The sequence below is a fragment of the Aliiglaciecola sp. 2_MG-2023 genome (genome assembly GCF_030548145.1).
In the GTDB taxonomy this organism is placed as follows: Bacteria; Pseudomonadota; Gammaproteobacteria; order Enterobacterales; family Alteromonadaceae; genus Aliiglaciecola; species Aliiglaciecola lipolytica_A.
This window is the reverse complement of record NZ_JAUORY010000001.1, coordinates 403,698-447,757: the sequence shown is the minus strand read 5'-3', so window position 1 is coordinate 447,757 and position 44,060 is coordinate 403,698. Positions and strand designations below refer to the sequence as shown.

At 40.5% G+C, this 44,060-nt stretch carries 48 protein-coding genes and 2 tRNA genes (1 of these 50 only partly in view); 10 read left to right on the top strand and 40 right to left on the bottom strand.

Annotated elements, in window-relative coordinates:
* Window positions 1-503 precede the first annotated feature (503 nt).
* The 3 genes from Q4567_RS01905 to Q4567_RS01895 all read right to left on the bottom strand — a co-directional run bounded on the left by Q4567_RS01905 (window position 504) and on the right by Q4567_RS01895 (window position 3,522).
* Complete coding sequence (locus Q4567_RS01905) at window positions 504-1,091, bottom strand: HAD family phosphatase (RefSeq protein WP_303499134.1); 588 nt, start codon at window positions 1,089-1,091, stop codon at window positions 504-506.
* A 114-nt stretch (window positions 1,092-1,205) separates the two neighbouring features.
* Entirely contained in the window at window positions 1,206-2,264 is a 1,059-nt protein-coding gene (gene nadA, locus Q4567_RS01900; protein WP_216048360.1) for a quinolinate synthase NadA, read from the bottom strand.
* Window positions 2,265-2,361: 97 nt separating this feature from the next.
* Window positions 2,362-3,522 carry an acyltransferase family protein gene (locus tag Q4567_RS01895; RefSeq protein WP_303499133.1) on the bottom strand — a complete coding sequence of 387 codons (1,161 nt, stop codon included), beginning with the start codon at window positions 3,520-3,522 and terminating at the stop codon, window positions 2,362-2,364.
* Window positions 3,523-3,634: 112 nt separating this feature from the next.
* On the opposite strand from Q4567_RS01895, the gene Q4567_RS01890 reads away from it, so the two are divergent.
* Together Q4567_RS01890 and Q4567_RS01885 are read left to right on the top strand one after the other, a co-directional pair.
* On the top strand, window positions 3,635-4,534 hold the full coding sequence (locus Q4567_RS01890; protein ID WP_303499132.1) for a LytTR family DNA-binding domain-containing protein: 900 nt from the start codon (window positions 3,635-3,637) through the stop codon (window positions 4,532-4,534).
* A 127-nt stretch (window positions 4,535-4,661) separates the two neighbouring features.
* Complete coding sequence (locus tag Q4567_RS01885; protein WP_216048357.1) at window positions 4,662-5,156, top strand: hypothetical protein; 495 nt, start codon at window positions 4,662-4,664, stop codon at window positions 5,154-5,156.
* A 529-nt stretch (window positions 5,157-5,685) separates the two neighbouring features.
* Here the strand turns inward: Q4567_RS01885 and Q4567_RS01880 are convergent.
* From Q4567_RS01880 to Q4567_RS01775, 22 genes are all read right to left on the bottom strand, one after another.
* Window positions 5,686-5,761, bottom strand: a tRNA-Lys gene (locus tag Q4567_RS01880).
* Between the two features lie 95 nt (window positions 5,762-5,856).
* Window positions 5,857-5,932: transfer RNA gene (locus Q4567_RS01875), tRNA-Lys, on the bottom strand.
* Between the two features lie 224 nt (window positions 5,933-6,156).
* Window positions 6,157-6,927 (bottom strand): tol-pal system protein YbgF, encoded by a 771-nt coding sequence (gene ybgF / locus Q4567_RS01870; protein WP_216048356.1) that lies wholly within the window; start codon window positions 6,925-6,927, stop codon window positions 6,157-6,159.
* A gap of 12 nt (window positions 6,928-6,939) precedes the next feature.
* Window positions 6,940-7,506: a peptidoglycan-associated lipoprotein Pal gene (pal, locus tag Q4567_RS01865; RefSeq protein WP_216048355.1), complete on the bottom strand. Its 567-nt coding sequence runs from the start codon at window positions 7,504-7,506 to the stop codon at window positions 6,940-6,942.
* Window positions 7,507-7,555: 49 nt separating this feature from the next.
* Window positions 7,556-8,911, bottom strand: a complete 1,356-nt coding sequence (tolB, locus tag Q4567_RS01860; protein ID WP_216048354.1) for a Tol-Pal system beta propeller repeat protein TolB — start codon at window positions 8,909-8,911, stop codon at window positions 7,556-7,558.
* Between the two features lie 3 nt (window positions 8,912-8,914).
* Window positions 8,915-9,781: a cell envelope integrity protein TolA gene (gene tolA / locus Q4567_RS01855; protein WP_303499130.1), complete on the bottom strand. Its 867-nt coding sequence runs from the start codon at window positions 9,779-9,781 to the stop codon at window positions 8,915-8,917.
* Window positions 9,782-9,788: 7 nt separating this feature from the next.
* Window positions 9,789-10,211 carry a protein TolR gene (tolR, locus tag Q4567_RS01850; protein ID WP_216048586.1) on the bottom strand — a complete coding sequence of 141 codons (423 nt, stop codon included), beginning with the start codon at window positions 10,209-10,211 and terminating at the stop codon, window positions 9,789-9,791.
* Between the two features lie 8 nt (window positions 10,212-10,219).
* Entirely contained in the window at window positions 10,220-10,909 is a 690-nt protein-coding gene (gene tolQ / locus Q4567_RS01845) for a protein TolQ (RefSeq protein WP_216048352.1), read from the bottom strand.
* Complete coding sequence (gene ybgC, locus Q4567_RS01840; RefSeq protein ID WP_216048351.1) at window positions 10,899-11,309, bottom strand: tol-pal system-associated acyl-CoA thioesterase; 411 nt, start codon at window positions 11,307-11,309, stop codon at window positions 10,899-10,901. Before ybgC ends, tolQ begins: the two co-directional genes overlap by 11 nt.
* Window positions 11,310-11,852: 543 nt before the next feature.
* A complete protein-coding gene (gene ruvB / locus Q4567_RS01835) occupies window positions 11,853-12,863 on the bottom strand; it encodes a Holliday junction branch migration DNA helicase RuvB (protein ID WP_303499129.1) in 1,011 nt (336 codons plus the stop codon).
* Between the two features lie 154 nt (window positions 12,864-13,017).
* On the bottom strand, window positions 13,018-13,641 hold the full coding sequence (gene ruvA / locus Q4567_RS01830) for a Holliday junction branch migration protein RuvA (protein WP_216048349.1): 624 nt from the start codon (window positions 13,639-13,641) through the stop codon (window positions 13,018-13,020).
* Between the two features lie 48 nt (window positions 13,642-13,689).
* On the bottom strand, window positions 13,690-14,214 hold the full coding sequence (ruvC, locus tag Q4567_RS01825) for a crossover junction endodeoxyribonuclease RuvC (RefSeq protein WP_216048348.1): 525 nt from the start codon (window positions 14,212-14,214) through the stop codon (window positions 13,690-13,692).
* The gene (gene nudB, locus Q4567_RS01820; protein WP_303499127.1) at window positions 14,205-14,675 is read right to left on the bottom strand and encodes a dihydroneopterin triphosphate diphosphatase; all 471 of its coding nucleotides are present in this window, start codon (window positions 14,673-14,675) and stop codon (window positions 14,205-14,207) included. The genes ruvC and nudB overlap by 10 nt, the downstream gene beginning before the upstream one ends.
* A 1-nt stretch (window position 14,676) precedes the next feature.
* Complete coding sequence (gene aspS, locus Q4567_RS01815) at window positions 14,677-16,443, bottom strand: aspartate--tRNA ligase (RefSeq protein WP_303499126.1); 1,767 nt, start codon at window positions 16,441-16,443, stop codon at window positions 14,677-14,679.
* 298 nt (window positions 16,444-16,741) lie between these two features.
* Complete coding sequence (locus tag Q4567_RS01810; RefSeq protein WP_216048345.1) at window positions 16,742-18,097, bottom strand: sigma 54-interacting transcriptional regulator; 1,356 nt, start codon at window positions 18,095-18,097, stop codon at window positions 16,742-16,744.
* Window positions 18,094-18,666: a hypothetical protein gene (locus Q4567_RS01805; protein ID WP_303499125.1), complete on the bottom strand. Its 573-nt coding sequence runs from the start codon at window positions 18,664-18,666 to the stop codon at window positions 18,094-18,096. Before Q4567_RS01805 ends, Q4567_RS01810 begins: the two co-directional genes overlap by 4 nt.
* On the bottom strand, window positions 18,663-20,069 hold the full coding sequence (locus tag Q4567_RS01800) for a HAMP domain-containing sensor histidine kinase (protein WP_216048343.1): 1,407 nt from the start codon (window positions 20,067-20,069) through the stop codon (window positions 18,663-18,665). Before Q4567_RS01800 ends, Q4567_RS01805 begins: the two co-directional genes overlap by 4 nt.
* Window positions 20,070-20,267: 198 nt before the next feature.
* The gene (locus tag Q4567_RS01795; RefSeq protein ID WP_252729088.1) at window positions 20,268-20,531 is read right to left on the bottom strand and encodes a hypothetical protein; all 264 of its coding nucleotides are present in this window, start codon (window positions 20,529-20,531) and stop codon (window positions 20,268-20,270) included.
* Window positions 20,532-20,932: 401 nt separating this feature from the next.
* Window positions 20,933-21,385, bottom strand: a complete 453-nt coding sequence (locus Q4567_RS01790; protein WP_303499124.1) for a TerB family tellurite resistance protein — start codon at window positions 21,383-21,385, stop codon at window positions 20,933-20,935.
* Between the two features lie 148 nt (window positions 21,386-21,533).
* Window positions 21,534-21,986 carry a GNAT family N-acetyltransferase gene (locus Q4567_RS01785; RefSeq protein WP_303499123.1) on the bottom strand — a complete coding sequence of 151 codons (453 nt, stop codon included), beginning with the start codon at window positions 21,984-21,986 and terminating at the stop codon, window positions 21,534-21,536.
* A gap of 3 nt (window positions 21,987-21,989) precedes the next feature.
* The gene (locus tag Q4567_RS01780) at window positions 21,990-23,633 is read right to left on the bottom strand and encodes a fused response regulator/phosphatase (RefSeq protein WP_303499121.1); all 1,644 of its coding nucleotides are present in this window, start codon (window positions 23,631-23,633) and stop codon (window positions 21,990-21,992) included.
* A gap of 14 nt (window positions 23,634-23,647) precedes the next feature.
* Window positions 23,648-23,953 (bottom strand): STAS domain-containing protein, encoded by a 306-nt coding sequence (locus tag Q4567_RS01775; RefSeq protein ID WP_303499120.1) that lies wholly within the window; start codon window positions 23,951-23,953, stop codon window positions 23,648-23,650.
* Between the two features lie 206 nt (window positions 23,954-24,159).
* Between Q4567_RS01775 and yciH the strand changes: the two genes are divergently transcribed.
* The 3 genes from yciH to pheA all read left to right on the top strand — a co-directional run bounded on the left by yciH (window position 24,160) and on the right by pheA (window position 26,801).
* The gene (gene yciH / locus Q4567_RS01770) at window positions 24,160-24,483 is read left to right on the top strand and encodes a stress response translation initiation inhibitor YciH (RefSeq protein WP_216048583.1); all 324 of its coding nucleotides are present in this window, start codon (window positions 24,160-24,162) and stop codon (window positions 24,481-24,483) included.
* A 27-nt stretch (window positions 24,484-24,510) separates the two neighbouring features.
* Complete coding sequence (locus Q4567_RS01765) at window positions 24,511-25,311, top strand: response regulator (RefSeq protein WP_216048339.1); 801 nt, start codon at window positions 24,511-24,513, stop codon at window positions 25,309-25,311.
* Window positions 25,312-25,619: 308 nt separating this feature from the next.
* Window positions 25,620-26,801, top strand: coding sequence for a prephenate dehydratase (gene pheA, locus Q4567_RS01760; RefSeq protein ID WP_216048338.1), 1,182 nt, complete (start codon window positions 25,620-25,622; stop codon window positions 26,799-26,801).
* Between the two features lie 75 nt (window positions 26,802-26,876).
* Here the strand turns inward: pheA and tyrA are convergent, their stop codons facing one another.
* Window positions 26,877-28,022 carry a bifunctional chorismate mutase/prephenate dehydrogenase gene (gene tyrA / locus Q4567_RS01755; RefSeq protein ID WP_303499118.1) on the bottom strand — a complete coding sequence of 382 codons (1,146 nt, stop codon included), beginning with the start codon at window positions 28,020-28,022 and terminating at the stop codon, window positions 26,877-26,879.
* Between the two features lie 12 nt (window positions 28,023-28,034).
* Window positions 28,035-29,126 (bottom strand): 3-deoxy-7-phosphoheptulonate synthase, encoded by a 1,092-nt coding sequence (locus Q4567_RS01750; protein WP_216048336.1) that lies wholly within the window; start codon window positions 29,124-29,126, stop codon window positions 28,035-28,037.
* A 497-nt stretch (window positions 29,127-29,623) separates the two neighbouring features.
* On the opposite strand from Q4567_RS01750, the gene Q4567_RS01745 reads away from it, so the two are divergent.
* From Q4567_RS01745 to Q4567_RS01735, 3 genes are all read left to right on the top strand, one after another.
* Window positions 29,624-31,333: a bifunctional diguanylate cyclase/phosphodiesterase gene (locus Q4567_RS01745; RefSeq protein WP_303499117.1), complete on the top strand. Its 1,710-nt coding sequence runs from the start codon at window positions 29,624-29,626 to the stop codon at window positions 31,331-31,333.
* A gap of 214 nt (window positions 31,334-31,547) precedes the next feature.
* Complete coding sequence (locus tag Q4567_RS01740; RefSeq protein ID WP_303499143.1) at window positions 31,548-32,708, top strand: porin; 1,161 nt, start codon at window positions 31,548-31,550, stop codon at window positions 32,706-32,708.
* Window positions 32,708-33,124, top strand: coding sequence for a hypothetical protein (locus tag Q4567_RS01735; protein ID WP_216048334.1), 417 nt, complete (start codon window positions 32,708-32,710; stop codon window positions 33,122-33,124). The genes Q4567_RS01740 and Q4567_RS01735 overlap by 1 nt, the downstream gene beginning before the upstream one ends.
* A 35-nt stretch (window positions 33,125-33,159) precedes the next feature.
* Here Q4567_RS01735 and Q4567_RS01730 read toward each other — a convergent pair whose 3' ends face one another.
* The 13 genes from Q4567_RS01730 to ffh form a co-directional block, all read right to left on the bottom strand.
* Complete coding sequence (locus tag Q4567_RS01730) at window positions 33,160-33,741, bottom strand: DNA-J related domain-containing protein (RefSeq protein ID WP_303499115.1); 582 nt, start codon at window positions 33,739-33,741, stop codon at window positions 33,160-33,162.
* Between the two features lie 123 nt (window positions 33,742-33,864).
* Window positions 33,865-34,605 carry an enoyl-CoA hydratase-related protein gene (locus Q4567_RS01725; protein WP_303499114.1) on the bottom strand — a complete coding sequence of 247 codons (741 nt, stop codon included), beginning with the start codon at window positions 34,603-34,605 and terminating at the stop codon, window positions 33,865-33,867.
* A 40-nt stretch (window positions 34,606-34,645) separates the two neighbouring features.
* Window positions 34,646-35,218 carry a sugar O-acetyltransferase gene (locus tag Q4567_RS01720; protein WP_303499112.1) on the bottom strand — a complete coding sequence of 191 codons (573 nt, stop codon included), beginning with the start codon at window positions 35,216-35,218 and terminating at the stop codon, window positions 34,646-34,648.
* Window positions 35,219-35,339: 121 nt separating this feature from the next.
* Window positions 35,340-36,146, bottom strand: a complete 807-nt coding sequence (locus Q4567_RS01715) for a Rossmann-like fold-containing protein (RefSeq protein WP_303499110.1) — start codon at window positions 36,144-36,146, stop codon at window positions 35,340-35,342.
* Window positions 36,147-36,283: 137 nt separating this feature from the next.
* Window positions 36,284-36,910: an OmpA family protein gene (locus Q4567_RS01710; protein WP_303499108.1), complete on the bottom strand. Its 627-nt coding sequence runs from the start codon at window positions 36,908-36,910 to the stop codon at window positions 36,284-36,286.
* Window positions 36,911-37,260: 350 nt separating this feature from the next.
* Window positions 37,261-37,620: a 50S ribosomal protein L19 gene (gene rplS / locus Q4567_RS01705; protein ID WP_216048581.1), complete on the bottom strand. Its 360-nt coding sequence runs from the start codon at window positions 37,618-37,620 to the stop codon at window positions 37,261-37,263.
* A gap of 19 nt (window positions 37,621-37,639) precedes the next feature.
* Entirely contained in the window at window positions 37,640-38,437 is a 798-nt protein-coding gene (gene trmD / locus Q4567_RS01700) for a tRNA (guanosine(37)-N1)-methyltransferase TrmD (protein ID WP_303499107.1), read from the bottom strand.
* On the bottom strand, window positions 38,438-38,962 hold the full coding sequence (gene rimM / locus Q4567_RS01695; RefSeq protein ID WP_216048328.1) for a ribosome maturation factor RimM: 525 nt from the start codon (window positions 38,960-38,962) through the stop codon (window positions 38,438-38,440).
* 23 nt (window positions 38,963-38,985) lie between these two features.
* Window positions 38,986-39,237: a 30S ribosomal protein S16 gene (gene rpsP, locus Q4567_RS01690; RefSeq protein ID WP_216048327.1), complete on the bottom strand. Its 252-nt coding sequence runs from the start codon at window positions 39,235-39,237 to the stop codon at window positions 38,986-38,988.
* A gap of 212 nt (window positions 39,238-39,449) precedes the next feature.
* On the bottom strand, window positions 39,450-39,611 hold the full coding sequence (locus Q4567_RS01685) for a hypothetical protein (protein ID WP_216048326.1): 162 nt from the start codon (window positions 39,609-39,611) through the stop codon (window positions 39,450-39,452).
* 29 nt (window positions 39,612-39,640) lie between these two features.
* The gene (locus Q4567_RS01680) at window positions 39,641-39,835 is read right to left on the bottom strand and encodes a hypothetical protein (protein ID WP_216048325.1); all 195 of its coding nucleotides are present in this window, start codon (window positions 39,833-39,835) and stop codon (window positions 39,641-39,643) included.
* A 388-nt stretch (window positions 39,836-40,223) separates the two neighbouring features.
* Entirely contained in the window at window positions 40,224-40,781 is a 558-nt protein-coding gene (locus Q4567_RS01675) for a CHRD domain-containing protein (protein ID WP_303499106.1), read from the bottom strand.
* Between the two features lie 321 nt (window positions 40,782-41,102).
* Window positions 41,103-42,509 (bottom strand): signal recognition particle protein, encoded by a 1,407-nt coding sequence (ffh, locus tag Q4567_RS01670; protein WP_303499105.1) that lies wholly within the window; start codon window positions 42,507-42,509, stop codon window positions 41,103-41,105.
* Window positions 42,510-42,681: 172 nt separating this feature from the next.
* Between ffh and Q4567_RS01665 the strand changes: the two genes are divergently transcribed.
* Together Q4567_RS01665 and Q4567_RS01660 are read left to right on the top strand one after the other, a co-directional pair.
* Window positions 42,682-43,473: an inner membrane protein YpjD gene (locus Q4567_RS01665; protein WP_216048322.1), complete on the top strand. Its 792-nt coding sequence runs from the start codon at window positions 42,682-42,684 to the stop codon at window positions 43,471-43,473.
* A gap of 79 nt (window positions 43,474-43,552) precedes the next feature.
* On the top strand, window positions 43,553-44,060 hold the 5' portion of the coding sequence (locus Q4567_RS01660) for an HlyC/CorC family transporter (protein ID WP_216048321.1). Its footprint extends 785 nt past the window's final position; only the first 508 of its 1,293 coding nucleotides appear in the window; it begins with the start codon at window positions 43,553-43,555; its stop codon lies beyond the right edge, outside the window.

Below are 44,060 nucleotides of genomic sequence, written 5' to 3'. Positions count from 1 at the left end.
TCCAAATTGTTTCACTTGCTCTTCGAAATTATCTCAGAGCTAACACATCCATGATGATCGGCACCCAGTCCGTACATCCATGTCCGGCCGTTCAGCCGGGCGGTGCTGCGCACCTAAAGAGGCCGGCTTCACCCACCTCTCCAAATTGTTTCACTTGCTCTTCGAAATTATCTCAGAGCTAACACATCCATGATGATCGGCACCCAGTCCGTACATTCATGTCCGGTCGTTCAGCCGGGCGGTGTTGTGCACCTAAAGAGGCCGGCTTCACCCACCTCTCCAAATTCTTCCCCGTTTCGATATAAAATGTAAACATTAAAATCGGCGCTCGGCGTGCGCGTTACTCAAGTACGTTACTTGCCGTCACTTTCAGACGGGTGCGTATGTTAGGGAAATACGCGCCCGTAAGCAAGTAGAAAAACCAATAAACTGGCGTTTGTAGGATTATTATTTAGCATTATTTGCTAAGGTTTAATAATAGTGATTAATACTTGTTCAAAAAGTTAAGGAAGTTGGATTTTTCCATTTATTACCATAATGCAGTCCATCCCTGCATTTTCGGCTGCTTGTTTACCTATTTTGGTGTCTTCAAACACGACACATTCATTAGCGGTTAATCCCATATTTTTAGCCACCGTTAAAAATGTTTCGCCATGGGGCTTACCCTGCGTAACATCGGATGAAGTAACAACCGTCTGTAATCTGTCTAACAATCCGGTTTCAGTTAACATGCGAATCGCGTTAGTCCGCTCTGAACCTGTACCAACGCCCATTTTTAACTTGCCTTGATACCTCTGCATAACTTCAAAAGTGTCCGGAATGATTGTCAGGTTATCATCAAGAGCAAGCCATGCATCGCGCTTTTTCTTAGCGACACCATCTAAATCGCAGTTTAGACCATACTTTTCATTCAGTAGTTTGGCAATTTCTCTGGTAGGTACGCCGCCAAGAGAGTGAATATATTCTCTATCGTAAGGAATTCCGAAACTGTCACAGGTTTGTTGCCAAGCGGTTGCATGTGACCCCATTGAATCTATCAAGGTGCCATCCATGTCAAAAACAATCCCTTTGTATTTACTCAAATCTAACATGGCATAATCCTATGTGGTTTGTTGGGTGGTGTAACTTTATAGGGTTTAGGTGAAGCAAAAATGAAATGCCAGCATGGCTGGCATTTCAAATTAACCACTGATGAAATTGATAAACTAGGCGTTGCCGACTACTTTCATTTTTAGTTCAGCGGCAAAATCGAGCATACGATTTAGCGGAACTAAGGCTTTTTGTCTAAGTGCCTCGTCTACAAAAATTTCATGTCCGCTATTATCCATCAATGAATCGTAAATCGCTTTTAAGCCATTCATCGCCATCCATGGACAGTGAGCGCAGCTTTTACAGGTTGCACCGTTGCCGCCAGTTGGGGCTTCATAAAACGTTTTGTGGGGCGCTAATTGCTGCATTTTATAAAAAATACCGCGGTCAGTAGCGACAATGAACTTTTCATTACTTAAGGTCTGAGATGCTTTGATTAATTGAGTAGTAGAGCCCACCGCGTCGGCCATTTCAACTACACTGGCTGGTGACTCAGGATGCACTAATACTGCTGCTTCAGGATGCAGGTGCTTCATGTTTTGCAGCGCTTTTGCTGAGAACTCGTCGTGCACAATACACTCACCTTGCCACATCAACATGTCGGCACCGGTTTGTTTGGCGATGTATGCACCTAAGTGTCGATCAGGTCCCCACAGAATTTTTTCACCCATGGCGTCCAAATGTTCGACGATTTCCAGGGCAATACTGGATGTCACTACCCAATCTGCTCGCGCTTTCACCGCTGCGGAGGTATTCGCATACACTACTACGGTGTGATCTGGATGGGCATCACAAAACGCACTAAACTCATCAATTGGACAGCCTAAGTCCAACGAACAAGTAGCCTCTAAAGTTGGCATTAGCACCGTCTTTTGGGGGCTCAATATTTTTGAGGTCTCGCCCATAAATTTCACGCCTGCAACAATCAGCGTTTGTGCATCACTATCGCGGCCGTATCTTGCCATCTCTAATGAATCAGAGATAAAGCCACCGGTAGCCTCGGCCAGTGCCTGAATTTCAGGATCGGTGTAATAGTGGGCAACTAAAACTGCGTTTTTTTCAACCAATAAACGTTTAATTTCATCAGTATAAAAAGCGTTTTGTGCTGCGTTGAGTACTTCTGGTTTTGCCGGAAATGGGTAGTCAATAGAATCGATGCGATTCACCTGCGTCATTATGGTCTCTTGTAAACAGGGTTAACATGTTTGCGTATTATACAATTATTACAATCGAATGAAAAACCCAGTATTTTTGTGTGTATTATTTTTACCATTAGCTGTGTTTCAGACCAAACAACCACCTCGTGATTGCAGTACGTTTGACAATTTCATAGCCGATTAGACATCCAGTGACGGTGCCGGACAATATCAAAAGAAAATCAAAAAATGTAGGTAAGTTATAAGGCTTTAGATACCAAGCTAGCATCACAATAAGGGTTTGGTGAAACATATACCAAGGCAATACGGCTTTATTTGCATAGCTAACAAATTTTGCTGGACGATTTAAATATTGGCCTGCGTAGCCCACTAAGCTAAATATCCAAGCCCAAAGGTTAATGATAAAAATCGTGCCGTACAGGCCTCGCACTGCAATCGAACCCTCATATTGCTCGGCCAGCCAGGTAAAATCGCCGTTTCTGTCAGCAACAATAAACAAATAGCCTAAAATGGCCAGATATAAAAACCAACGACGCTTAGCAATAACAGTATTCCACCAGCGCATTTGTTGGGCAAAAGTATAGCCAAATACAAAAATTAGAAAAGACTTAGCATGATTATACCAATCATTGGTTAGATCGTGGGTAGTGGGATAAGCAAGACGCAAGGTTAAGTACACCAGTAACAGCCCTGCGACTATGCAAATAAAAGCCACCACAAAGGGAATATTTTGAAAAAACCTGCTGCCAATAACGTTGGCCAACAATGGCCTAATCGCCAATACAATTAAACTGTAAATCCACAAATAGGGTAAAAACCAAAGATGATTCCAGGTGAGCAAACCGATAATCGACTGATGTTCTTTTAGTAAATCCGTATTGGGATTGATATATTCCACCCAAAATGACCAAAATCCTTCTGGAATTAAGTATTGAGCCCGTGCCTCGATATATACTTGAGGTGCGACTATGACAAACATGCCAAATATCAAAGGCACAAATAAGCGGTTGGTTCTAAGTCCCATTAAACTCCAAATGGAGTAGCGTTTTTCAATTAATGACAATGCCATAGCGCTGATAAAAAATAACAACGACATGCGCCATGTATTGGTTAAAATCATCACTTCTTGTAACCAACGAAACGTTTCTGCGCTCTTAATATGCCAGCCCCAATCAAACACATAGTACATTCCAATGTGATAGAAAATCAGGATCAAAAAGGCTAAGTTTCTTAGCCAATCAATATCATAACGACGTTGATTAGATGATAGTGTCATGTTTAATTCCCGCCGCTTGTAAAAGAAATGTGTTGATTTAGCATCCGCCTCAAAACACAATAAAAACAGAGCGCAATGACCAATCGAAAGGCAAAAGGGATAAGCGGTGGATATGCGGGATAAACAAAAATCAACTTGGTTTGAAAAATTCGATCAACATAAATATCTGTATAGCTATTTGCTGATTGCAGCTTATCTACTTATTAATAACAGTATTAATGCCTCCAGTGTTTGGATGGAACATAATCGCTCTAATGATGTTCAAATTCAGATGTGGGAACCCTATGTTTGGGAATATTCTAGTGCATTAAGCACACTCATTTTGTTGCCGTTTATTTTCGCATTATTTGCTCGCATGCCACTGCGTTTTGCCAATCTAGGTCGACAGCTTTTTATCCATTTTTTGATCACTATTTTATATTCAGCGGCCCATGTCGGCTTAATGGTGATGTTTCGAGAATGGGTCTACATGTTAGACGGTGGAAATTACGATTTCTCCCCTTGGCTGAGGGAATTTTGGTACGAATACCGCAAAGATGCATGGGGATATGTATTCTGGTTAATTCTGTATCAAGTTATACAGTCGCTTTATGCACGACTTAAAGGAGAAGCGAGTTTAGTCAATGACCAAGAAGAAGCGGTTTGTGCAAAACCCGACTCAATGTCTGCGCCCTCGCCCGCTCCGTCACCGGATTTTTTATTAGTCAAAAAGCTAGATAAAGAGTTTTTAGTGAAAATCGATGAAATTGAATGGTTAGAATCAGCCGGAAACTATGTGAATTTACACAAACAAGGACGCATCTATCCTTTGCGAGGCACGTTAAACGACACCATAGCCCGACTGAGTGATAAAGGTTTTAGTCGAGTTCACCGCAGCTTTGCCGTGAACTTAGCGGCCATAGACAATATACAGTATCAGCCCAGTGGCGACGGTAAAATAACCTTAAAGGCGGGTAACACCTTAAATCTATCGCGACGTTACAAAGACGATTTAAAAATAAAGCTGAGTTAACCTTGACTAGCAAAGGTAAAATGCCGCTCATTAAAAAATACCGCCGTACTTGACACGTTATACAGGCAAATGGCGCAGGTAACGCCTAAAGACTTAAAAATAACCTCATATTACTGAAGAGAACGATATGCGCATTACACTACTAGCTACCCTACTACTGACTCAATCCGTGCTGGCCAACAATCTCAAAGATGATGAATATGCTGGAATCAAAATAGGTTCGCAAGCTGATAGCGCCATTAAGCTACTTAAAAATTATCAGTCACAGGAGGTCTTTTATGATGAACCGCAATCTTGTTTTTACCTAGAGCCTAAAACCCACGCTGATGGACCCTATATCATGGTAATGGATGGTATTGTTGTGCGTTTCGATATTGATGAACAACTCTCGCAAATACAAACTCAAGAAGGATTAGGCATAGATTCATCTAAAGCCGATGTGATTAAAACTTATAACGACGTAAAAGTGTCTGTGCACCCTTACCTCGGAGAAGAAGGCGAATATTTAGAAGTTAAGTTAAACAATGGCAACGGTCTTATTTTTGAAACTTACCGCGATAAAGTGACCAGTTTCAGACTGGGTAGCTACCCAGCCATTTTATACATTGAAGGCTGCGCATAACGACGCAGATCAACAAGTAATAACGTTATTGCTTATTAACTTTGCAACCAAGCTGTCGATGCCAACCTATCCTAGGCAGCTTGAGCACGAATCTAAGGGCGTTTAGCCGTAAATCCAGAGTGAGATGTATTTTCCTCGCCGGCTAGCCAACAAGAGCCTCTGAAGCGCCCTCACCTTGTAGCTCGGCCTTTAGGCCGTGGTCATTGACAATGCATCAACCATCATGGGGCTAAAGCACCCGCCTACAGAATTGTTCCCGACAATTTGTCGAACGGGCTGATTCTCATCCTGCACGAATTTCATGATGTTTGGAATTTAAGGTTTTGGAATTTGTATTACTAGGATATGGATAAGATGGTGGGTCGTGCTGGATTTATTCCAGGCATCCTGCCTTTCACCCTTCGGGCAGCCTGCGGCTGTACAAATTGTTCCCGACAATTTGTCGAACGGGCTGGTTCTCACCCTGCACGAATTGCATGATGTTTTGTGGATTGATTGTTTAATTTTTATATTGAGAAATTTTCTAAGATGGTGGGTCGTGCTGGATTCGAACCAGCGACCAATTGATTAAAAGTCAACTGCTCTACCAACTGAGCTAACGACCCATCTATTGAAGCTTCTTACTAATTCAGTAAATGTTGTACTGAATTATTTTGGACATCCTGTCCTCCCCGAAGGGATGTTTACTCTAAACTGAAATTGGTGGGTCGTGCTGGATTCGAACCAGCGACCAATTGATTAAAAGTCAACTGCTCTACCAACTGAGCTAACGACCCTTTTTCAGTTTTGTTACAGACCTCCTGCAACGGCGGCATATAATACTCAAATATCTTCGTGGTGCAACCTAAAACTGAGGTTATTTTAAATTATTTGTCTTTTCGTTGAAAAACTAAGCAAGTAAGGCGAAAACGGTATAAATTATGTGCACTAAAATATGATTTATACCGTTTTTAATCCTAAAATTAATTCAAACTAATTTAAAAAATTATTAATCTTTGAATTAATTCATCGCACTTAAACGTGAATTTGCGAGACGACTAGATGCAGAATCTGGATATTCAGATAAAACCTGTTCGAACAGTTGTTTTGCTCTGGCTAAATTATCTCTACGCTGTTCAACCACACCTAATTTGAATAATGCATCAGCACGTTTTGATGAATCAGGGTAACCACTCACCAATATTTGGAATTGTTCTGCTGCACTTTCCCACTGTTGTTTATTAAACAACAGTTGCCCCAACCAATAATGTGCATTTGCCGCATAACTGGAATTTGGGTAGGTTTTTATGAACGATTGAAATTCTGGAATCGCTAAATCGTATTGTTTATCCCGTAAGATTAAATTAACAGCGCGATCATACGCATCACTTTCACTTACATTGCTAGAATCAGGCACTTCTACTTGCGAAATCTGTGCAGGATTATTGGAGCTAGAATTAGCGCTCGACTGTTGCTGACTACTCTGAGTATTAACAGCAGCAATACGTTTATCAATTTCTAAATACAACTCACGTTGTCTTTCTAAAATCTTTTCAAGCTGATGATTATGCAATTCTAACGTTCCGCGCATTTCGCTTACTTCGTTTTGCATTTCATCTAACTGTTGTTGAATCCGATGCTGCATCTCTGTGCGTGAATCTAAGATACGCTCTAACACTTCGACACGTTTAGTTAGGGATCCATCGTTTAGGTCTGTTACAGGCGCAGGAGCCGCATTAACTGCGGCTCCGTATACAAGTAAAAGACTAATCGCTTTCATGCGTTTAATCATAATGACTCAATCTTATTGATATACCAAAACACCACGACGATTTTGCGCAAATGCAGATTCAGACGTGCCATTTGCTGCAGGTTTTTCTTCGCCATAAGAAACCACAGAAATCTGTGATGAATTTACGTTAGCATTTAACAGATATGTTTGTACTGATTTAGCACGTCTTTCACCCAATGCAATGTTGTACTCAGGAGTACCACGACGGTCACAGTGACCTTCAATCACGACAGATTGATTTGGGTTTGCTGCCAAAAACGCTGCATGCTTAGATAAAATAGCTCGTGCAGATGAAGTTAGATTCGACGTATCAAAGTCGAAGTAAACCACTTGATCCTGCTCTAAACTTGCTAAATCTCTAGCACGCTGTTCAGCTTCCATTTTTTCACGTTGCTGCATCGCCATTACTTCTGCTTTTTCAGCTTCAGCTTGTCTTGCAGCTTGATCAGCCGCTGCTTGTGCCGCTGCTGCTTCTTTGGCTGCTGCTTCGTCTACACCATTATCTGTTGTAGTACACGCCATCACGGTCACCAATGGCAGTGCAATCACCAAACCTTTAAATACTTTTTTAAGTTGCATTTCGTTATTCCTTCTCGTTTTCGAAATTTCTAACAGTTTTTAGTTTATATTACAAAAATGGTGACCAGCTAGGTGACTTAACCTGCCCTTCTGACACCGGCAACCTTGCCTTAAATCGTCCATCAAGTGACACCAATGATAATACCTGTCTTCCTTCGTGCAAAGTACTGTAGATTATCATACTGCCATTCGGTGCAAGACTTGGTGATTCATCTAAAAATGTTTTAGTTAACACCAACATATCGCCTGAGTCTACGCCTTGCTTAGCAATATGGTAGTTTCCGCGGGTACGATTAACCATGACCATTTGAGTACCATCTGGTGTAAACGTTCCGCCAAGGTTCATATCACCCTCGAATGTGACCCGCCGAGTCTTACCTGTAGCTAAATTTACTCGATAAATCTGAGGTTTACCACCCCGTTCTGAACTAAAAATCAAATGTTTACCATCTGGTGACCAACTTGGTTCAGTATCAATTGCGCGATTACGAGTAATCTGACGCAAACGCTTCGACGCGATATCCATCACATAAATTTCTGGATTTCCGTCTTTAGACAACACCATCGCTAATTGATTTCCGTCTGGTGAAAAGGTAGGTGCACCATTTATGCCAGGAAAGTCGGTAAGCATAGTTCGGCTGCCTGTATAGATATCCTGCATAAAAATTTGTGGCTTTTTATTCTCAAACGACACATAGACTAGCTTTCTGCCATCAGGCGACCATGATGGTGACATTAGTGGTTCATTTGAACGCAATAATATATTTTCATTTTGACCGTCATAATCAGCCACGATTAATTGAAAGGGTTTGGCTTCTGTTGCAGAATCTCGAACAATAACGTATGCAATTTGCGTCAGAAATGCGCCTTTTTCACCGGTTAGTTTTTCGTACACTATGTCACTAATACGGTGGGCATACTGACGAAACTCTTCACCGCGGATAACCCAGCTCCACTCGTCAAGTATATGGTCACGATTAGTTACCATCTGGCCATTGCTCATCATTTGTGTTTGACCACCGGTAATTTGGCCACGTATAACGTCTAGAAGTTGCAACGTAATTTTAAATTCATCCGCTGCTTGTTGTTGAATATGACCAATAAGCACTGCTTCTGCACCGGCTGCAGCCCATTCACTATAATCCACCTCGCTGTCTGATTTTGGTAACTGTGGCATTTTGTCGCGACTTAACGCGAAAAATTTGCCACTGCGAGTTAAATCAGCAGCAACCACTTCGTCAATGCTGCTTGGAGGCTGAGTCCCTGCAGAGACGTGGAACGGAACAATACCGATTGGACGGGCATTATTGACCCCTTCCGTAATATAGATTTCTAAAGTGGCACGTGACTCCAATGAGAAGCAAAGAAGTAAAAAGGTTAGCAAAATAGTGTTTATTTTATTCATTCATTAAAAACCAAAGTTAATAGTTATATCTTTTAGATTGTTGTACACCTGTGGGTCCGAGGACATCGGCAACTCACCTGCTCTGCGAATTGCCTGTTCACCCGCCACACATACAACTTTATCTCCGCCAAGGGTACGAATCTGAATAACAAATCCAGATGATGACAAACGAATATTAATTCTGCATGATTTTCCTTTCATCGAATCATCTTTATAGGTGTTTTGGTCAATCTTCGCGTTAATTAACGCAGTATACTTTTCAGTCTCGGAGAGAACTTGACGCTGCCTTTGCTGATTACGTGAAGATTGTTCCATTTCCAACTGTTCTTGCATTAACCGTTCCTGTTCTCGCAATTCAGCTTCTTCTCGTTTTTTACGCTCGGCTTCTTTTTTCGCCCGCTCTTCATTTGCGCGTTTTTCTCTGGCCTTGCGCTCTCTTTCTTCAGCAGCTCTGCGCTCTAATTCACGTTGCTTTTTTTGCTGCTCTTCTTCACGGGCTTTTTCTTCAGCTAAACGTTTCTTTTCTTTAGCCTCCGCCGCAGCTTGTTTTTGACGTTTTGCGTCTTCTTTACGCTTTTTTTCTTTCGCCGCAATATCTCGTTTACGCTGCTCAGCTTCCGCCTTACGCCTTTGCTCGTCCCGTATTTTTTGCAGCTCTTTTTGCTTTTCGGCTTGTTTTTTCTGCTCAATACGTTTTAGCTGGTCATTCACAGCCTTTTGGTCAACCACAGTCGCTTCAATTGGCGTGAAATTGGCAGTATTTAATTCAATCTGCTTGGGGGGCGAATGAAAGTCGACACTTAGCGCCAGCAATCCGCCTAAGATAATGTGTAAAGCAATTGAAATGAAAATAGGGCTAAACTTATACATGCAAAGCCTATTGTTCAGGAGACTCGGTCATTAAACCAACAGATGGTACCCCAGCGCGCTGCAATAGGACCATTAACTGCACTACGTTAGCATAAGGAACCGCACCGTCTCCTTTTACAACAACAGGAGTATTCGGTTCTTTCTTAATTTGCTGTGCGACTATGACTGCCAAATCTGTGGCTGACATAGGATCCTCTTGCTTATCACCAACGTTAATAAAGTATTCACCTGCGGCATTAACCGAAGCAATAATAGGTGGTTTAGAATCATCTTGTAGCGCTTCAGCTTCTGCTTTTGGTAGATCCACTTTTACCCCTTGGGTTACCAAAGGTGCGGTCACCATAAAGATGATCAGTAGTACCAGCATGACATCGATGTAAGGAACAACGTTAATTTCCGAAACTGGACGTCGCCGTTTACGCTCATACACAACCATGGTTAAACGCTCTCAACTCGTTGAGACAATATCTGACGATGCAGAATACTAGAAAACTCTTCCATGAAATTACCGTAACTATTTTCTAGCTTTTCAACTTGATTACTAAAACGGTTGTAAGCAATAACCGATGGAATCGCTGCAAATAAGCCCATGGCGGTAGCAATAAGTGCTTCAGCAATACCAGGAGCAACCATAGCTAAGGTGGCTTGTTGAACCTCACCTAGCGCAATAAACGAATTCATGATCCCCCAAACAGTACCAAATAAACCAATGTAAGGACTAATAGAACCAGCAGTAGCAAGAAAGGATAAGTTAGCTTCGAGGTGATCGACTTCTCGTGATAGCGAGACGCGCATTGCTCTGTAGGTTCCTTCCATAGTGGTTTCGGTTGAACTGCCTGTGGCTTTACGCAAACGCACAAATTCTTTGAACCCAGCACAAAACAAACTGCCCATTCCCTGCACAGATTGACGGGCAGAAAGTTCTTGATACAGTTTATTCAGGTCAACCCCAGACCAAAACTTATCTTCGAACTTTTTGGTTTCAGTTTTTGCCAGTTTTAACACTTTGACACGTTGAAAAATGAATGCCCAAGAAACAACTGACGTAGCCAGTAGTAACAGCATTACCAATTGAACCAAAAGACTTGCCTGCAAAAACAGGTCAAAGAATGACAAATTAGATGACACTTGAAATTTCCCCTAAAATGAATGCAGGTATTGCAATAGGTTTCATCTTCTTCAGATCAACACATGCAACCCTAATTTTCGCACTTACCAAACTTAAATTGTTTGAATTTGTTATTTGTTGTTGGAACAACATGCTAGCACGTTTTAATTCAATTATTTGCGTATTGACTTGCAATAAATCATCGAATCTTGCTGCTGCAATATTGTCCATTTCCACCCGTTTGACGACAAAACCGATGAATTGTTCCAAAAGACTATGTTGTTCTATGCCAAAACTTCTTAACCACTCCGTTCTAGCACGCTCTAAAAATTTTAAATAATTAGCATAATATACAATACCACCTGCGTCTGTATCTTCGTAATAGACTCGCAATTTAAATTCATGAACAGGAAATTGCATCGAATTTTCTACCTCTTTAAATAACGCTTATGGTTAGTCCAGCGGACTTTAAAATAATTCAATTTTAATACGACAAATCGCATAATTATGTATGAGTTAAAATCATAATTTTAATGATAACCAGTAAATTTAAGCCTGTAACTAGATAATAGTGTGTTTTGCTTTTTAATAAGCATGCATAAGTTCAGCATAAAATTCAACTTTTACACTAGTTTTGTTAATCCAATTTTACTTCAATTGAGTTATCAAACAATAGCGAGAATCAGCTTAGAACAGCTAAAGCGTGAGATACAAAGAATTTAATCAAACAATTAAAAATATTAAGCATTATTTTTTCTAATCCGAAAATACAATTTTTTTCAATTGTGGATTTTTTCCTAACGTATAGAATGCGCGTCGTTCTCTTGACTAACGCAACGAATTTTCGAAGCGGTAGTCAGAAAATGTGTCAATTTTTGTTGATAGATGTGTTCCCTGGAATTTTCCTTTCCAAATACTTGTTGCTTTGCCCGCGATCTTCGCGGGCTTTTTTTTGCCTGTAGATTAATTTTGTGGTTTGTAGTCTTTACCAAAATGCAAGAAAGCGCGCTGTGACACTATTCGTCCTCGAGGGGTTCTTTGTAAAAATCCCTGTTGAATAAGAAAAGGCTCTATTACATCTTCGATGGTTTCTTTTTCTTCACCAATAGCAGCTGCCAAGTTATCCAATCCCACTGGCCCGCCCATAAATTTGTCGATAATGGTAAGTAACAGCTTGCGGTCCATGTAATCAAAACCTTCTTTATCAACGTCAAGCATATCCAGTGCTTGGGCGGCGATATTTTCAGATATATCACCGTCAGCTTTGACTTCTGCAAAATCTCGCACCCTGCGCAGTAAACGATTAGAAATCCGAGGAGTACCTCTAGAACGCCTTGCTATTTCTAAAGCCCCCTGTTCGTTGATGCTAAGGTTTAAGTATTTTGCTGAGCGTTTAACTATTTGCGTGAGATCTTTGAGATTATAAAACTCCAAACGCTGAACAATACCAAATCGATCACGTAAGGGAGAAGTAAGAGAGCCTGCACGGGTAGTAGCACCAATTAATGTAAAAGGGGGAAGCTCTAACTTAATTGAGCGAGCGGCTGGTCCCTCACCTATCATTATGTCTAATTGATAATCTTCCATTGCTGGATACAGGACTTCTTCAACAACCGGGCTCAAACGATGTATTTCATCAATGAATAACACATCATGTTCTTCTAGATTAGTTAATAAAGCGGCTAGATCTCCTGCCTTTTCTAAAACGGGTCCAGAGGTGGTTTTAATATTCACCCCCATTTCGTTAGCAACAATATTCGCAAGTGTGGTTTTACCTAACCCTGGAGGACCAAAGATAAGTAAGTGATCTAGTGCGTCACTGCGATTTCTGGCGGCTTGAATAAAAATATCCATTTGTTTACAGACATGATCTTGCCCAGTGTAGTCGGCCAGTAATTTAGGTCGGATTGCACGGTCCACCGCTTCGTCTTCGGTGTCTGCCATGGGGTGGATTAATCGATCAGCTTCAATCATGAATGTATCTTCTGGTTAATATTTCGCATAGGGTAAAAGCAATTTTTGACGCGCTTTAGTTCATTTATTGCAAGTTCACAAACGACACTAAACAATAGTGTTTTTTTATACAGTAAATTGTAATATCTGTACAGTCTAGATTATGTTGCGAAGGTTACACCATCGAACGCAATGCTTCACGGATCAATTCTTCGCTACTAATGCCTTCTCGATACACCGAGTTAATCGTTTTCGCCGCTTGCGCAGGTTTATAACCCAATGCAACCATCGCACTTAGTGCATCTTCTTTTACGTCAGTTGGCTTGATTAGGCTATCTTGAGGCGCTTCTAATTGCATCGGTGGTAGATGGTGTTTTCCGTCGCCTTGCTCTTCTAGCTTTTTAAGGCGATCGCGCATTTCAACCACAAGTCTCTCGGCAGTCTTTTTACCGACGCCCGGTAATTTCACTAACCCAGAATAATCATCATGACTAACACACTGAATAAACTGCGATGCCGACATACCTGACAAAATTGTTAAGGCTAATTTGGGACCTACACCATTTACTTTGATCAACTCTCGGAACAAGGCTCGTTCAGATTTATCTGCAAACCCAAACAATAATTGTGCATCTTCGCGGACCACAAAATGAATATAAACTGTGGCTTCATGGCCAATTTCTGGCAACTGATAAAAGCTGGTCATGGGGAGTTGCACTTCATAACCTATGCCACCCGCTTCAATCAGAATTTCAGGGGGTTGCTTTTCTAATAGTTGGCCTCGAATTAAGCCGATCATAAACACGTCCTATTATGCTGGGTAATGTAATTGGGTATTTAGGAATGGTTATTTCCTCAATCTACCACGCACGGTCTTGCTAGCTTGACCAGCAAGCTTAATTAAAGTTTGGTAACTATGTCCATGGCACAATGCCACAGCAAGTGCATCCGCCGCATCTGCTTGTGGTTTTTTGGTTAACTTGAGTAAGTAGGTGACCATGTGCTGAACTTGGTTTTTTTCAGCGCTACCCTTGCCGACGACACTTTGTTTAATTTGGCGTGCCGAATATTCAGCTACCGGTAAATCAGCGTTAGTCGCTGCCACAATAGCCGCGCCCCGTGCCTGACCGAGTTTTAATGCAGAATCTGGGTTTTTCGCCATGAAAACCTGTTCTATAGCAAAGAACTGCGGTTGAAACTGGCAAATTATTTCAGTCACACCTTTGTAAATTTGATTCAATCTTGGGGCCAGCTCATCACCTTGAACACGGATACATCCGCTGCCAAGATAACTAAAGGTATTGCCTGTTTGTTTAATAACACCGTAGCCTGTTATCCGTGAACCGGGATCGATACCGAGGATTATCGACATGCTTTTTCCACAGCAACTGTTAGCGCAGAATTGGGTACGAATTTTTCAATTGCCACCTTGTTGGTTGGTGACCAGACTTTTTCGATTGCCAATTCTTTAGGCAACCATTGATAGGATAAATGTTCGGTTAACTTAATGTTTTCATCCCCACGCACTTGCAAAGCAAACACATGTTCAGTGTTGAATCGGCAGTCGGGAGGATATCGATGTTGCCATATATCACGAATGGGATACTGATTGACACTTCGACAGTCCACAAGCTGAAGCTTATTTAGCGCTACATTTATACCTGTTTCTTCTTCCACTTCACGAATTGCAGTTTGTAATGGCAACTCCCCCGGTTCGAGTGTACCTGTCACGCTTTGCCAAAAATTAGGATCATCTTGACGCTGCATGACGAGTACATTTGCTGCCCCGTCAAAAATGACAACTAAAGCAGATTCCGGACGCTTAAACGCCATACTATTCGGCTTTTTTCTCTATGACTGTTGCAATGGATAGTTCTTTCAACTGCAAAGGGTTAGCTTCAGATGGTGCATCAGTTAAAGGACATGCAGCAGTGGTTGTTTTCGGGAATGCCATCACGTCTCTAATTGAAGTTGCACCAGTCATTAACATCACTAAGCGGTCTAAACCAAACGCAAGACCAGCGTGAGGAGGCGCGCCAAATTTAAGGGCTTCTAATAAGAAACCAAATTTCAATTCAGCTTCTTCTTCACTAATTCCCAACAAACGGAATACTTCAGATTGCATAGATTGGTCGTGGATACGCACCGAACCACCGCCTAGTTCGACACCATTAAGTACCATATCGTAAGCATTAGAAATGGCGGTAGCAGGGGTCTGTGCTAGCTGAGAAGGTGTCATATCACGGGGGGCTGTGAATGGGTGATGTAGCGCATGGAAGTCTCCATCTACCTCTTCAAACATGGGGAAGTCAACAACCCAAAGAGGCTTCCACTCACCTTCAAGTAGGTCAAGATCTTCACCCAACTTCAAACGCAGAGCGCCCAAAGCTTCAGTAACCACATTGGCACTATCTGCACCAAACAAAATAATATCGCCATCAACAGCGCCACAACGCTTAACAATCCCCATGGCAACATCTTCGCTCAAGAACTTCAATATTGGTGACTGCAAACCATCCATGCCTGCGGAAAGATCATTGACCTTCATCCACGCTAAGCCTTTAGCACCGTAGATGCCGACAAAACTGCCGTAATTATCGATGTTTTTACGAGATAAAGCTGCGCCACCAGGAACACGGATCACGGCAACTCTGCCTTTAGGATCGTTGGCTGGTCCAGCAAACACTTTAAATTCAACATCTTTAAGTAAGTCAGCTACGTCAACTAACTCAAGAGGGTTACGTAAATCTGGTTTATCACTACCAAAACGACGCATTGCATCGGCAAAGGTCATGTGAGGAAATTCACCAAGATCGACATTTAACATTTTTTGGAATAGCTGTTTAATTAAACCTTCGGTTATAGACATCACACCTGCGGCATCTAGGAAGGTTGTTTCAATATCAATTTGGGTAAATTCAGGCTGGCGATCAGCACGCAAATCTTCATCGCGGAAACACTTAACAATTTGATAATAACGATCCATTCCTGACATCATCAACAACTGTTTGAACAGCTGAGGAGATTGCGGTAGTGCGAAAAACTCACCTTTGTGAGTGCGACTTGGCACTAGATAGTCACGGGCACCTTCAGGTGTCGCTTTGGTTAGAATTGGCGTTTCAATGTCTAGGAAACCTTCACCTTCGAGGTAACTTCTTACCGCACTGGTTACTTTAGCGCGAAATTTTAAACGATCGCTCATAATTGGGCGACGTAAGTCTAAATAACGGTACTTTAGACGCTGTTCCTCTGAGTTTTCTTGGTTCCAATCTAATGGCAAAGCGGCAGATTTATTAAGTATAGTCAGTGCCTTACCTAATATTTCAATCTCGCCAGTGGACATATCTTTATTAATCTGGCCTTCAGGACGACTACGAACCAAACCACTGATTTGCACACAAAATTCATTACGCAGACTATTCGCAGTGGCAAATACATCTTCCAAATCAGGATCATAAACTACTTGTACGATACCTTCGCGATCACGTAAATCGAGAAAGATAACACCGCCCAAATCACGACGTTTATTTACCCAGCCACATAATGTGACTTCTTGACCTATATAACTTGCGTTTATGTTTCCGCAATAATCTGTGCGCATGAAAAGCCTCTGTTGCCAGTACATAACCAATAATTTTATAAATTATGTCATGTAACTAAAAAATTATGGATAAAATCCGAAAGGATTGAAAAGCCGCATAGTATAAACAAATCCGCGCCAAAGCACAGTCTTGAGAGTAACATTTATGGGGGATTTTACTTCAACCGATGAAAAATCCTCAGTAGTGGCAGAAAATTTAACTAAATTAATCTTGTGTGCTGTAAACCAAACACCTTGAAGGCTAGATTCGCTCCCTCAAATTATTATTTGAAAGAGCGAATATAGTGCTTATTGCGGATTAGGCGACTTCAGGTTTAAAGTCACTTGAATGTAAATCGTGTTTTTTCATTAATTTGTGCATATCGGTTCGATTTCGCCCAGCTAATTCCGCCGCACGAGTCACATTACCATCCGTCATTTTCAGCAATTTTAACAAATAGTTTTGTTCAAACGCGTCTCTGGCTTCAGTTAATGTTGGCCATTTTTGCTCAGAAGCCGACAGTGCTTGCTCGACTAAATGCGAGGCAATAACCGATGTTTGTGTTAACGCTACACATTGTTCTACCACGTTAACCAATTGTCTGACGTTACCAGGCCAAGGTGCAGTAGCTAAAAGCTGCATTGCATCATCAGAAAAACGGCTGACATTAACGCCATGGCGTTCTGCACTTTTGGCTAACAGATAGCGCGTTAATAATGGAATATCTTCTGAACGTTCCCGTAAAGATGGCAAGGTTAAATTCACCACGTTTAAGCGGTAGTACAAATCTTCACGGAAGTTTTGCTCTTGCATTTCTTTGGTAAGATCTTTATGAGTAGCAGATATCACTCTTACGTTAATTGGGATCTGTTTACTGCTGCCCACAGGACGAATTTGCTGTTCTTGCAAAGCCCTTAGTAACTTAACCTGCAAAGGTACCGGCATATCACCGATCTCATCCAAGAAAAGCGTTCCGCCGTCAGCTTCACGAAAAAGACCTTGATGCTCGTTGACCGCTCCAGTGAAAGCCCCTTTTGCATGACCAAATAATTCAGACTCCAACAAATTTTCTGGCAATGCACCACAGTTAATGGCTACGAATGGTTTGTTCCCCCGAGTACTGGCTTTGTGTAATGCTTTGGCAAGCAACTCTTTACCGGTTCCACTTGCGCCACTTATCAATACACTGACGTCGCGCTTGGCAACTCTGAAAGCTTGGTCAAGCAGTTGCTCCATCTGCATCGAGCGGGTGATGATTTCTTCACTCCAAGTTCCATTTTGAGCACTTTGACTTTGACTCACTGCTTTGACTAATAACTCTCGCAACGCTTCATGATCAATCGGCTTGGTGAGAAAACCAAAAACCCCTCTTTGCGTTGCTTCAACGGCATCTTGAATAGTGCCATGGGCAGTCATTAAAATGACTGGAATATCGCGGCGAAGGGATACAATTTCTTCAAATAAGCTAAGACCGTCTAAGCCGGGCATACGTAAATCACTAAGAACAACATCAAAACTCTGGGTATTGAGCAATCTTAGTGCCTCTTTACCACCTTCAGCTGTAGCAACTTGATAACCCTCTCCTTGCAATCTGATAGTCATCAAACGCAACAAATTTTCATCGTCATCCACTAACAATATACGTGGTAATGCGTTTGTTTCAGATTTGCTCATTGGCTTATCCCCTCTTTTTTCTCCATCATAGATGCCTCAATTTTTAATAATTGGTCGATTTGCTGTTGCTGTTCAAACAATCTTTGTTGTTGAACATCTAGTTCTTTCGATTGATTGGTATTCATCCGAGTGAGAATCGTCAAAGCAGATTCAAACTCTAATAATTCCTGACTTGGCCGATAAACCAACACAAATAACAGCTGTTTCATTTGTTCGGTAAGCGAAGGAATCAAGTCATCAGCCCAACCTTGCGCTCTTAATCTATTTTGATACGGCGTACCTTTGCCTTGGCTTAACAGGACTTTTTTCATTAACTCGCCCGTTGAATCTCCTAGCTGATTTATTAACTCTTTTCGTTGTGTCCAAGAAAGAGTGTCGTGTTCAACCCAGAAATCTAGCCAATATGTCAGTTCACAATTATGTTCAACCGCTGAATCAGCCACAAACAAACAAAATTTATTCTGCTCTGGTAAAATGACCTGTGTTACCGGTACGGCTTCTTTAGGTGTGATTTCACATCCAGCCAACCCAATAAAACAGCCTAAAAGCAATAATGTTAACTTTTTCATGCCGCCACCTCGTCTTGTGGCAAACTTACTCGCATGCATACGTCTGCGTAGTCAACATCAACAATTTCAACAGTGCCATGCATCATTCGTGCACAATCTGCAACTATAGATAAACCTAGCCCCGATCCTATCACTCTATCGTTACGTCTATGTTCACCACGTTTGAAAGGTTCAAATAGTGATTTACGCTGTTCCATTGGAATTTTCCGCCCACGGTTAGCCACATCCAAAATTAAGGTATCCTTTTGTTTATAAAGCTTAATATCTATAGGACGACCTGCCGTGCCATGGGCTAAAGCATTCGACAAAAGGTTATCAATTATTCGTCTATATAAATTGGGATCTACAGTCATATCTATCACTTTGTTATCAACATTCACTTCATTTTTATGCTGTTGTATTGCTAAAGCGTTATCGATTAATGCTGCTTCTAGCAAACTTTTAGTGTCTGTTTTTTCATACACAGGCTTAGCCTGTTGCAATAGTAAGTTGTAGTCAAGTAATTGTTCAATGAGTAAATTCAATCGCTCTGTACTGCTGGTTAATAAACTAACCACTTCTTTTTGTTGATCATTTAGCGGACCAACAACACTTTCAGAGAGTAATGAACAACCTTCTTTGATACTTGCTAAGGGAGTTTTAAGCTCGTGGGAGGCATGCCGTAGAAGCGCATGACGCAAATGTTCAAGTTGATTTAAGCGATCGGCTAACCAGTGTAATTTGTGCTCCACTTCGATCAATTCTTTAGGACCGGAGGTAGAGACTTTAGGCAAGGTTTCTGATTGTTTGGCAATTTCACTGATAATGCGTTCAATTTTTGTCACCGGCGAAAGAATCAATTGGCTCGCAAAAATGATTAACAACAATGAAAACGTGACCAGTAGAGCCGTAGACCAGGCTTGAGTTTGTTGCACCGAATTTACGTAGTCTTGTTGTTGTTTAATGCGTTCATCGAGTAACGAATCAACTTGTTGCTGTAACTCTTCAATAGAGCGACGAAATTCCGCTAATTGCGCATCGAGTAAGAGTTTATCTTCGATTTGGCCGTTATTTTCAAACCATGCTATGCGTTTTTGTAAAGCAGAGCAGACGTATTCACTGGGTAATTCAGCACACACGTTAACTAGCTTGGTTTCAAGCCGACTGATTGAATTATCAGTCAGTTGCTTTAATTCAGGCTTTTTTAATACGTGATATTGGCGGATCAATCTTTCCACATCAATGGCGATATTCTCCATATCACCGATTTGTCGTGCCATGGTTACTGAAAACTGAGCTTCACTGGCCGCAATTTGCGCCATTTTAGTCAACGTACTTTGGCTATGCCATAGCAACACAGCAAGAGGAATCAGCGCGATAAGAAAACTGATTAATGTGAGTTGTCGTAACGATCCAATTTGCATTTTCATACCTTAAACTACTTCGTACAAATTGGAGTATCCTATGTCAAAGACGTAAATGAAACCAAACAAATAATGAGTTTTTCATAAAGAACCTCAACATAAGGTTTTTTAGGGAAGTAACACGGTTTCAGAGCCGAAAAAACCAGAATGTTGAGGTAAAAAGGTTAAGCGTCAAAAATTAACGAACTCGCTGCTTAGCTAAGCTTTTTTGTTAATTTGTTTAATTATATTTGATTCGGACAACTCTTCGGCACTGATCTTTCCATCACCATTAGTGTCAATTTTGCCAAACGCTGCCAACAAATTAGGATCCGCGACCGCTTCTCGAATACTGATCATACCGTCTTCATCTAAGTCCATTTCGGCAATAAGATCGGATTGGGCATGGGCTACACTGCTAACTACCGGTTGCAGCATCATCATGCCCGCAAACATTAAGCCCGTAAAAATAAACTTTTTCATACAACAATCTCCATTTGAACTGCTTAGCGAAAAGGAAGAGGCATCCTTGCCATGCAATGCGATTAAACGCATTCAGAATGACTTAAAGTAAGTTGCAAACGCCATCGCAGCCAATAACAAAACCGTTATTTATAAGTCACCTTCGCTGTGTTCTTCCTTGAAAAGCCGTAGGAACCAGTACAGCTATCACAGTTACACCTAGGGGCTATAACATGTTTTATGCCAGACTTGAATTACGTAATATATTCAATTACTTACAGTTAATTTTCGTTAGAAGGAACAGTGAAGCCAAGTGCTACCGTTACTTTTTCGCAACACCAACCGTTCAAGATTAATATTATCTTTACAATTCAATTGGTTAGCATGTCTTCAATCAATGACAATTGGCATTTTCACTGGGGTTAAGAGGTACTATCTGTCACTTTGAGTTTACTTTGTATGAATTGACTGTGGGGTATATGCAATAGATCTGAGATACGACGGATTAGGTGAATTTCGTGCACATCAAGGTGTTTATCGGCATAAGCCACCCGCCACAATGATTCTAAAATTTGCAGCTTTTCTGGCACATCACAGTGTTGGTTGATAGTTCTGGTAAACTGGTGGTAATCCACCGCTTGCCCTGCTTTATCTGAGGACAACTTGATTAAACTGTCTAGTTCATTGGCTGATAAATCAAAATGCTGTTTAAGTAATGTTTGATAAGCTAGTTGTTCCGACTCTTCAAACTTGCCGTCAGCCCGCATGATCTCATACAAAAGTACGGCTGTGGCTAATTCAACGGTGTGCTTTTCTGACACAGGTTCATTTTGTTGTAATTGTTGCTCAAACCAATCACCTAATGCTTTAAACATAAAAACTCCTACATTTTTAAAGCGAAATGTAAAAATAATACCGCTACTAAACGCAAAACAAGAGGTTTGGGCTGAATGGACTAACATTTACGTTTGCTGACCCAATTTAAGGGTGGTATTCAAATTCCACCCTAACCTTTAATCGTATTTAGTTTTCAGTCTCAAACATATAATAATGACTCGCTTTCATGCCAAGTTTTTTATAGGTTTCTTGAGCCACCAAATTATCGTGCTCAACATATAATCGAAAGCCACAAACCCCTTGGGATTGTTCAGCTAATTCTTTTACTTTTTGATATAGCATTGAATATACGCCTGTGCGTCTGTTTTCAGGACGAACATACACACTTTGAATCCACCAAAACTGGCTATTTCGCCAATCACTCCATTCCGAGGTCACCATTAAACTTCCAGCAATAGCACCATCATCTTGCTCGGCAACTAAATAAAAACCCTTTGCTCTGTCTTTAATAAGTGCGCTGACGCCGGCACTTAATACATCACCTTGCAGTTTTTTTTGTTCAGTTTCCCAAGCCATTGCTTGATTAAAATCCACTAGCGCTTGGATATCGGCTTCTGAAGCTTGTCGTATTGTTATCACTATTTACACCTTAATTTTCGCTGATACAGAGCGTCCTTGATCGGAATATTGAACGCTTTGACATAATGTTTTAATTAGAGGAATTCCCCTGCCATAGGTATCCGAGTCTTGGCTTGCCTGAATTTTTTGAAAGTCAAAACCCTCCCCCGAGTCCGATAAATTAATCGTCAAAATATTGATATTAGGGGTAAAACTAATCGCGATTTTGATTTCGCCTTGAGTCAATTTCGCTAATCGTTGATTACGCAGTTTAAAATATTCGAAGAACCCTTCAGTGGACTTTTTAATATCTGAATTTAATTTCAAAATACCGTGATCTAAAGAATTCATAAACAATTCGCTAATCACAGTAGATAAATCAGAACGCACTTTTTGCATACCCAACTGGCTACACACCATCACCACAACATCATATATTGGCGTAAATTGGGTTAACTGTTCGACTTTCATATCAACACTAATGTTAAAGGGTAATCGCGTAATTTCGATTTCAGCTTTTAAATCATCAAGATTTTGGCAGGTATAACTCACGAAGGTTATGTCGTCTAGTTGCTCGGCTTTTCCTCTATATTTTTCAGTTCGCTGGATAATTTGTTCTACAGTCATCAAAGGATTGGATGCCAACCAACTCATTACCACCTCTTCCCCTAACATTTGTTCTTCAGCGTTGGTAAGCTCAATAACGCCATCGGAGTATCCTATTAATCTGTCACCGATTTTTGCATTAAAGTATTCAACATTTTCCTCAAACTCATCGACTTCAAGAATCCCCATTGCCATATGCGACGAAATAAATCGTTTTGATATGCGCCCCTCAGGCGTCATAACGGTGAGGTCTGGCATGCCTCCATTCCAAACAGAAAACTGATGACCTGACGCTGAAATTTCAACGACAACTGCCGCAAAAAACATATCTGAGGGCAGCAATGCTAAAAGAATTTGATTGAGGGTTTGTGAGATTTCAGAAACTGAAACGCCTTTTCTAGACATCGCTTGAAATGCTCTAGCCACAGGAAGCGCACCAATAGCTGATGCTAAACCATGACCGGTAAAGTCACCCATTAAAAAGTACATGCCTCCAGAGGGACTAGGTTCAGTTAAAAACACATCACCATTAAATGTACTGGCCGGGGCTAAGCGATAGTCAAAATATTTCGTGGTGGCTTGATTGATAGTTAAGGCATTCGCAAAAATATGTTCAACAATGGCGTGCTCTCGTTCTACGCCCCTGCGAAAATAATTTAATTCGGCATTTTGCTTATTGGTGCGAATACTCAATAGTCGAGTACGGGCATGGGCTCTTATTTTTGCGGTTAAAATAGTTCGGTCAAAAGGTTTGGTAGCAAAATCATCACCGCCCACTTCAAGACATCGAGCTAACGCAGGCTGATCATCCATGGCGGTAATAAATATCACTGGTAGGTAGATATCACCTGCCATTTTTTTAAGAAGCGGGGCCACGTCATACCCGTCCATATCAGGCATAACCACATCAAGTAACACAAGGTCTGGACGAATATTTTTAGCTAATTGCAGCGCTTCTCTACCCGACTCAGCTTCGAAGCAATCTAAATATCCAGCCTCTTCTAACATATGAACCAGCATGAACCGATTCAGGGATTCATCATCAACTATTAATATACGCAAAGGTATTGACTCATCTAGGTCATATCGAACTTTTTATCAAAACGTGAAATCTTTAAAATTTTAGCCACTTGTGGACGACTGTTAGCAATTTTAAAGGTGGTAACTTTATCCTCCATCGCTTTTTGCATATTCAACAACATACCTAATGCGGAACTGTCCAAGTATTCTGTATTCGACAGGTCTACTATGATTGTTTCAACATCATTTGAAGCGGATAAATAAGCGTCTCTAAATTCTTGTACTTTGCCAAAATCGAATTTTTCTTCCATGTAGATTATTAGCTCTTTTCCTCCGTCACCGGGGCGGGTCTCCAAGCTCATTTGTGACTCCATTTTTTACTTCTTGCTAAATTGCCCCTACTTTCGCACACAGATTCTATTTGGCAACTCTTTTTAGTATAGCCAAGATAAATTTGTTTCAGCGAGTTAGTTTGTACCAGTTAAATGCATTGATCATTCTGATGTGGTTTTAATAGGTGCATTTTTTGTCTAAACTGGAGATATCCTTAGATTCAATTATTTCACATATGTCACAAAATAATCTTGTATACAGCACCGGCATCGGTAGATTAGAACCTCAAGTAAAAGAACAACCGAAATCAAAAAACACTGATGGGATAGTCAGGATTCGCCGCGAAACCAAAGGCCGGAAAGGTAAAGGTGTGACCACCATAGATGGCGTTGACTTACCAGCAGAGGCTTTAAAAAATCTATGTTCTGAGTTAAAGAAAAGCTGTGGAACAGGCGGTGCTATTAAAAACGGCGTGATCGAAATCCAAGGTGATAATCGCGATAAAATTAAACTGCTTCTAGAGAAAAAAGGTCTAACAGTCAAACTTGCAGGCGGTTAACCTTTACAACATCACTTCAGGATTTTTATGAACCATATTTCGTTGAGCGACGTCAATATTCTACTAATTGAGCCATCTGACACCCAAAGAAAAATCATTTCATCTTTGTTAATCAAAGAAAATGTCGGCTCCGTAGATTCTGTCTCCACTCTTGCAGAAGCTAAAAGCGTACTAAGATCTCACGGTAGTGATGTGGTGGTAAGTGCTATGTATTTTGAAGATGGAACAGGTTTAGATTTAATAAAACACATTAAAGGTAACGTGGAAACAGCCTCAATTCCTTTTATGTTAGTGAGTAGTGAAAATCGCGTCGCCAAATTAGAAGAATTTAAACAGGCCGGTGTCGCAGCCATTTTACCTAAGCCTTTTGAACCCTTGCATCTAGCAAGAGCATTAAATGCCACTCTAGACTTAATTAATTCTGAAGAATTGGATTTAGAATTGTACGATATTAAGGATGTGCGAGTGCTATTAGTGGATGACAGTCGTTTGGCGAGAAATCATATTCACCGCGTATTGGAGGGCATGGGATTAAGCAATATTAAAGAAGCTGAAAATGGCGCAACAGCACTGACTCTGCTCAAAGATAATATTTTCGACTTGGTTGTCACTGACTACAATATGCCAGAAATGGATGGTCGTGAATTATCTGAGTATATCCGATTTAATCCGGACACCTCGCATATTCCAATCATTATGGTAACCTCAGAAGCCACCAATAGTGCTCACATGGCGAATATCCAACATACCGGTGTTAACGCGTTATGTGACAAACCCTTTGAAGCACAAGAGGTACGTAAAATTCTTGCCACTTTGTTAGGTAGTTAACGGTTAATTCAACGAAGTTACATTGAAATTAGCAATAACTAATATCATCTTGAGATTGACAATATGGCGTTGAATTAATAGATTCTGCTCACCACTATCAAATCCAGTGATGAAGCTAGCTTGCAACTGGTTTCTTTACTCCTTTGAAGAACTTACAGATAGTTATTATATTTACCTGAAAAAGGCGCTCAAAACCGGTTTCATTACTTTTATCCACGGCCAATGGGAAAATATGATAATCCACTAGTTTTCTGCAAAGCCTCCATAGTTGGAGGCTTTGCATTTATAGTTTAAATAAAGTGAATTTTATGTCGACCTCAGAACTACAAAAATTACGAGAACAAATTACCGCTCTTGACTCCGAGTTACTGGAGATGTTGGCAAAACGTCAACAATATACCAACAGTGTTGCGGAAACAAAAATTCGCAATCAAATTCCGGTTAGAGATCATATACGAGAAGAAGAGCTTTTGATCAGGTTGATCAAAAAAGGACAAGAGTATGGCCTAGATCCACATTACGTCACGCAAATATTCCACGTAGTGATTGAAGACTCAGTACTCAACCAACAGGCACTGTTAGCGGAACGAGCCAATCCAGGTAGTCGTCTGCCATTGAGCCGTGTTGCATTTTTAGGTGATAAAGGGTCGTACAGTTATTTAGCGACACAAAAATACTTTTCTAGAAGAGCTGGCGAATTGTTAGAAATTGGCTGTTCTAGTTTTGCAGAAATTGTCGAAAAAGTGGAATCTAATCAAGCTGACTATGCGGTACTACCTATCGAAAACACAACATCGGGCAGTATCAACGAAGTTTACGATTTACTGCAGCATACTAGCTTGTCAATTGTTGGTGAGCTAACTCATCCGATAAATCATTCATTGTTAGCATCAACAGATACGGATATTAGCAAAATAAAAACACTGTATGCCCACCCTCAAGTCTTTGCTCAGTGCAGTTATTTTTTAGCGGAATTAGGGAATGTAGAAGTTAAACCCTGTGCCAGTACCTCGGCAGCAATGTTAATGGTTAATCAACTTAATAGTGAATCTGTGGCAGCAATTGGCAGTGAGGCGGGAGGTAAGCTTTACGGCTTAGCTGCAATAAAGTCGAATCTGGCTAATCAAAAAGAAAATCATAGCCGCTTTATTGTTGTCGCTAGAAATGCAGTGAAAGTACCATTACAAGTGCCTGCTAAAACGACGTTAGTTATGTCAACAGTGCAAAAACCAGGGGCCCTAGTTGATGCTTTATTGATTATTAAAAATAATCAAATCAATATGACCAAATTAGAATCTCGACCAATCACGGGCAACCCATGGGAAGAGATGTTTTATATTGATGTAGAAGGTAATGTACAAGATGGGCCGATGCAAAAAACCCTAGAAGAATTAGCAGCAACGACCCGATACTTTAAGGTGCTTGGCTGTTACCCTAATGAAGAAATAAATGCGACTAAAGTCGCCGCAGTAAACGCCTTAACGGCTTAGCACTGCTAGGCATAAAAAATGCCCCTAATAGGGGCATTTTTTTGTTAACGCAAAAACTGTAACATCTACCTAATGTTAGGAATTAACATCCATAACTCTGTCATCGTCGGCCTTCAATAATAGCTTTTTACTGCTAACCAAACATTGCTTGGCGTAAGGGCCAAACCAATGTCCGATACTAAAGAATTGTTTAACAAATTCACCTTTGTCACCTTCTTCTAATAGTTTTAAAGCATCATCGAAACGATCACGGAAACGTTTAAGCAAACCTATACTTTCAGCATTGGTGAAAATGATATCTGCGTATAACTCGGGATCTTGCGCGAATAATCGGCCAACCATTGCCAACTCTAGGCGGTAAATAGGCGAACTAAAGGCAACTAACTGATTCAGATCAGGATCTTCACCGGCTAAGTGAGCGCCATACACAAAACTACTGAAATGGCGCATTACCTGAATAAATGCCATGGCATCATCGTGCTCTTTTGCCGTGCTTTCATGCACGATAGCACCCCAGATTTTGATTTGTTCAACCAACCATTGATATGTTTCAGGTTGTCTTCCATCGCACACCACAACCACTTGTTTTACCAAGCTTTGTACATCTGGACCAAACATAGGATGTAAGCCAACAACAGGCCCTTTGTGGCAGGCCATCATAGCTTTGAGCGGGTTAAGCTTAGTACTAGTCACATCGGCTAAAATACAATTTTCCGGCAATAATGGACCTAGTTTTTGAATAATAGATTCAGTTATTTTGATAGGCACGGCTACCAACACTAACTCACTGTTAGCGAGTATATCTGCAGCATTTGGCCAATCGCTTTGTTCGAGCACGGTCACTGCATAGCCACTTCGGGTAAACATATCCACAAAAATACGTCCCAAAGCCCCTGCTCCACCGACTACCACAATTTTTTTAACTTCAGGGGCTTTACACAGATATTGGTTATTCTGAGTTTGGTATGACTCTCGCATTATTCTGCGTAGCAAATCTTCGATTAAATTCGGCGGAACGCCTTTGTCTTGTGCTTCGTCTCGGCGTTTTGCAATCAGTTCAGCTTCCCGCGTAGGAACATAAATAGGCATACCAGTGCGACTCTTAAACTCGCCAACTTGAGTGGTCAAACTGGCTCGTTGAGCCAGTATATCGACCAATTGGCTATCTAATTTGTCAATTTTGACGCGTAATTCATCAAGCGAAATGGGTTTGTCTGGCATGCTAGTTTTACCTTAAGCAGAATCTTTAAATTTATTTAATCTCATTGGCAATACCGTAATGAGTTTTTCTCTAGACCGATTAATCAAATCTTCAGTATCTTCCCAACCGATGCAACCATCAGTTATGGAGATGCCGTATTCTAGCTCACCCGGTAGCTTGCCGTCACTTTTTTGATTGCCAGCACGTAAATGACTTTCCAACATGATACCAATAATTGATTGATTGCCTTCCAAAATCTGGTTAACCACATTTTGCGCTACCAACGGCTGACGACGATAATCTTTACTTGAATTAGCATGACTACAATCAACAACTAGACCAGCGTGTAAATTGGACTTTTTCAATTCGATTTCACATTCGGATACACACACAGAGTCGTAATTAGGCTGCTTACCACCGCGCAATATAATGTGACCATCAGGGTTACCCTGGGTTTTAATTACACTGACTTGTCCTTGCTTATTGATGCCCATAAAACTATGACCTGAAGCAGCAGATTGCAGCGCATTAATCGCGATTCCTAAACTACCGTCAGTACCATTTTTAAAGCCAACCGGCATAGACAAGCCACTGGCCATTTCTCTGTGAGTTTGAGATTCAGATGTTCTCGCCCCAATTGCCGACCAACTAAATAACTCAGCTAAGTATTGTGGGCTAATGGGATCTAATGCTTCAGTGGCAAGTGGAATTTCCAAATCAGCCAACCAAATCAGCAGTTCACGGGCTTTGCGCAAACCGGCTTCGATATTAAATGTGCCGTCTAGTGCCGGATCATTAATCATGCCTTTCCAACCAACCGTAGTTCTAGGCTTTTCAAAATAAACACGCATCACAATAAATAGTGTGTCTTTGCATGACTCATGCAGTTCTTTGAGCTTGAGTGCATACTCTTTAGCGGATTCAATGTCATGAATTGAACAGGGACCGGAAATAACTAAAAGGCGATGATCTTTACGATGAATGATGTCGCTGATAATCGCTCGGGAATCTTCGATTGCTTTAAGGGCCTTGGCGCTCACTGGAAGCTGTTGAGCTAACTGCTCAGGTGTCACTAGCACGTCTTCGGCGCTAACGTGTACATTATTTACTAAATCTTTATACATAACTATCTTTGATTACCTACATCTAAAAACGCAAAAACTTAACCAGAAAACCCATGTAAACTTTTCAATACAACAATATTTACATCAATTTTCAAAACAGGCTTGACTTTTTACCAGCCTTTATTCGGTAGTGCAACCAGAATTTACTAAAACCAGTGATTTCGGTTGATTGCTGTGCGAATACGCTAAAAAAGGGAGTTAATAGGCACTTAATTGGATTTTAAAATAATACAAAAATTTACGGTTTACAGGATCAAAACTAGGGCTTAAGTAATTTACAACAAATAAACAGAAGGTAGTAATTTTACCCACTTTGTGAAGATTAAATCCACTTCAAGTCTCGATCTTTGAGGTCTGATCGTTTACCTTTAATAATGAAACCTATTGATTCGTTTCAGGTGAAGATTTTTCACAGCAAATAAAAAGGACTTTTAAATGGCAAATTCAATTTCGCTAATAATTCAGCTTCCATTAACAGGGTATTGTGGAAGGCCAACGTGTTAATCAATTCGCTACTGTTCGTTAGTTTAGGCGTAGTAGCAGTTGTAATTTTGGCGAAGATATTATTACCTTGGATACGTAAAGCTAAACTGAACAAGGGCCTCGCTTTATATCCGCTACACTCCTCAAATTTATTTATTATTCTGGATAAAAACAATCAAGTTGTTTTTATGAACACCACTGCAACGGGATTTATAAAAGAACTAGGGTATCCAGGCAATGATCCTAAGTCGCTGCTACCGAAGAACTTAGTTGATTATCAAAACAGCGCCTTAGCAGACGAAAAACAACAACACTTTGAATTCAAAATTAATCAACATACATTTGACTGCGAATTATTGTGGCATGCTAATGCAAAGCAATGGAATATTAATATGGTTAATATTTCTAGTCGTAAACTTGAGGAACAAAAACGTGATTCACAAGCCCAAATTAACCCCGATACAGGCTTGGATAACCATTATGTTTTTAAACAAGTTATTGAGCAAATGGTGGATCAAAGATTAACTTTTACCGTGGGTCAAATAGAGATTCGCTCATACTCCAAGTTGTTGGCTGACAACGATTTTGAAACCAGCCGCAAAGTAATGAAAGAACTTTCTGATTTACTCCAAGGCACCTGTGTAGAAAAACATCAAAATGTGCGTTTATTCCAATTAACTGAAAAGAGTTTTGGGCTAGTTTTTCAAAAAAGTAACTGCCACGCAACAGTCAAACAAATAGTTGCAACGATAAATAATCAGGTAAAAAACCAGCTATTTTCAGGACAGCATTCTGTCAAACTTGATTATGGTTTTACTAGTTTTCCATCAGATGGAAAAAGCGCAGACGAAATTATCCGCAATACTCGTATTGCACTAGAAAACTCTGCAAGTCAGGAATTTACCGATTATATGATGTTCAGTAATGAGCTAGGTAAATCAGTAGAGCGACAAAACAGCCTTCAAGATGCGATGCGTTCAGCCATAGTAGACAATCATTTCCAGTTGTTTTTTCAACCCCAATATTCTCTAAAAGAAAAAAGAATCATTGGGGCTGAGGTATTAATTCGATGGCAATTAGATGAACAATGGATTTCGCCCTCTGAATTTATTCCCTTAGCTGAACATTCCGGTTTAATTTTACCTTTAGGTGATTGGATTCTGACGAGTGTGTGTCAAAAAGCACAACACATAGTCGCAATGGGGTTTGAAGATATTGTTATTGCGGTAAATATATCCCCCAAACAATTTTCCGCACCAAACTTTGTTAAAATGGTAAAACGCGCATTGTTAAGCAGTGGCTTGGCCGCCAAAAATCTTGAATTGGAGATAACTGAAGGGGTACTGTTTAATAAAGAAGCCGATACCATAAACACGTTAAATCAGCTAAACCAAATGGGCATTAAATTAGCTATCGATGATTTTGGAACCGGTTACTCAAGTTTAAGTTACTTACAGGTTTTCCCCGTAACCAAACTCAAAATAGATCAGTCATTCGTGCGTAATATGCACCTTAATAAAGCAGACAAGTCAATTGTAAGAAGTGTTATAGAGCTTGGCAATGAATTGGGGGTGACACTAATAGCAGAAGGTGTAGAAGAGAGTGAACAAGTTGATCTATTAACCCAGATGGGCTGTGATGAAATACAAGGATATTGGTTAAGTAAACCTTTAGATGAAAGCTACTTTAGCCACTTTTTACACTCTAATAAGTTACTCTCTTAATTTCTTAGAGGAATAGCAAAACTCAAGAAAAAATACTAATTTGTTGCTGTTCAGAGCTCAAATGCCAAATTTTATATTTTTATTAGAATTTAAGTGGTTATGTTTATTGACTCTGGCTTTTAGCAGAGTATTTTATAGGTAACTATATTTCCTATTCAGAATGTTTCTTAACTTGAAAGTCCCAACTGTAAAAATCACACTTTGTATCGTCACCATGTTATTCGGTTTTAGTTCGCCTGCCCTTTCCCAAAGCAATGAAAAACTCCAATTTTCCGGGTTTGCACGAGTAATTTTAGGCTACCTTGATGATGAAAACGCTGAATACGTCGGTTACGACAACAGTGTTAGTTTGGATAAACAATCTTTATTAGGCATTCAGGCCGATTACTTATTAAATGATGAAATATCCTTTACAGGACAAGTTGTCGGTTTTACCGATGAGCAGCGTAACTCAGGTTTAGAGTGGCTTTATCTCACCTATGCCCCCAGCAATTCATTACAAGTCAAACTTGGCAGACAACGTATTCCGTTTTTTAATTATAGTGACAGTTTAGATGTGGGCTTTGCTTATCCTTGGTTGACCTTACCACAACAATTTTACGACACGGCTTTCTTTTCAACTTTCGATGGTCTGCTAGCTAACTATGAATTTACCTTAAAAGACTGGTTAATTAGTTACGAAGGTTACTGGGGGCGATTCGACGACAAAATTTATTTAAATAGCCAAGAAATCAATACCAAGGTAATTGGTCTTTTTGGTGTCAATGCAAGCGTGTATTACAACAATTTCACCGTGCGAGCATCCTTCAACCAGGGTGATGTCAATATTGAACAATCAGAAGCGAGTGAATTTAGCCATCTGTTACGCCAGTTAGGATTCAGCAACAGTGCTGATTGGTTGAACGCTAGCGGTATTATCCAACTTTATCATTTTAGTGCCAATTATGAGAATGTAGATTATTTTATACGCAGTGAAATATCTAGATTTGACGGTAAAAGTGGCCTAGTGGCAGACATCGATAGTTTTTATATCTCTGTTGGTTATAATTTCTATCCTTACACAGCGTACATATCTTACAGTAAAAAGAACTTGCACTTTGACCACCCAGACAACGAAATTCCATTTGGTATATCACCAGACTTAGATACACTTGCGGCCACTTATTTAGCCGTTTTAGCGGCCTTTCCTGATGACAAGGCAGAAGGTACTAAAGTGGGAATTCGCTGGGATTATCACCCCAATTTAGCCTTCAAAGCAGAAATGACCTTTGTGGAAGCTGAAGACAATATCAGCAATGATTATGCAGTCAAAGATTTAGGTGGATTTGATGGCCATGGGCTTTTGTACCAACTGGGTATTGAGTGGGTATTTTAATGAAACCTTACCTCATTCTTATTCTGCTCACGTTGTTTAGTTGCGCGCATAAGGCTTCGGCTGAAGCGATTATTGTTGTCGCCAATACCGCTGATAAATCCATTCAACTCAATCGTCAGCAAATTAGAAATTTATTTATGGGTGGCGCAATTCCCTATGATTTGCACGCCATTGCCCTTTCTCCTGACAATGAGACTCGACTTATATTTAATACAAAAGTGATCGGCCTTACTGAGTCCCGAATTCAGTCTTTTTGGGCGCAGATGCGCTTTACCGGTCGTAAAAAAGAACCTAAAGAAGTCGGTTCCGAAGCCGAACTTTTAGAATATCTAAAAAATAACGAGGGTTCTTTGGGCTATTTCGGAACTGATGTTGATATTCCTAGCGAGTTGACGGTAATACTGACAATCAACTAAACAGAATTGCAGTACTGCCTATTTGTGATTTTAGGTTATTTAAGTATCTTGTATGCCCACTCTATTTTTTTGCATATTTCCACATCCCCGCCTTTATCGGGATGATGTTTATGGAGCATTTTTCGATAGTTAAATTTTAACTTAGCGATATCATAGTTAGCCTCCAGCCCTAACAATGTTAATGCCGCCTGTTTATCTTTGCGATTAACCTGCGCGAAGCTAACCTTCATCTGCCTCCAAAATGATGCCAACATCTCTTGCACATCATTTTCTGAGTTTGAATCAAAGTTTTGCCAATCCAAATAATAGTCTTTTAGGGGATCAAGCTTTTCAATCGATAAACTCGTATTTTCCAATGGGGATAGCACTATTGTACTTACATTAATTCGCAACATTCCATGCCCCTGTCTCAACCAGCGCTCTTGCAACAAGTATAAGTGATGGAACAATATAAAATGACAACGAAAGAGCGTTAGAGGCTCCCTGAGAGCCTCTTTGTCAAATATCGAATAGGGAGGACGCTGAAGCAAAGTTATAATATCGTACTCGCTAATAGCGCGCTTACGAGCAAGCAATAAATCTTCGAGTGTATCCAGCAGTTGTTGATTTTGCCACAAAATATTCGTTCACTTGATGATGGAATAAAACACGAATTCTATGCCATTTAACACCGCAAAAAATTGATTCTCAACTATATTTAGCCTAACAACTTTGTGCGCTCCAATAATGACGATTTTGCCCTATTTCTTCTTAAAATAAGGCGCTACTGCTTGTTTAAATTCATCAGAACCTAATTGATTAGCAAATTCGATATTTTCTTTGCTCATCTGGTCGTTGATGATTTCTCTTTGGGGATCACGGATTAGTGCTTTACTTTTCATCACCGACTTAATAGGTAAGCTAGCTATATGCTGACTTAACTCGGCAGCAAGAGTCGCCAAATTATCATCTGTAGTCACTCTAGAAACTAGACCAAAATTCAGTGCTTCAGCGCTACTGAGAGTTCGACCTGCCAGTAAAATGTCATTCGCAACTGCATGGCCAACAATACTTGGCAGCAAAATAGATGATGCTGCTTCAGGCACTAACCCTAACTTGGTAAAAGGGGCTGTAAAAGAAGCGGATTCTGAAGCCAAAACAATATCGCAATGCAATAACATGGTTAAACCGATACCTATGGCTTGTCCATTTACTGCAGCGATCAATGGTTTATTCATCTTCGCTAGGCCGCGCAAAAACAACTGTACTGGTGTGGCATCAGTCATTTCCATCTGCAAAAAGTCTTTTAAATCGTTTCCTGCAGTAAAAGTGTTACCTTCAGCACTTATCAAAACACAATGAATCTCATCATCGGTTAAGCTTCTTTCTAACCCTTTTGCCAACTCAGCATACATTTGCTGATTGATAGCATTTTTTTGCGCTGGGCGATTAAAGGTCATGGTTAAAACATTATTTTCGAGTGTTGTGATGATTTCTTGCATTTAGCTCTCTCTCGCTGTTTAGTAACGAATTTTTAGTTAATTAATCGCGTTGATTGTTTTTATTATCAATAACTGTAGCCGGCACGCCAGCCACAGTGGTATTTTCTGCAACATCTTTAGTTACAACTGCGCCGGCGCCAATAATGGCATTTTCGCCGATGTTTACTCCAGGCAAAATTTTAGCGCCCATGCCTATCCACACTCCGTTACCAATGGTAATAGGGCTGGCTGTTTCCATTCCTTTTTTGCGCTTTTGCGGATCTTTAGGATGAGTAGCGGTAGAAATTAATACGCTAGGAGCAAGTAAAACATCGTCGCCAATAGTCACAGGGGCCGCATCTAAAATGACGACATTATGATTGGCATAGAAATTCTTACCAATATGGATATTGTAGCCATAATCACAATAAAATTGCGGCTCTATCCAAAAGTTATGACAGCTTCCAAATAACGCTTTGAGCAACTTCATTCCCTGTTTATAGTCTTTTGGTTCTAGTTGATTGAACAAATGACATTGGGTTTTAGCGTGCATCCGCTCAGCGTGCATTTCTTTGTTACTGGGGAAATATTCCAACCCGGCTAACATTTTCTGTTTTTCGCTCAAATCATTCATTACGCACGACTTCCTCTATACTGATAAGCACTCTATATGATGGCACCCATTTTTTCGAATCATTGGCAATGATAACTAAGCATAAACCACCCACCCTATTCGCTTACACGGCCTTTCAAATCTAACCTTGTGTTTGCTCTTTGTGATTAAGATATGATTGCCAAAGCTGTTCATAACCAGCTAAACGAAGGTGGAATGAAGATGAACAATGCTCTTGCCAATCTTTATCAGCAGAAAATGGCCCTTTACCGCATAAAGAACAACAATTCGCTTGATGTTTTGAACTTGGGGTTAAATTAAGTTCAGAGTAATCAATGTTTTTACTTCCCCAAACATAGGTTTTGCTAGCGGTAGACTTGAGGATTTTATCGCGATCGACATTGCGTAGTTGATAGCGGGGAAAATCAGTTGGCTGAAATGTCATGTACCCTAAAAAATTGATTTGTTCCGGCACTGGGTTTAAGTTTTCAATATTCCAATGGGAATACGGCTTTACATCTTTGGAAGTGATGTAAGCTAACTGCCTTCCTTTTGGATCAAGAAAGTAATCAAAACTATGTTGTAAAAAGCGCCAGATAAGTAATCTATTTAAGGTGTTTTTATGTAACTTTCCCTTGGTATCGAATTCGGCTTTATTAGAAAAAGCGGGGATTAACGGAAATTGAAATATAATCAGGTCGAAAGCGTGATGTAGACTGCTCGAAAAACTACTCTGGTTACAGATATCCAACTCATGCAAAACCTTCACACCATGAGCGTGTAAATTAGCTAATTGGTTTTTACTATATTTGCTGGTTAAAGTGTCCTTGTCGTCTAAAACAGACGCTGTCACATTTTTAATCGCTAAATCTTTGAAAATAGACCAGGAAAAAGACAAATCACCATCACCAACGGTCAGTACTCTCCAATCTTTATCTAAATACATCATTTTTGTGGTAATCGTTTCATTGGTATAAGTCTGCGTGAGTTTATTGCAAATACAAAAACGGTTTCAAAAGAAACCGTTTAAAAGATTTATACAGACAGATAAAAGCATAAATCTACACGCTTATGGAGGTACCGCTATTATTGCACAGGTATAATCCGTAATTCCACTCGACGATTTTGTTGGCGACCGCTTGCCGTGTCGTTGGTGGCTATGGGTTGAGACTCGCCAAAACCTAAGGTTTGCAAACGACTGGTAGCTACGCCATTTGATTCTAAGTATGCTGCGACACTATTGGCTCTTTGGATCGATAATTGTTGATTATAAGCGGCATCGCCCACTGAGTCAGTATGCCCCTCAACGCTCAAACGCGTTTTTTCATAGCGATTGATAACTTTAGCGACATCATTCAAGACCGGATAAAAATTGGTAACAATTGACGCTTTGCCTGTTTCAAACGTGATATTACCTGGTATGGCAAGACGTATACTGTCGCCTTCTCGATACACTTCAACCCCACTTTGTGCCAACTCATCACGGAACTCTTCTTCCTGATTATCCATGTAGTTACCAATAGCGCCCCCTGCTAAAGCGCCTAAAGCTGCTCCCCATACGTATCGGCTTTTATCATTGTCGCCAGTACCTTTTCCGGCTAGCGCACCTAGCACAGCCCCTATTCCCGCGCCCTTCTGAGCATTGTTGGCATTAGAAGCACATCCGCTGATAATCAAACTTGAAAGGGTAATTGCTAGAAGTGTTTTTTTCATTCTGGTCTCCGTTAGTGAAAATACTAAATAATTTTTCAACTTTATTGCCAATAACTTGCATATAAATAATCAACTATGAGGTTAAAAAGCAGAATCTATACCAATGTCATTATAAGTTAGCTTCTTTTTTCAAATGTTGACGTAAATCATACAATTAGAATAATAACTTGAAAAAACTGAAGCTTGGCTGAACAAAATCTTTGGCCTGCTTGAGAATCTTTTACACTGTGATTTGAAATTATGAATAAAATGTTAAGGTTGAATAAGTTGCTCCAAGAATAACAAGCAGCCATAAAAAAACCCGCTTTCGCGGGTTTTCACAAGTTAACAATAACGCATTAATTAAAATCTTAGTTAAGCTTTTCTCTGATACGTGCAGATTTACCTGAACGCTCACGAAGATAATAAAGCTTAGCTCGACGTACCGCACCACGACGTTTAACTTCAATAGAAGAAACTGCAGGGCTGTGTGTTTGAAAAACACGTTCAACGCCTTCGCCGTTAGAGATCTTACGTACAGTGAATGCAGAGTGTAGGCCACGGTTACGCTTAGCGATTACAACGCCTTCGTAAGCCTGAAGACGCTCTTTGTCGCCTTCTTTAACTCGTACTTTAACAACAACTGTGTCACCCGGCCCGAAAGACGGAAGATCAGTTTTTAACTGTTCTTGTTCAATTTTCTTGATGATATCTTGACTGATTTTGCTCATCATATCCTCTCATCCTAGATTAACTGTCATCTTGCTGCGAAAACGATTTTTGAAATGCATCCAATAGTCGTTTTTGCTCCTCAGTCAGAGCTAGGTCATTTAACAATTCAGGGCGTCGTAGCCAGGTTCTCCCTAGCGACTGTTGTAACCGCCACTGCCTGATTTTTTGATGATTTCCACTTAATAACACTTCAGGAACATTACGACCATCTAAACTTTCTGGCCGAGTGTAATGAGGACAATCTAATAAACCGTCAGTGAACGAATCTTGTTCTGCTGACTGTTCATGCCCTAACACACCTGGCACAAATCGCGATATCGCATCCATTAGCACCATCGCTGGAAGTTCTCCACCACTAAGCACATAATCACCAATCGACCATTCTTCGTCGACTTGTGACTGTATGACTCGTTCGTCGATACCTTCATAACGACCGGCTACAAATATCAGACTGTCATTTTCAGACAATGCCTTCACGCCGGCTTGGTCTAACTTCTTTCCCTGAGGTGAAAGGTAAATCACCTTAGTTTGTTTACCCGCTGCTTTCTTGGCAGCGTGTATTGCGTCTGTTAATGGCTGAACCATCATTAGCATGCCAGGACCACCGCCGTAAGGACGGTCATCAACAGTTCGATGTTTGTCGTGAGTAAAATCCCTTGGATTAAAGAATTCTACTGCTAACAACCGGTTTTTCACCGCTCGACCTGTCACTCCTTGTTGTGTAAAACTGTTAAACATCTCTGGAAACAGACTTACCACACCAAACCAACGAAGTTCACAAGAGCTCGGCTCTTGATCTATCATTAGTGGGTTCATTTAAAACCCAGGATCCCAATCAACCTTGATTGTTTTCGCCTGCATATCAACCACTTTAATAACCTGCTCCCGCAAGAATGGCAACATGCGTTCTTTTTGACCAAAAGCATCATTTGAATTGGCTTTTACTAACATCACATCGTTAGCACCAGTTTCAAACAGTTCTTTCACTACACCCAAATCATAACCACTTTCAGTTACCACTTGCATGCCGACTAGGTCTCGCCAGTAATAGTCGTCATCGGCCAGTTCAGGTAGCTGTTCAGCTTTAATGAAAATCTCCAGATTTTTGATACTTTCAGCATCATCCCGAGATTCCACCCCAACCAGTTTCGCGACAACGCCTTTATTGTGCGTTCGCCAGAGGTCAACGATATATTCTTTTTTACCATCGCCCAAAAGCCATGGTGAATAATCAAATACACCCTGTGTTTCATCAGTATAGGTAGTGATTTTAACCCAACCTTTCACACCATAAGGTGCACCGATTTTGCCAATCACTATTGTGTCAGACGCTAGACTCATCTATACCTCAATTTCTGTAGTGCTTACGCAGCTACGACTTTTGCATCTTTTACCAAGCGAGCTACGCGGTCAGACAAAGTTGCACCATGTCCTACCCAATGCTCAACACGCTCAAGATCTAAACGCAGACGTTCTGCTCGACCTTGTGCAGTTGGGTTGAAAAAGCCAATGTTCTCAATGAACTTGCCGTTACGTGCACGACGACTGTCTGCAACCACTACTTGATAAAATGGACGCTTTTTAGCGCCACCACGCTGTAAACGAATAGTAACCATATAAATGCCTCAAACTCGTAATAGCGTTACTGTTAACTTGTTTGCCCTGCTCTTTAATGTCAAAGACACCGAAAATCAAGGCCGCCGAATTATACTGATATGGCTTAGGAATGCAACTAAGAAAGGCTTAAAAATGCTAATATTTAAACAATTAACCGTGAATATTAAAAACTGTCAGAATAAACATGAAATAAGAGTGATTAAAACGCAGTTTAATTAGCCTCGGAAAACACGTCTAACCCAAGCTCTTGCCAGCGCTGTTTAAACTCAGTTCGCTCTATTTCAAGTAATTGTTCATACGTATTCATCTTTTCTTGATAAGCAGATGTCTGGGTAATTTGGTAACGACTAGGCAAATACTTTAAATTTTCCATCAAATAATAATCCTTCACCTCGACAGTTTCTAATAACTCATTGGCCAGGCTATTTCCCCCTGTTCTGCCAACAAAATGGCATAATAGGCGTCTCTGGTGGTGGAATAAAAGTTGAGTTTACCCCATGCAGTGAAAACCCTATGCAGTTGAGCATCAATCTGTTTGGCATCTTCAACTAAACCACTGATCCGAAAACTATTGGTAATACCGATTAAATTTAACATGAAATAGTAACTCCTCCTTTTTAAGTAATCTTCAGCAGCACCATAACAATATAAGAGGAAATCTGTTACGCGGTGCTCAATTGTACAAACAATAGAAGTAGATTCAATCTGCAGACAGGATGCCAACTAAAGCGAAAAAAATTAACATTGCTGTTCTGCAAAAACCAGCAATAGACGTGACCTCATCTTATGTATTTATTCCGTTGTGGATTAAATTGCTATTTGAGACGAAATTTAGTCGTAATACCAGAATACAATTTGCCGAATAAATTAGTGGTGAAAATGGTTAAACTTAGGTGTTTTGACTCTAAGCAGCTAAAAAACTACAGATGGAGGTTCCCCCCCATCTTTTAATAATTTAGCTAATTTTGTACATCAACACAGTTAGCTAACAACCCCTTTTATTGCGACTCATTACAAATAACATACCCGTCACGAATAAAAACCAAGTTGCCGGCTCAGGCATTACGGTTAATTGGCCGCGCAATTCACCGCCATTAAAGTTTTGAGTATGTAAGTTAATGTAGACATTACCAGCCATGAGTTGCTCAGCTAGAGCATCGGTAAGCGGGTTGGTGACATCATCGAAACGCCAGCCGCCCATAATTGAGCCTGAGGTTGTCCCGAGAAAAGTAAAAGTGTCAGTGTCAAAGAGGTGAATCACTCCTCCATTTGCCCCCAGAGGTGCGTTGTGAAAATGTCCACCACCAGCTATATCAATAATTGGCGAGCTTAAATCCATATAATCTATTTGATAGTTAAATACATAGGAACCTGACATTCCACTAAGCTCCCCCATCGCCATGCCAGAGGCTGTGGTTACAATGGATGGAACTTCCTGCTCCCCTTCCAAGGTTGCTGAAAACATGAAACTAGCATTGGCTAAATAAGAGAAAGTAGAAAGAAGTAGCACGTAAGAGATCTTTATCATGAATTTAATTTTCATAATATTATCCTGGGTTAAATGGTGATTAAAAAACAAGCAATTAATCAGCCAATTTTTTTTACCTTCGTTATTAGTAGGTTGCAAATCATCAATTGGCAAAGTGTTAAAAAGGGTGACAGTTTTAAGGTTTGTTAGACCGCTAAACGAAGCAAAATGTAAACGGGGATTTAAAGCATCAAACAGTATTTTTCGGTGAAAAAAGGCTAGATATGAAATTAGCGCGAAATGAATATTTAACAGCTGTGATAAGAGTTAATTGTTATTGCTGATATTCACACAGATTGCTGGAGGATATTCCTCCAGCTTAAAAACGAAAGGTAATTAACGCTTGGGTGGGAACATTCCGCCCATACCGCCAGGACCAGGTCCCCCCATTCCACCACCTGGTGGCATCATGCCCTTCATGCTACGCATCATTTTTTTCATGCCGCCACCGTACATTTTTTTCATCATCTTTTGCATTTGCATAAACTGCTTGAGCAAGCGATTGACGTCTTGAATTTGCGTTCCAGAGCCTTGGGCTATGCGACGTTTACGTGATCCTTTAATAATATCCGGACGCTGACGTTCACCAGGAGTCATGGAATTAATAATGGCTTCCATTTGCGTGAACTGCTTGTCGTTGGCTTTTTCTTTCATTTGCGCAGTCATGTTACCCATGCCAGGCAATTTATCCATCATGCCCATCATGCCACCCATGTTGCGCATTTGTTCTAACTGCTCTTTAAAATCTTGCAGATCGAAGCCTTTTCCTTTTTGAACCTTCTTGGCCAGTTTTTGCGCTTTGTCTTTGTCAACTTTGCGCTCAACTTCTTCAATAAGGCTCAGTACATCCCCCATCCCTAATATGCGAGAAGCAATTCGCTCAGGGTGGAAAGGTTCTAAGGCATCGAGCTTTTCGCCCATACCAATAAATTTAATTGGTTTACCGGTAATATGACGAACCGATAATGCTGCACCACCTCGAGCATCACCATCAGCCTTGGTCAGAATCACCCCGGTTAACGGTAACGCTTCATTAAAAGCTTTAGCCGTATTGGCGGCATCTTGTCCCGTCATGGCGTCTACCACAAACAAGGTTTCGACTGGTTTTACCGCTTCGTGGAGGTTTTTGATTTCCCCCATCATTTCATTATCAACGTGTAAGCGACCCGCGGTATCGACAATCAATACATCAAAAAATTGCTTTTTAGCGTGATCAATTGCGGCATTGGCAATATCGATAGGACGTTGCAGTGAACTGGATGGGAAAAAGCCCACATCTAAATCTTCGGCAAGGGTTTGCAGTTGCTTAATCGCCGCTGGACGGTAAACATCGGCACTGACCACCAAGACTTTTTTCTTTTCACGTTCTTTTAGGTATTTTGCAAGCTTACCGACACTGGTGGTTTTACCCGCACCTTGAAGACCGGCCATCAAAATAACCGCTGGAGGCTGCGCCGCTAGATTGAGGCTTTCGTTAGCGGCCCCCATAACTGATTCAAGTTCAGATTGGACAATTTTGATGAAAACCTGTCCAGGCTTAAGACTTTTAGTAACCTCAGTACCCACTGCGCGCTCTTTAACCTGCGCAACAAAATCACGCACTACGGGTAAAGCTACGTCAGCTTCAAGTAAAGCCATTCTGACTTCACGCAAAGTTTCTTTGATATTATCTTCGGTTAATCGGCCTTTACCGCTAATGTCTCTAAGCGTTTTACCTAAACGTTCTGTGAGGTTCTCAAACATAATTCTATTATTTCCTATTTCTGATAGTCAGGATTATACCTAATGTATTTGAATATAAGAACCTTACTATTAAGAAGATTTATTTGGGCTGATCTAATATATACGGTAAACTTATCCCGTTTTCTAACTCTAACTGTTTGAATTACTACTACTTACCATAGGGCTTTTAAAAGTGTTAATACAAATTGTCTGCATCGTTTTTTATCTGTTCGCCGCAGGCTGGGTAACCTCTCGCTTATTTCATCACCAAGGTCCGAACCCTAAACTGATGATAATACCGGCTTTTTTAGCCTTAACAACGCATCTATATCTGTTAATTGAAGCCCTCAATCAAGCTCCAGGTGCGAATATGAGCATGCTCAATGTTGCGTCATTAATTGCTTGGTTAGTAACAGTAACTATGACGGTCGCATCATTTGCTTTGGCTACCGCGATTTTAATGCCTGTTGTATTCGGTTTTTCTGCCCTAATAGTATTGCTTGGTGCGTTGATCCCAGAAGTACATATCATGCAAATTCAACTGCAACCGGACTTGGTGATTCATATTACCTTGGCTCTTCTGGCTTATGGCTGTCTAATTATTGCGGTTTTATATGCCCTTCAATTGGCTTATATAAATGAACGTCTAAAACAGAAAAAAACATCTCTTTTGCATTCTTCGCTACCTCCTTTGATGACAGTTGAGACAATATTTTTTAAATTATTGTTAGCTGGAACCATACTTTTGACCTTATCATTGATCAGCGGTTTCGTATTTCTTGATAATATGTGGGCAAAAGAACAAGCGCATAAAACCATATTGTCAGTAATCGCGTGGATAATATTTTCAGTTACTGCAATAGGTCATCACAAGTGGGGATGGCGCGGAAAACCGGTTATATCGGCAACCTTAGTTGGCGCATTCTTACTCACATTGGCTTATTTTGGTAGTCGTTTTGTGAAAGAAGTTATACTTGGCTCGTGAAGTATTTAAATATTCAGCTTGAATACTGATGAAGATAAACATACATTCATACCTGAACCTTAATATAGGAACAATTTAGTTGGACGACATCTCGACGAGTACGTTAATAACTCTGCTCGGCATTCTGATATTTCTTTCTGCATATTTCTCAAGTTCTGAAACAGGAATGATGTCTATTAACCGATATCGCCTGAAACACCTTGAAAATGAAGGCCACAAAGGTGCGCTTCGTGTAACCAAGTTACTATCGCGACCGGATAGATTAATTGGCCTGATCCTGATTGGCAATAACCTAGTTAATATTGCTGCTGCATCTGTAGCAACCATTTTATGCTTGCGTTTGTTCGGTGATGTTTGGGGTTTAGCCATCGCCAACTTCGGTTTAACCTTTGTGATTCTGATTTTTGCTGAAGTCACACCAAAAACCGTGGCCGCTCTGTATCCTGAGAAAATTGCCTTCCCTAGTTCGATTATTCTATTACCCCTAATGTTCCTGTTATATCCCTTGGTATACCTTATCAACGGAATTTGTAATGGATTATTAATGTTGTTGCGGGTTAATCCGGTCAACAATGATGGTAAAAATT

Coding starts and splice junctions, on each gene's coding strand:
- ybgF (WP_216048356.1), bottom strand. CDS start 6,927: ATGATTAAACGCATGAAAGCGATTAGTCTTTTACTTGTATACGGAGCC.
- Q4567_RS01905 (WP_303499134.1), bottom strand. CDS start 1,091: ATGTTAGATTTGAGTAAATACAAAGGGATTGTTTTTGACATGGATGGC.
- Q4567_RS01710 (WP_303499108.1), bottom strand. CDS start 36,910: ATGAAAAAAACACTTCTAGCAATTACCCTTTCAAGTTTGATTATCAGC.
- nudB (WP_303499127.1), bottom strand. CDS start 14,675: ATGGCGTTTAAGCGTCCGGAATCTGCTTTAGTTGTCATTTTTGACGGG.
- Q4567_RS01765 (WP_216048339.1), top strand. CDS start 24,511: ATGAACCATATTTCGTTGAGCGACGTCAATATTCTACTAATTGAGCCA.
- Q4567_RS01890 (WP_303499132.1), top strand. CDS start 3,635: ATGCGGGATAAACAAAAATCAACTTGGTTTGAAAAATTCGATCAACAT.
- Q4567_RS01740 (WP_303499143.1), top strand. CDS start 31,548: ATGTTATTCGGTTTTAGTTCGCCTGCCCTTTCCCAAAGCAATGAAAAA.
- Q4567_RS01685 (WP_216048326.1), bottom strand. CDS start 39,611: ATGGAAAATTTAAAGTATTTGCCTAGTCGTTACCAAATTACCCAGACA.
- yciH (WP_216048583.1), top strand. CDS start 24,160: ATGTCACAAAATAATCTTGTATACAGCACCGGCATCGGTAGATTAGAA.
- Q4567_RS01775 (WP_303499120.1), bottom strand. CDS start 23,953: ATGAGCTTGGAGACCCGCCCCGGTGACGGAGGAAAAGAGCTAATAATC.
- pal (WP_216048355.1), bottom strand. CDS start 7,506: ATGCAACTTAAAAAAGTATTTAAAGGTTTGGTGATTGCACTGCCATTG.
- Q4567_RS01715 (WP_303499110.1), bottom strand. CDS start 36,146: ATGATGTATTTAGATAAAGATTGGAGAGTACTGACCGTTGGTGATGGT.
- pheA (WP_216048338.1), top strand. CDS start 25,620: ATGTCGACCTCAGAACTACAAAAATTACGAGAACAAATTACCGCTCTT.
- Q4567_RS01895 (WP_303499133.1), bottom strand. CDS start 3,522: ATGACACTATCATCTAATCAACGTCGTTATGATATTGATTGGCTAAGA.
- rpsP (WP_216048327.1), bottom strand. CDS start 39,237: ATGGTTACTATTCGTTTACAGCGTGGTGGCGCTAAAAAGCGTCCATTT.
- Q4567_RS01810 (WP_216048345.1), bottom strand. CDS start 18,097: ATGAGCAAATCTGAAACAAACGCATTACCACGTATATTGTTAGTGGAT.
- Q4567_RS01680 (WP_216048325.1), bottom strand. CDS start 39,835: ATGTTAAATTTAATCGGTATTACCAATAGTTTTCGGATCAGTGGTTTA.
- rplS (WP_216048581.1), bottom strand. CDS start 37,620: ATGAGCAAAATCAGTCAAGATATCATCAAGAAAATTGAACAAGAACAG.
- tyrA (WP_303499118.1), bottom strand. CDS start 28,022: ATGCCAGACAAACCCATTTCGCTTGATGAATTACGCGTCAAAATTGAC.
- nadA (WP_216048360.1), bottom strand. CDS start 2,264: ATGACGCAGGTGAATCGCATCGATTCTATTGACTACCCATTTCCGGCA.
- Q4567_RS01750 (WP_216048336.1), bottom strand. CDS start 29,126: ATGTATAAAGATTTAGTAAATAATGTACACGTTAGCGCCGAAGACGTG.
- ffh (WP_303499105.1), bottom strand. CDS start 42,509: ATGTTTGAGAACCTCACAGAACGTTTAGGTAAAACGCTTAGAGACATT.
- Q4567_RS01790 (WP_303499124.1), bottom strand. CDS start 21,385: ATGTTTAAAGCATTAGGTGATTGGTTTGAGCAACAATTACAACAAAAT.
- Q4567_RS01720 (WP_303499112.1), bottom strand. CDS start 35,218: ATGAATGATTTGAGCGAAAAACAGAAAATGTTAGCCGGGTTGGAATAT.
- Q4567_RS01805 (WP_303499125.1), bottom strand. CDS start 18,666: ATGAAAAAGTTAACATTATTGCTTTTAGGCTGTTTTATTGGGTTGGCT.
- Q4567_RS01725 (WP_303499114.1), bottom strand. CDS start 34,605: ATGCAAGAAATCATCACAACACTCGAAAATAATGTTTTAACCATGACC.
- ybgC (WP_216048351.1), bottom strand. CDS start 11,309: ATGCAATTTCCTGTTCATGAATTTAAATTGCGAGTCTATTACGAAGAT.
- tolB (WP_216048354.1), bottom strand. CDS start 8,911: ATGAATAAAATAAACACTATTTTGCTAACCTTTTTACTTCTTTGCTTC.
- tolA (WP_303499130.1), bottom strand. CDS start 9,781: ATGTATAAGTTTAGCCCTATTTTCATTTCAATTGCTTTACACATTATC.
- Q4567_RS01885 (WP_216048357.1), top strand. CDS start 4,662: ATGCGCATTACACTACTAGCTACCCTACTACTGACTCAATCCGTGCTG.
- trmD (WP_303499107.1), bottom strand. CDS start 38,437: ATGAACCCACTAATGATAGATCAAGAGCCGAGCTCTTGTGAACTTCGT.
- Q4567_RS01800 (WP_216048343.1), bottom strand. CDS start 20,069: ATGCAAATTGGATCGTTACGACAACTCACATTAATCAGTTTTCTTATC.
- ruvB (WP_303499129.1), bottom strand. CDS start 12,863: ATGATTGAAGCTGATCGATTAATCCACCCCATGGCAGACACCGAAGAC.
- Q4567_RS01675 (WP_303499106.1), bottom strand. CDS start 40,781: ATGAAAATTAAATTCATGATAAAGATCTCTTACGTGCTACTTCTTTCT.
- ruvA (WP_216048349.1), bottom strand. CDS start 13,641: ATGATCGGCTTAATTCGAGGCCAACTATTAGAAAAGCAACCCCCTGAA.
- Q4567_RS01795 (WP_252729088.1), bottom strand. CDS start 20,531: ATGAAAAAGTTTATTTTTACGGGCTTAATGTTTGCGGGCATGATGATG.
- ruvC (WP_216048348.1), bottom strand. CDS start 14,214: ATGTCGATAATCCTCGGTATCGATCCCGGTTCACGGATAACAGGCTAC.
- Q4567_RS01735 (WP_216048334.1), top strand. CDS start 32,708: ATGAAACCTTACCTCATTCTTATTCTGCTCACGTTGTTTAGTTGCGCG.
- aspS (WP_303499126.1), bottom strand. CDS start 16,443: ATGCGCACAGATTATTGCGGAAACATAAACGCAAGTTATATAGGTCAA.
- rimM (WP_216048328.1), bottom strand. CDS start 38,962: ATGAGTCTAGCGTCTGACACAATAGTGATTGGCAAAATCGGTGCACCT.